General features: G+C 63.5%; 53 protein-coding genes (1 of these 53 only partly in view). 26 read left to right on the top strand and 27 right to left on the bottom strand.

Going from position 1 to position 56,538, the window contains the following annotated elements:
* Positions 1-779: the 5' portion of a cytochrome c oxidase subunit II gene (coxB, locus tag KJQ96_RS04845; RefSeq protein ID WP_213285572.1), read on the bottom strand. Its footprint begins 58 nt before the window's first position; the window shows 779 of its 837 coding nt (coding positions 1-779); its start codon is at positions 777-779; its stop codon lies off the left edge, out of view.
* Between the two features lie 514 nt (positions 780-1,293).
* On the opposite strand from coxB, the gene KJQ96_RS04840 reads away from it, so the two are divergent.
* The gene (locus KJQ96_RS04840) at positions 1,294-1,845 is read left to right on the top strand and encodes an invasion associated locus B family protein (RefSeq protein WP_213285571.1); all 552 of its coding nucleotides are present in this window, start codon (positions 1,294-1,296) and stop codon (positions 1,843-1,845) included.
* Positions 1,846-1,886: 41 nt separating this feature from the next.
* Here KJQ96_RS04840 and KJQ96_RS04835 read toward each other — a convergent pair whose 3' ends face one another.
* The 3 genes from KJQ96_RS04835 to KJQ96_RS04825 are packed head-to-tail and all read right to left on the bottom strand — an operon-like array spanning position 1,887 to position 3,415.
* Entirely contained in the window at positions 1,887-2,492 is a 606-nt protein-coding gene (locus KJQ96_RS04835) for a TlpA disulfide reductase family protein (RefSeq protein WP_213285570.1), read from the bottom strand.
* 16 nt (positions 2,493-2,508) lie between these two features.
* Positions 2,509-3,012, bottom strand: a complete 504-nt coding sequence (locus KJQ96_RS04830; protein ID WP_213285569.1) for a DsrE family protein — start codon at positions 3,010-3,012, stop codon at positions 2,509-2,511.
* Between the two features lie 10 nt (positions 3,013-3,022).
* A complete protein-coding gene (locus tag KJQ96_RS04825; RefSeq protein ID WP_213285568.1) occupies positions 3,023-3,415 on the bottom strand; it encodes a DoxX family protein in 393 nt (130 codons plus the stop codon).
* A gap of 150 nt (positions 3,416-3,565) precedes the next feature.
* Here KJQ96_RS04825 and KJQ96_RS04820 point away from each other — a divergent pair, with 150 nt between their 5' ends.
* The 5 genes from KJQ96_RS04820 (at position 3,566) to KJQ96_RS04800 (ending at position 7,501) form a co-directional block, all read left to right on the top strand.
* Positions 3,566-3,964 (top strand): helix-turn-helix domain-containing protein, encoded by a 399-nt coding sequence (locus KJQ96_RS04820; protein ID WP_213285567.1) that lies wholly within the window; start codon positions 3,566-3,568, stop codon positions 3,962-3,964.
* 191 nt (positions 3,965-4,155) lie between these two features.
* On the top strand, positions 4,156-5,580 hold the full coding sequence (gene tldD / locus KJQ96_RS04815) for a metalloprotease TldD (RefSeq protein WP_213285566.1): 1,425 nt from the start codon (positions 4,156-4,158) through the stop codon (positions 5,578-5,580).
* A complete protein-coding gene (gene lepB / locus KJQ96_RS04810; protein WP_375293139.1) occupies positions 5,580-6,368 on the top strand; it encodes a signal peptidase I in 789 nt (262 codons plus the stop codon). Before tldD ends, lepB begins: the two co-directional genes overlap by 1 nt.
* Before the next feature lie 122 nt (positions 6,369-6,490).
* Entirely contained in the window at positions 6,491-6,832 is a 342-nt protein-coding gene (locus KJQ96_RS04805) for an MmcQ/YjbR family DNA-binding protein (protein ID WP_213285565.1), read from the top strand.
* Between the two features lie 102 nt (positions 6,833-6,934).
* Positions 6,935-7,501 (top strand): nucleotidyltransferase family protein, encoded by a 567-nt coding sequence (locus KJQ96_RS04800; protein WP_213285564.1) that lies wholly within the window; start codon positions 6,935-6,937, stop codon positions 7,499-7,501.
* A gap of 298 nt (positions 7,502-7,799) precedes the next feature.
* On the opposite strand, the gene KJQ96_RS04795 is transcribed toward KJQ96_RS04800, so the two are convergent.
* The 3 genes from KJQ96_RS04795 to KJQ96_RS04785 all read right to left on the bottom strand — a co-directional run bounded on the left by KJQ96_RS04795 (position 7,800) and on the right by KJQ96_RS04785 (position 10,511).
* Complete coding sequence (locus tag KJQ96_RS04795; protein WP_213285848.1) at positions 7,800-8,327, bottom strand: PAN domain-containing protein; 528 nt, start codon at positions 8,325-8,327, stop codon at positions 7,800-7,802.
* Between the two features lie 228 nt (positions 8,328-8,555).
* Positions 8,556-9,926, bottom strand: coding sequence for a glutamate--cysteine ligase (locus tag KJQ96_RS04790; protein ID WP_213285563.1), 1,371 nt, complete (start codon positions 9,924-9,926; stop codon positions 8,556-8,558).
* A gap of 96 nt (positions 9,927-10,022) precedes the next feature.
* Positions 10,023-10,511, bottom strand: coding sequence for a MarR family winged helix-turn-helix transcriptional regulator (locus tag KJQ96_RS04785; protein ID WP_213285562.1), 489 nt, complete (start codon positions 10,509-10,511; stop codon positions 10,023-10,025).
* A gap of 122 nt (positions 10,512-10,633) precedes the next feature.
* Between KJQ96_RS04785 and gstA the strand changes: the two genes are divergently transcribed.
* Positions 10,634-11,248: a glutathione transferase GstA gene (gene gstA / locus KJQ96_RS04780; RefSeq protein WP_213285561.1), complete on the top strand. Its 615-nt coding sequence runs from the start codon at positions 10,634-10,636 to the stop codon at positions 11,246-11,248.
* Positions 11,249-11,469: 221 nt separating this feature from the next.
* On the opposite strand, the gene KJQ96_RS04775 is transcribed toward gstA, so the two are convergent.
* The 4 genes from KJQ96_RS04775 to KJQ96_RS04760 form a co-directional block, all read right to left on the bottom strand.
* Entirely contained in the window at positions 11,470-13,683 is a 2,214-nt protein-coding gene (locus KJQ96_RS04775; protein WP_213285560.1) for an FAD-dependent oxidoreductase, read from the bottom strand.
* Between the two features lie 153 nt (positions 13,684-13,836).
* Complete coding sequence (locus KJQ96_RS04770) at positions 13,837-15,045, bottom strand: acetyl-CoA C-acetyltransferase (protein WP_213285559.1); 1,209 nt, start codon at positions 15,043-15,045, stop codon at positions 13,837-13,839.
* Between the two features lie 63 nt (positions 15,046-15,108).
* Positions 15,109-16,899 (bottom strand): acyl-CoA dehydrogenase C-terminal domain-containing protein, encoded by a 1,791-nt coding sequence (locus KJQ96_RS04765; protein ID WP_213285558.1) that lies wholly within the window; start codon positions 16,897-16,899, stop codon positions 15,109-15,111.
* A gap of 189 nt (positions 16,900-17,088) precedes the next feature.
* On the bottom strand, positions 17,089-17,475 hold the full coding sequence (locus tag KJQ96_RS04760; RefSeq protein WP_213285557.1) for a nuclear transport factor 2 family protein: 387 nt from the start codon (positions 17,473-17,475) through the stop codon (positions 17,089-17,091).
* A gap of 124 nt (positions 17,476-17,599) precedes the next feature.
* Here KJQ96_RS04760 and KJQ96_RS04755 point away from each other — a divergent pair, with 124 nt between their 5' ends.
* The 5 genes from KJQ96_RS04755 (at position 17,600) to KJQ96_RS04735 (ending at position 24,747) form a co-directional block, all read left to right on the top strand.
* The gene (locus tag KJQ96_RS04755; protein WP_213285556.1) at positions 17,600-18,196 is read left to right on the top strand and encodes a PadR family transcriptional regulator; all 597 of its coding nucleotides are present in this window, start codon (positions 17,600-17,602) and stop codon (positions 18,194-18,196) included.
* A gap of 186 nt (positions 18,197-18,382) precedes the next feature.
* Positions 18,383-21,751 (top strand): tetratricopeptide repeat protein, encoded by a 3,369-nt coding sequence (locus KJQ96_RS04750; RefSeq protein ID WP_213285555.1) that lies wholly within the window; start codon positions 18,383-18,385, stop codon positions 21,749-21,751.
* 349 nt (positions 21,752-22,100) lie between these two features.
* Positions 22,101-22,760: a hypothetical protein gene (locus KJQ96_RS04745; protein WP_309142366.1), complete on the top strand. Its 660-nt coding sequence runs from the start codon at positions 22,101-22,103 to the stop codon at positions 22,758-22,760.
* A gap of 281 nt (positions 22,761-23,041) precedes the next feature.
* Positions 23,042-23,968 carry a sulfite exporter TauE/SafE family protein gene (locus KJQ96_RS04740; protein WP_213285553.1) on the top strand — a complete coding sequence of 309 codons (927 nt, stop codon included), beginning with the start codon at positions 23,042-23,044 and terminating at the stop codon, positions 23,966-23,968.
* Positions 23,965-24,747 carry a TIGR02186 family protein gene (locus KJQ96_RS04735; RefSeq protein WP_213285552.1) on the top strand — a complete coding sequence of 261 codons (783 nt, stop codon included), beginning with the start codon at positions 23,965-23,967 and terminating at the stop codon, positions 24,745-24,747. The genes KJQ96_RS04740 and KJQ96_RS04735 overlap by 4 nt, the downstream gene beginning before the upstream one ends.
* Before the next feature lie 117 nt (positions 24,748-24,864).
* Here the strand turns inward: KJQ96_RS04735 and KJQ96_RS04730 are convergent, their stop codons facing one another.
* From KJQ96_RS04730 to KJQ96_RS04720, 3 genes are all read right to left on the bottom strand, one after another.
* Positions 24,865-26,223, bottom strand: a complete 1,359-nt coding sequence (locus KJQ96_RS04730; protein ID WP_213285551.1) for an NRAMP family divalent metal transporter — start codon at positions 26,221-26,223, stop codon at positions 24,865-24,867.
* Positions 26,224-26,307: 84 nt separating this feature from the next.
* Positions 26,308-27,090 carry an MBL fold metallo-hydrolase gene (locus KJQ96_RS04725; RefSeq protein ID WP_213285550.1) on the bottom strand — a complete coding sequence of 261 codons (783 nt, stop codon included), beginning with the start codon at positions 27,088-27,090 and terminating at the stop codon, positions 26,308-26,310.
* A 15-nt stretch (positions 27,091-27,105) separates the two neighbouring features.
* A complete protein-coding gene (locus KJQ96_RS04720; protein WP_213285549.1) occupies positions 27,106-28,026 on the bottom strand; it encodes a DMT family transporter in 921 nt (306 codons plus the stop codon).
* A 97-nt stretch (positions 28,027-28,123) separates the two neighbouring features.
* Between KJQ96_RS04720 and KJQ96_RS04715 the strand changes: the two genes are divergently transcribed.
* Positions 28,124-28,987 carry a LysR family transcriptional regulator gene (locus KJQ96_RS04715; RefSeq protein WP_213285548.1) on the top strand — a complete coding sequence of 288 codons (864 nt, stop codon included), beginning with the start codon at positions 28,124-28,126 and terminating at the stop codon, positions 28,985-28,987.
* Between the two features lie 214 nt (positions 28,988-29,201).
* Here KJQ96_RS04715 and pdeM read toward each other — a convergent pair whose 3' ends face one another.
* The 4 genes from pdeM to KJQ96_RS04695 form a co-directional block, all read right to left on the bottom strand.
* Positions 29,202-29,873, bottom strand: a complete 672-nt coding sequence (pdeM, locus tag KJQ96_RS04710) for a ligase-associated DNA damage response endonuclease PdeM (protein WP_213285547.1) — start codon at positions 29,871-29,873, stop codon at positions 29,202-29,204.
* Between the two features lie 51 nt (positions 29,874-29,924).
* The gene (locus KJQ96_RS04705) at positions 29,925-32,606 is read right to left on the bottom strand and encodes a ligase-associated DNA damage response DEXH box helicase (RefSeq protein WP_213285546.1); all 2,682 of its coding nucleotides are present in this window, start codon (positions 32,604-32,606) and stop codon (positions 29,925-29,927) included.
* A gap of 183 nt (positions 32,607-32,789) precedes the next feature.
* Positions 32,790-34,019: an ABC transporter substrate-binding protein gene (locus KJQ96_RS04700; protein WP_213285545.1), complete on the bottom strand. Its 1,230-nt coding sequence runs from the start codon at positions 34,017-34,019 to the stop codon at positions 32,790-32,792.
* Positions 34,020-34,126: 107 nt separating this feature from the next.
* Positions 34,127-35,053, bottom strand: coding sequence for a class I SAM-dependent methyltransferase (locus KJQ96_RS04695; RefSeq protein WP_213285544.1), 927 nt, complete (start codon positions 35,051-35,053; stop codon positions 34,127-34,129).
* A gap of 215 nt (positions 35,054-35,268) precedes the next feature.
* Between KJQ96_RS04695 and KJQ96_RS04690 the strand changes: the two genes are divergently transcribed.
* The 5 genes from KJQ96_RS04690 to KJQ96_RS04670 all read left to right on the top strand — a co-directional run bounded on the left by KJQ96_RS04690 (position 35,269) and on the right by KJQ96_RS04670 (position 40,642).
* Positions 35,269-36,306 (top strand): ligase-associated DNA damage response exonuclease, encoded by a 1,038-nt coding sequence (locus tag KJQ96_RS04690; RefSeq protein ID WP_213285847.1) that lies wholly within the window; start codon positions 35,269-35,271, stop codon positions 36,304-36,306.
* Positions 36,303-38,159, top strand: a complete 1,857-nt coding sequence (locus KJQ96_RS04685; RefSeq protein WP_213285543.1) for a cisplatin damage response ATP-dependent DNA ligase — start codon at positions 36,303-36,305, stop codon at positions 38,157-38,159. Before KJQ96_RS04690 ends, KJQ96_RS04685 begins: the two co-directional genes overlap by 4 nt.
* Before the next feature lie 96 nt (positions 38,160-38,255).
* Positions 38,256-38,558, top strand: a complete 303-nt coding sequence (locus tag KJQ96_RS04680; RefSeq protein ID WP_213285542.1) for a DUF6460 domain-containing protein — start codon at positions 38,256-38,258, stop codon at positions 38,556-38,558.
* Positions 38,559-38,582: 24 nt separating this feature from the next.
* Positions 38,583-39,317: an MBL fold metallo-hydrolase gene (locus KJQ96_RS04675; RefSeq protein ID WP_213285541.1), complete on the top strand. Its 735-nt coding sequence runs from the start codon at positions 38,583-38,585 to the stop codon at positions 39,315-39,317.
* A 2-nt stretch (positions 39,318-39,319) separates the two neighbouring features.
* Positions 39,320-40,642: an MATE family efflux transporter gene (locus KJQ96_RS04670; RefSeq protein ID WP_213285540.1), complete on the top strand. Its 1,323-nt coding sequence runs from the start codon at positions 39,320-39,322 to the stop codon at positions 40,640-40,642.
* A gap of 182 nt (positions 40,643-40,824) precedes the next feature.
* Here KJQ96_RS04670 and KJQ96_RS04665 read toward each other — a convergent pair whose 3' ends face one another.
* Positions 40,825-41,922 (bottom strand): quinone-dependent dihydroorotate dehydrogenase, encoded by a 1,098-nt coding sequence (locus KJQ96_RS04665; RefSeq protein ID WP_213285539.1) that lies wholly within the window; start codon positions 41,920-41,922, stop codon positions 40,825-40,827.
* Positions 41,919-42,263, bottom strand: coding sequence for a DUF952 domain-containing protein (locus tag KJQ96_RS04660; protein ID WP_213285538.1), 345 nt, complete (start codon positions 42,261-42,263; stop codon positions 41,919-41,921). The genes KJQ96_RS04665 and KJQ96_RS04660 overlap by 4 nt, the downstream gene beginning before the upstream one ends.
* Before the next feature lie 185 nt (positions 42,264-42,448).
* Between KJQ96_RS04660 and KJQ96_RS04655 the strand changes: the two genes are divergently transcribed.
* Both KJQ96_RS04655 and KJQ96_RS04650 read left to right on the top strand, forming a co-directional pair.
* Positions 42,449-43,099 (top strand): helix-turn-helix transcriptional regulator, encoded by a 651-nt coding sequence (locus tag KJQ96_RS04655; RefSeq protein WP_213285537.1) that lies wholly within the window; start codon positions 42,449-42,451, stop codon positions 43,097-43,099.
* Between the two features lie 11 nt (positions 43,100-43,110).
* A complete protein-coding gene (locus KJQ96_RS04650; protein ID WP_213285536.1) occupies positions 43,111-43,629 on the top strand; it encodes a mismatch-specific DNA-glycosylase in 519 nt (172 codons plus the stop codon).
* Positions 43,630-43,748: 119 nt separating this feature from the next.
* Here the strand turns inward: KJQ96_RS04650 and KJQ96_RS04645 are convergent, their stop codons facing one another.
* The 5 genes from KJQ96_RS04645 to KJQ96_RS04625 all read right to left on the bottom strand — a co-directional run bounded on the left by KJQ96_RS04645 (position 43,749) and on the right by KJQ96_RS04625 (position 48,363).
* On the bottom strand, positions 43,749-44,531 hold the full coding sequence (locus tag KJQ96_RS04645) for a class II aldolase/adducin family protein (RefSeq protein WP_213285535.1): 783 nt from the start codon (positions 44,529-44,531) through the stop codon (positions 43,749-43,751).
* A 207-nt stretch (positions 44,532-44,738) separates the two neighbouring features.
* Positions 44,739-46,382 (bottom strand): lysine--tRNA ligase, encoded by a 1,644-nt coding sequence (locus tag KJQ96_RS04640; protein ID WP_213285534.1) that lies wholly within the window; start codon positions 46,380-46,382, stop codon positions 44,739-44,741.
* Between the two features lie 170 nt (positions 46,383-46,552).
* Positions 46,553-47,470 (bottom strand): transporter substrate-binding domain-containing protein, encoded by a 918-nt coding sequence (locus KJQ96_RS04635; protein ID WP_375293138.1) that lies wholly within the window; start codon positions 47,468-47,470, stop codon positions 46,553-46,555.
* A 90-nt stretch (positions 47,471-47,560) separates the two neighbouring features.
* Positions 47,561-48,151 (bottom strand): SCO family protein, encoded by a 591-nt coding sequence (locus tag KJQ96_RS04630; RefSeq protein WP_213285533.1) that lies wholly within the window; start codon positions 48,149-48,151, stop codon positions 47,561-47,563.
* A gap of 23 nt (positions 48,152-48,174) precedes the next feature.
* Positions 48,175-48,363 carry a hypothetical protein gene (locus tag KJQ96_RS04625; protein ID WP_213285532.1) on the bottom strand — a complete coding sequence of 63 codons (189 nt, stop codon included), beginning with the start codon at positions 48,361-48,363 and terminating at the stop codon, positions 48,175-48,177.
* A 346-nt stretch (positions 48,364-48,709) separates the two neighbouring features.
* Between KJQ96_RS04625 and KJQ96_RS04620 the strand changes: the two genes are divergently transcribed.
* The 3 genes from KJQ96_RS04620 (at position 48,710) to KJQ96_RS04610 (ending at position 51,383) form a co-directional block, all read left to right on the top strand.
* Positions 48,710-50,104: a cytochrome B6 gene (locus KJQ96_RS04620; RefSeq protein WP_213285531.1), complete on the top strand. Its 1,395-nt coding sequence runs from the start codon at positions 48,710-48,712 to the stop codon at positions 50,102-50,104.
* A 54-nt stretch (positions 50,105-50,158) separates the two neighbouring features.
* A complete protein-coding gene (locus tag KJQ96_RS04615) occupies positions 50,159-50,800 on the top strand; it encodes a DUF4142 domain-containing protein (RefSeq protein ID WP_213285530.1) in 642 nt (213 codons plus the stop codon).
* Between the two features lie 85 nt (positions 50,801-50,885).
* Positions 50,886-51,383: a ferritin-like domain-containing protein gene (locus tag KJQ96_RS04610; protein WP_213285529.1), complete on the top strand. Its 498-nt coding sequence runs from the start codon at positions 50,886-50,888 to the stop codon at positions 51,381-51,383.
* A 71-nt stretch (positions 51,384-51,454) separates the two neighbouring features.
* Here KJQ96_RS04610 and KJQ96_RS04605 read toward each other — a convergent pair whose 3' ends face one another.
* On the bottom strand, positions 51,455-51,925 hold the full coding sequence (locus tag KJQ96_RS04605) for a hypothetical protein (RefSeq protein ID WP_213285528.1): 471 nt from the start codon (positions 51,923-51,925) through the stop codon (positions 51,455-51,457).
* A 283-nt stretch (positions 51,926-52,208) separates the two neighbouring features.
* Here KJQ96_RS04605 and KJQ96_RS04600 point away from each other — a divergent pair, with 283 nt between their 5' ends.
* Together KJQ96_RS04600 and KJQ96_RS04595 are read left to right on the top strand one after the other, a co-directional pair.
* Complete coding sequence (locus KJQ96_RS04600; protein ID WP_213285527.1) at positions 52,209-53,867, top strand: FAD-binding dehydrogenase; 1,659 nt, start codon at positions 52,209-52,211, stop codon at positions 53,865-53,867.
* Between the two features lie 121 nt (positions 53,868-53,988).
* Complete coding sequence (locus KJQ96_RS04595; protein WP_213285526.1) at positions 53,989-54,339, top strand: RidA family protein; 351 nt, start codon at positions 53,989-53,991, stop codon at positions 54,337-54,339.
* A 71-nt stretch (positions 54,340-54,410) separates the two neighbouring features.
* Here the strand turns inward: KJQ96_RS04595 and KJQ96_RS04590 are convergent, their stop codons facing one another.
* On the bottom strand, positions 54,411-55,550 hold the full coding sequence (locus KJQ96_RS04590; protein WP_375293137.1) for an alpha/beta fold hydrolase: 1,140 nt from the start codon (positions 55,548-55,550) through the stop codon (positions 54,411-54,413).
* A 265-nt stretch (positions 55,551-55,815) separates the two neighbouring features.
* Between KJQ96_RS04590 and KJQ96_RS04585 the strand changes: the two genes are divergently transcribed.
* Positions 55,816-56,181, top strand: a complete 366-nt coding sequence (locus KJQ96_RS04585; protein WP_213285525.1) for a nuclear transport factor 2 family protein — start codon at positions 55,816-55,818, stop codon at positions 56,179-56,181.
* Positions 56,182-56,538: the final 357 nt, after the last annotated feature.

Genomic DNA, 56,538 nt, shown 5'->3' with positions numbered 1-56,538 from the left:
TTCTTCTTCGCCGCCTCAACCCACTCGGCGAATTCCTGATCGCTCACCACCTTGACCGCGATCGGCATGAAGGCGTGATCCTTGCCGCACAGTTCCGAGCACTGACCGTAATACATGCCGGTCTTGGTCGCCTTGAACCAGGTCTCGTTGAGACGGCCGGGGATCGAGTCGATCTTGATGCCGAACGAGGGCACCGCGAACGCGTGGATCACGTCGGCGCCGGTGGTCTGGACCCGGATCACCTTGTTGACCGGCACCACCATTTCGTTGTCGACGCCGAGCAGGCGCGGCTGCTTGTCCTGCGCCATCAGCGAATCGAACTCGAACTTGCCGTTATCAGGGTAGGCGTAGCTCCAGTACCACTGCTTGCCGGTGACCTTGACGGTCAGATCGGCCTTGGGAACGTCGAGCTGCTGGAACAGGAGGCGGAACGACGGCACCGCAATGCCGACAAGGATCAGCACCGGGATCAGCGTCCAGGCCACCTCGATCAGCGTGTGGTGGGTGGTCCGGGAGGGGATCGGATTGGCCCTGGCGTTGAACTTCACGACCACAATGACCAACAGCGCCAGCACGAACAGGGTGATCAGCGTGATGATCACCAGCAGCAAATTATGGAAGCTGATGATGTTTTCCATCACCGGGGTCGCGGCTTCCTGCAGCGTGATTTCCCACGGCTTTGGCTGCTGCCCAAAAGCCGTCCCGCCGGAGACGAGCGCCATGCCCGCTACCGCCAACCCCAGCAACCGCCGGCCCATCAGGCCCTTCGACATCTTCATGCCGCTCGCGCTCCCTTAGAAAAAATCCCCAAAGCATTTCGGCCGGATGGCCGGAAATGCCGCACGATCCGCCCTCACAAACGGCCTACCGGAGGTACTTTGGAAGTACACTTTCGAAAGTACCTGCAACAGTTTTGCTGCAGCACCCCGGGCCAGATCGTTAGAACGCGTCGAAATCCAGCCTCTCAAACCATAATTCTAAGGCTCTCGCAATGCAGTAGTGGGCGCAAAGCCATGCGTCACCTGCTATTCGCCGGACGTCGGATTTTCCTGACAAATCAGGCAAAACCTGCCGTTTGGCAGGCCTACACCGCTTGACAGCCCGATTGCCGGATGTACGCACAGTCACGGCGCTCCCGAGCGAGCTGATTCGCCTGGGCCGAATGGTCCTCGATGGCGCGGATTGGCTCCCGGACTGCCTTCAAGGCGCCGTCATTGCGTATCAGTCCGAATAAGTCCAGTTACAAAATATGTGCTGCCGGCGCTGCCGGAAATCGTGAGAGGATCGACCCGGATGGGGCGTTCGAAACATAGGGCGCGACGACATCAGGCAGGATATCGCGTGGAACCGGCCCGCTGGCTCGGCGGCCTGCTCGCCGTGGCCCTCCTGCTCGGCTTGACCCAGTCGGCGAGCGCGCAAGGCGCGGTGCGGTCGGTCCATGGCGACTGGCAAATCCGCTGCGACACCCCGCCCGGCGCCCAAGGCGAGCAATGCGCGCTGATCCAGAGCGTGGTCGCCGAGGACCGCTCGAACGCCGGTCTGACCGTAATCGTGCTGAAAACCGCCGACCAGAAGAGCAAGCTGATGCGGGTGGTCGCCCCCCTCGGCGTGCTGCTGCCCTCCGGCCTTGGGCTCAAGCTCGACAACCAGGATGTCGGCCGCGCCGGGTTCGTCCGCTGCCTGCCGAATGGCTGCGTCGCCGAGGTGGTGATGGACGAAAAACTCTTAGGGCAGCTCCGGGGCGCCAAGACGGCGACTTTTATTATCTTCGAGACGCCCGAAGAGGGCATCGGCTTTCCGCTCAGCCTGAACGGGCTGGGCGAGGGGTATGACAAGCTGCCGTGAGGCGGGCGAGCCGATAGCTCCCCAAGATCCGGCCGATCGACTTAAGCGGCGCTGGCGTAGTAGTCGAGCAGCCGGCGCGCCTCGATGGAAAGCCAGTCTGCTTCACCGCTGATATAGCCTTCGACTTGCCCGGTGACGCCGATCAAGAAAGTAATGGGCATGCCATAGAGCGCGAACGGCGTGTCGGCTTGGCCGCTGGCGCCGGCTCTTGCCACGAGTCCTTGCGGATCAAGCCCGATCGCAAGGCGCCGGAGCTTCAGCCCCTTTACGAAAGGCGCAACGACCGAGCGGTCGCGATCCGTCGCCACGGCGATCACCGCGAAATCCCTATGGTTGCTCGCCGCCAGACTGTCCAGCATCGGCAGTTCGGTCCGGCAGGCCGGACACCAGGTCGCCCAGAAATTGACGAGCACCACCTTCCCTCTCAAGGAGGTCAAATCGATCGCGCCGCCGTAGAGACGCGGGATCGGCACGGACGGGACAGGCCTCGCGCCACGAAGCTGGATGAACTGATGCCGGGAGGTGGCGAATGGCGGCGGACCAGCGGCCTGGGCGCGATTGGATGCAGCCAACATCGCGACCGAGGTGCCGGCCCCGAGCAGCCCTGCAACGACCGTGCGGCGTGTTAGCCCGCGATGTAGCGTCATGGCGCGTGTCCGCTTGTCATGACCGGATGTAGGACCAACCGGCTTCCTGCAATTCGATGATGCGTCCGGGCCCGCTCGGCACCAGATCGACGTTATCGATCAGCGTGATCGGACGGCCCTCGCTGCGCTGCATGCCCTGCTTTGTCGCATCGCAGACCACGAAGCGGATGTTCGGATTCACCGCCCTTACCACCTGCAGCATATCCTTCACCGGCGACGTGTCGGCACGGAACATGTGAACGCCGGCATTGTAGGCAACGACCTCAATCATAAATGGCTCGTTGCGCTCCTGATAATAGTTCGGAAGGTTGAGCGAGGTCGAGATCAAGGCGCGCATCGTGGTGGGATCGTCGCTATTGATCGGCAGCACCAGCCGATGCACCGGCGGCAAAGTGCGCTTCGCCTCCGGTTGCGAGACAGCGGAGCCCGGCTCGGTCAGCAACAACGTCACGACCAGCGGCACGATGAAGGTCAGAGCCAGCCCGACCCACTTAATTACCCGGCGGAAAGACAGGCGCATTGTCGTTGCTTCAAAACGCCTTGGCCAGAGAGGCAATTGCCTCGCGCTCCGAATAGGCCACGAGCGCGTTGAGCGCGAGCAGGACAATCGCCGGCACCGGCGATCCGCCGATGACGAACAAGTGCGTGATCACGGCGCCGATCATGATGCAGATCAGCAGCAGCGCGCCGAAAGCCGCGTTTCGTGGAAGCAGCAGCAGGATTGCCCCGATGATCTCGAGACTGCCGGTCAAATAGCGAAACCATTGACCGAGCCCAATGTGGTGAAACTCGTCCACCATCATCGGCACGCCGTAGAGCTTGACGCCCCCGGCCCCCAGAAACGCCAGCGCCAGCAATCCTCTGACAATCCACACGCCAACATGAGTCCAACGGCGCCCGGCAGGCACAGCAACGTCCGACATCGAATTCTCCCGAAAGTTTGAGAACGGCCCCCGGCCGCGAAGCGTCCCTGCGCCCTTAAGGTGTCCAAGACTTAAGGTGCCCAAGGCTTTCAAAATTAAAATTCGGTACTAAGATGAAATTGACAAGTAGGATGATTTTTCTGGTGTAGTATGAAAAAGCAGACCAATAACGCGGAGGAATGTCCCTCCGAGCGGGCCAGGCAGCAGCTTCACCGCGCGCTTCGCCTGCTCTCCGGCAAATGGAAGGGCGAAATCCTCTGGCAGTTGGTCGAGGGCAAGCAGCGTTTCGGCCAATTGCGGCGCGCCATTCCTGACGTGACGCAGCACATGCTGACCACACAATTGCGCGATCTCGAAAACGAAGGCTTGGTGAAGCGCACTGTGTTCGCCGAAGTGCCGCCCCGCGTCGAATATGAGATGACACCCGCGGCAAAGGCCCTGAGACCTGTGTTCGAAGAGCTGTCCCGCTGGGCCAATGCGCATGGCAGACTGGATCCCGATCCGGATGTTGCGGATGCGGCCGGCAAAGGACATGACAAAGGGCTGTGAGGGACCCTCCCCTTTTGCTGCGGGCATGACTATCTTCCGGGATCGTCGTCCCCGCGAACGCAGGGACCCATACCCACAGATGTCCGCGTTGTAATGTGAACTCGCCGGACGTCTGCGCTTACAATCGGCGCTTGTGGTTATGGGTCCCCGCGTTCGCGGGGACGACGGCAAACATTCGCATCGGAGCCTGCATGACCAACCTCGCCACCACCTCCTTGCTCGACCGCGCCAATCTCGACCGCGATGCCGTCAGACGCGAGATCACGCGGGGGCTTTTGGGCGCCGACGACGGCGAGCTGTTTCTGGAGTATGGCCAGACCGAAGCGCTCGGTTTCGATAATGGGCGCTTGAAGCAGGCGACCTACGATACCTCGCAGGGATTTGGCCTACGCGCGGTGAAGGACGACGCGGTCGGCTACGCGCATTCCTCCGACGTGTCGCTGCCGGCGCTGATCCGCGCGGCGGACGCGGTCGCCGCGGTGCGCGGTGGCTACAGCGGCAATTTTGCCGCTGCTCCGCCGCATACTAATGTGCGGCTCTATGGCGACGAGAATCCTTTGGATGCGCCGGGGTTCGAAGCCAAGGTCAAGCTGCTGGCAGAGATCGATGCCTATGTCCGCGACAAGGATCCGCGGGTGCGGCAGGCCTCCATCAGTCTGGGCGCCACCTGGCAGGTGGTGGAAATTTTGCGGCCTGACGGCGAAAGCTATCGCGACATCCGCCCATTGGTGCGCGTGAATATTTCCGTGGTCGCCGGACAAGGCGACCGGCAGGAAAGCGGCAGCAAGGGCTATGGCGGCCGCGAGGGCTACGCGCGCTTCATCGAGACCAAAGCGTGGCGCGAGGCTGCCGACGGCGCCATCCGCGAGGCGCTGGTCAATCTGGAATCGGTGCCTGCGCCCGCGGGCGAAATGGATGTGGTGCTGGGCGCCGGCTGGCCCGGCGTGATGCTGCATGAAGCGGTCGGTCATGGGCTGGAAGGCGACTTCAACCGCAAGCAGACGTCAGCTTTCGCAGGACTGATGGGCAAGCAGGTCGCGGCCAAGGGCGTCACCGTCGTCGACGACGGCACCATCGCGTCGCGGCGTGGTTCGCTCTCGATTGACGACGAGGGCACGCCGACCAACCGCACCATGCTGATCGAAGACGGCATTCTGGTCGGGTACATGCAGGACCGGCAGAACGCGCGGCTGATGAACATGAAGCCGACCGGCAATGGCCGTCGCCAGAGCTACGCCCATGTGCCGATGCCGCGCATGACCAACACCTATATGCTGGCCGGCGAGCGCGATCCGGCGGAAATCATCGCTTCGGTGAAGAAGGGCGTTTATGCCGCGAATTTCGGCGGCGGCCAGGTCGACATCACCTCGGGCAAGTATGTGTTCCAGTGCACCGAGGCCTACAAGATCGAGAACGGCAAGCTCGGCGCGCCCTTGAAGGGCGCGATGTTGATCGGCAACGGGCCGACCGACCTGCACCGCATCACCATGGTCGGCAACGATCTGGCGCTCGATACCGGCATCGGCACCTGCGGTAAGAACGGCCAGGGCGTGCCGGTCGGCGTCGGCCAGCCGACGCTGCGGATGGAAAGGATCACGGTCGGAGGAACGGGCTAGTGAGCGAGGAGAAACTGGTAGGTGATCAAAAGGACACCTCTCTCGGCAAGGTAGCGAGCTGGCGCGCCCAGGCCGTGCAACTGGCGGCGATCGTTGCCGTCGTCTTCATCGCCAAGGGCGCGCTGGCCGAGCCGTTTTACGTGCCGTCCGGCTCGATGGAGCCGACGCTTCTGATCGGCGATGCGCTGCTCGCCTCGAAATATCCTTACGGCTACGGCGCGGCGTCCCTGCCGATCCAGCTCACGCTGCCCGAGACCGGCCGTCTGTTCGGCGAAACGCCCAAACGCGGCGACGTCGTCGTGTTCCGCTGGCCGGGCGACCGCTCGCAGGCCTGGGTCAAGCGCGTGGTCGGATTGCCGGGTGACCACATCCAGATGCGGCAGGGCCAGCTCTTCATCAACGACCATGCCGCGGCGTTGAAGCCCGACGGCGTGGCGCAGGCCGAAGACGATCGCGGCAACACCGAACGGGCCTACCGCTTTGTCGAGACGCTGCCGAACGGCGTCAGCCACGCCATCTTCAAGATGCGCGACAATGGAAGGCTCGATAACACGCCCGAGGTAATCGTGCCGCCGGGCAAACTATTCGTGCTCGGCGACAACAGGGACAATTCCGCCGACAGCCGCGTCTCCGTGCGCGACGGCGGCGTGGGATTGTTGCCGATCGACAATCTGATCGGCCGCGCCGATGCCGTGGTCGGCTCCTGGGATCTCGGCATACGCAACCAGCCGGTATGGACCTGGCTGTCGGGTTTCCGGCTGGCGCGGTTTTTTACGTCCGTGCATTGAGCGGAACGGCGTAGCGGGAAGTAGGGTGGGCAAAGGCGCATTTGCGCCGTGCCCACCATCTCGCCAGCGATCAAGCTTAATGGTGGGCACGCTTGCGCTTTGCCCACCTTACGGCGCCATCCATGACCTTCGACGACGTCCGAAAAATCGCGCTGGCCTGGCCGGAGGTCGAGGACGGCACTTCCTACGGCACGCCGGCCTTGAAGGTGCGCAAGAAGATGCTCGTGCGGCTGAAGGAGGACGGCGACAGCATGGTGATGCCGGGCGTGCCAAGGGATGAGCGCGAGATGCTGGTGGAAAGCCAGCCGAAGGTATTTTACTTCATCGATCACTACCGGGATTATCCGATCGTGCTGATCCGCCTCTCGAAGGCCAGCCGCGCCACCGTCGAGCCGCTGTTGCGCCGGCACTGGCGCACGCTGGCGTCGAAGAAAGCGGTGAAGCAATTCGACGGGAATTTGTAGACTTGTAGGGTGGGCAGAGCGAAGCGTGCCCACCAATTTCTTCCAATCGCGAAACAAGATGGTGGGCACGCTTCGCTTTGCCCACCCTACAGCGGCGTGCCTATGGATAGAGACCAATTCCTCACCGCTGCATTACAAAATCCCATCAACGAAATCATCACCGAGGAATTGTTTCGGCTGTCGCTGCCGGACGCGTGGCTGGTCTCTGGCTGTCTCGTGCAGACGGTGTGGAACGTGCTGACCAAGCGTGCGGTCGATTACGGCATCAACGATTACGACGTGTTCTATTTCGATCCTGATACGTCCTGGGAAGCCGAGGATGCCGTCATCCGCACACTGGCGCAGCGCTTTTCAAGCCGCGGCATCGCGGTCGAAGCGCGCAACCAGGCGCGCGTGCACCTCTGGTATCCGGAGAAACATGGCCTGCCCTACCCGCCGCTGCGTTGCTCGACCGACGGCATCGATCGTTTTCTGACCAAGAACACCCAGATCGGAATCCGGCGCACGCGGGATGGGTATGAGGTTTACGCGCCGAATGGTCTTGATGATGCCGCTGGGATGATCGCGCGGCCCAACCCGGGACCAAATTTCTCTGCGGCGAATTACGCGGCGAAGGCGGCGCGGTGGAAGGCGCTGTGGCCGGAGCTCACGGTGTTGCCGGCGGAATGAAGTCGTAGCCGTCACCGTCGTCCCTGCGAACGCAGCGACCCATAACCACCAGCCTACATTGTCGAAGCGCAGCCGTCGCCCCTCGTGCCCTTTGCACGGGCCGCGGTGTATGGGCCCCTGCGTTCGCAGGGGCGAATGTTGAGAGGTCCTCGTCTCTATCCCGTCGTCCCTGCGAACGCAGGGACCATAACCACCGATGTTTGTGATTACGAAGGCTGGGGCCACATCCAAGTACACAAGAGTCTTTTCGTGGTTGTGGGTCTCCGCGTTCGCGGGGACGACGGCGGTGGATACCGCATTATCTCACCACGCCCGAGGTAAATCCCGCCTTCCTTCGCGGCGGCTTGATGTCTTTCTTCAGGAAGCAATGGGCGTCCTTGCCGGCGTAGCCGGGGCGCGCGTAGGTCCAGGCCCGGCATTTGTTGTCGGCGGCGCAGGCGGCCTTGCAGACGTCGTCGCCGTCGCCGTCCTTGAGATCGAAATTCTTGTAATCACCGCCGACGCGGTCGATTGAGGTTTCGACGCTATCATTGCGGCGCTCGACCACGCCGGCGCCGCGCACGCCGGAAACGCAGCAATCGCCGCTCTTGACTCGGGGCGGCACGCTGCCCTTCAGCCAGCAGACCGCGCCCTTGATCAAGCCGGTCGGATAGTTGAAGCTCCACGCGCGACAGCGCCGATCGCGCTCGCAGATCAGCGCGCATTCCGCCGGATCGCCCGAGATCACCGGCGCGCTTAGATAATCGCCGCCGGGACGGTCGAAATTGGCCTGCGCCAGCGCCGGGCGCGCGCATACGGCCGCCGCCAAGAAGGCGAGCGCCACCATACACGCCCTGAGCAGGCGACCAGTCTCCATCTGCGGTTGCTTTCGAATGCGCGTTGCCAGCGCGGGATGACTTTCCTCGAAAAGTCATTCCACCCTCAGCCCGTTGATTCAGCATGATTTTTCGAAAGACCGGCAGGCGGTCGTTCGGATCATGCTGGATCGGCCGTCATTTGAGCGCCATCAACCTGTACGGCGGATGAACGGCCCGAAGACTAGGAACCCGTTTAATCAGAACGCGTATTCCTGATAGACGGGCTCCACGGAACCACCCCAATCGCCCTTGAATTTATCCAGCATCTCTTCCGCCGGCGTGCGGCCCGCTTCGAGGATGCGCTCCAGCGGTTCGAGGTGGCGGCTCTCGTCGCGGCCGGAGTGGTCGACGCGGTTGCGCCGCCGCAGGCCCGCATGCGAAAGCTTCAGGCATTCCTTCGCAATCTCGAACAGATAGCGGTCCTTGATCCTGGCCTTGAAGCCGAAGCGCGGGACGTCGTCGCGCAACGCCTGGCGCTCCGCGGCGGTCCAGTGGCTGACCAGATCCCAGGCCGCGTCGAGGCTGTCATTGTCGTACAACAGGCCGACCCAGAACGCCGGCAGCGCCGGCAGGCGGCCCCACGGCACGCCGTCGGCGCCGCGCATTTCCAGATAACGCTTCAGGCGGACTTCCGGGAAGATCGTCGACAGATGATTGGCCCAATCTGATATCGTCGGGCGCTCGCCGGGCAACGAATTGTTGCGGCCCTCGAAGAAGGCGCGGAACGACGAGCCGGCGACATCGATATAGGATTCGCCGCGCTTGACGAAGTACATGGGAACATCGAGCGCGTAGTCGACCCAGCGCTCGAATCCCATGCCGTCCTCGAACACCCACGGCAACATGCCGGCGCGCGCGTTATCCGTGTCGCGCCAGATCTCGGAGCGAAACGACAGGAAGCCGTTGGGCTTGCCCTCGGTGAACGGCGAATTGGCAAACAAAGCGGTCGCCACCGGCTGTAGCGCGATCGACACCCGCAGCTTCTTGACCATGTCGGCTTCGGAGGAGAAGTCGAGGTTGGTCTGCACCGTACAGGTCCGGTACATCATGTCGATGCCGTACTGGCCGACCTTCGGCATGTAGTTGGTCATGATCTTGTAGCGGCCCTTGGGCATCACCGGGATCTGCGACCGCGACCAGGACGGCGTCATGCCGAGCCCGAGGAAGCCGATGCCCAACGGCGTCGCGATTTCGCGGACCTGCGCCAGGTGCGCCATCAGCTCGGACTGGGTCTGGTGCACGTTCTCGAGCGGGGCGCCCGACAATTCGAACTGCCCGCCCGGCTCCAGCGAGATCGCGCCACCCCCGGTGACGTCATACAGCCCGATGATGTTGCCGTGCTCCATGATCGGCTCCCAGCCGAGCAAAAGCTGCATCCCTTCGAGCAGCGCGCCGATACCGCGCGCGCCTTCATACGGCACGGGCTGGCGGCCCTCCAGCGTGAACGGGGTCTTCTCATGCTCGGTGCCGATGCGGAACTCGGACGGCGGCTTGATGCCGCCCTCGAACCACGCGACGAGTTCGTCACGCGATTGCAGCGGCGTCATATCGATCTGGTCACGCGCCATGAAAAAATCCGGATATCTGGCGATTCGACCGAACGCGCCGTGTGGCTGAAGGGGTGCGGACGGTGGCGTCCGCACCAACGAAACGTATCAAAGATGTCATCGCGCCGGCACGCTGTCGCGGGCAGCGGCCGCCTTGACGTCGGAGCACGAGCAGCCCAGCCGGTCGAGCAGACCGCAAAGCTTCATGGCGTCGGCATCGGACAGTTTGGAGCCGACGTGCTTTTCGATCGCGGCCGAATAGGCGCCCCACATCTTCTTCTGCAACTCGCGCCCGGCTTCGGTGATTTCCACGAACTGGCCGCGCTTGTCGATCTTGCATTCGCGCCGCGCCGCCAAGCCCTCGTCCACCAGGCGGTCGATCAGCCGCGAGGTGGAATATTGCGGGATCAGCATCTGCTTTTCCAGCTCTACCGGGCGCATCTCGCCGGACGGGGCGCGCGACAGTTCCAACAGCGCATCATACCAGGCCAGCGGCGGAAACCCCGCTTTCTTCAAATCCTGTTCGACGGCATCGAGCACCCGGCTCTGCACCCGCATCAGGCGGATCCAGGCGGCGGTCGCCTCGGTCGATGGTTTGCGTTTCATAGCCTAATCCGTATCTGTCACACATCAGTGTACCGCACTAAATGCAGGTGCATCAATCTTGACTATTCCATGCAGATGCATTTAGTCAGCCCGCCAACAATTGCGAGGGAAGGAAAAATCCAATGAAACTGTATTATTCCCCGGGCGCCTGTTCGCTGTCCCCCCATATCGCGCTTCTCGAGGCCGATCTGCCCTACGACCTGGTCAAGGTCGACCTGCGCGCCAAGAAGCTGGAGAATGGTGACGACTTTTTGAAGGTCAACCCGAAGGGCCAGGTGCCGGCCCTCGCCCTCGATTCGGGCGAACTGGTCACCGAAGGGCCGATTATCGTCCAGATGATCGCCGACAAGGCGGGCAAGAACCTGGCGCCGCCCCGCGATTCGGACGAGCGCTACAAGCTGCTGGAATGGCTGAACTACATCACGACCGAGCTGCACAAGAATCTCGGACCGATGTTCTCACCTCTGCTCGCCGACGACGCCAAGGCGTTTTTCAAGGACCGCGTGATGAGCAAGTTCAAGTACCTCGAAACGGCGCTTGCCGGGCGCGACTACCTGATGGGCAAGCAATTCACCGTAGCCGACGGCTATCTGTTCACCATGCTGATGTGGGCGACCGACCGGTTGAAGTTCGATCTCTCCGATATGCCGAACCTTCTTGCCTACAAGGCCCGCGTCGGTGCGCGCCCGAAGGTCCAGGAGGCGATGACCAAGGAAGGGCTGCTGAAGGCGGCGTGAACGCTCCACGGATTGCGGAAAAAGCGAAAGGGCCGGATCGTCGATCCGGCCCTTTTTGTTTGTTGCGGAATATCTCCACATCGTCGTCCCTGCGAACGCAGGGACCCATACCGCGTAATCTATCGAGTGAGCGCTGAACGCAGGTACTCCTGAACCAATCACCGCCTGTGGTTATGGGTCCCTGCGTTCGCAGGGACGACGACGCATTTCTACTCCGCGGCTTACGCCGCCTGCTTCTTCGGCGGGAAGCGGCCGTAGAAGGTCTCGCCGCTCGCCGCCATATCTTCGAGGAGCTTCGGCGGGGTGAAGCGGGAGCCGTATTTGGCCTCCAGCTTGTGGCAGAGCTCGACAAACTTCCGCGTGCCCATGAAGTCGATATAGGACAGCGTGCCGCCGGTGAACGGCGCGAAGCCGAAGCCCAAGATCGAGCCGACATCGGCCTCGCGCGGGTCGGTGATGACGTGGTCCTCCACTGTGCGCGCGGCCTCCACCGCCTGCACCACCAGGAAGCGCTGCTTCAATTCCTCGATATCAATCGTATCGGGATCGAGCTGCTTGGGCTGCAGCGCAGATAGTCCCGGCCACAGGCTCTTCTGACCCTTGCCCTTCTCGGGGTAATCGTAAAAGCCCTTGGCATTCTTGCGCCCCAGGCGGCCCTGCTTCTCGACCAACTCCACCATCAGCTTCTTCTGGTCGGGGTTGATGGCGTTGGGGCCGAGATCGGCCTCGGTCGCCTTGATGACCTTCAGGCCGAGGTCGAGGGCGACTTCATCCGACAGCGACAGCGGACCGACCGGCATGCCGGCCATCTTGGCGCAGTTCTCGATCATCGCCGGCGGCACGCCTTCGAGGAACATCTCGTTGCCTTCGGCGATGTAACGGCCGACGCAACGGTTGGCGTAGAAGCCGCGGGAATCGTTCACGACGATCGGCGTCTTGCCGATGACGCGCACATAATCAAGTGCGGCGGCGAGCGCGATATCGCCGGTGTTCTTGCCGAGAATGATCTCGACCAGCATCATCTTCTCGACCGGCGAGAAGAAATGGATGCCGATGAACTTGCCCTGCTCCTTGAAGCTTTCGGCCAGCGAGGTGATCGGAAGCGTCGAGGTGTTGGACGCGAAGATCGCGTCAGGCTTGAGATATTGCTGCGCCTTGGCGAAGGTTTCCGCCTTGACCTTGCGGTCCTCGAACACCGCCTCGATGACGAGGTCGCAATCTCCTAGCGCTGCGTAATCCGCTGATGGCGTGATGCGCGCCAGCAGCGCGTCGCGATCGCCTGCCTTGGCGCGGCCCTTGGCGATCTGCTCGTCGATCACCTTCTGCGCATGAGCCTTGCCCTTGTCGGCGCTTTCCTGGTCGCGATCGATCAGGACGACGTCGAGGCCAGCGCGGGCCGAGACGTAGCCGACGCTGGCGCCCATGAAGCCGGCGCCGATCACGGCGATCTTCTTCACCTTGGTCGGCGGCACGTTCGCAGGCCGCCGCGCGCCCTTGTTCAGTTCCTGCATCGACAGGAACAGGCTGCGAATCATCGCGGCGGCTTCCTTGGAGCGCAGCACTTGCGTGAAGTAGCGCGACTCGACGCGGAGCGCGGCGTCGATCGGCAACTGCAGCCCCTCATAGACGCAGCTCATGATGGCGCGCGCCGCCGGATAATTGTCGTAGGTCTCGCGGCGGTAGATCGCATTCCCCGCCGGGAACATCATCATGCCGGCCTTGGAGAACACCGGTCCGCCCGGCAGCTTGAAGCTCTTCTCGTCCCAGGGCGCGACCGCCTTGCCGCCGCCCTTGATCCAGTCCTTCGCCGCCTTGATCAGGTCGGAAGCCGGCACGATGGCGTGGATCAGGTTCAGCGACTTGGCCTTCTCCAGGGTGACCGGGTCGCCCTTGAGCAGGATCGTCATCGCATCCTGCGGCGGTACCAGGCGCGGCACGCGCTGGGTGCCGCCGGCGCCGGGGAACAGGCCGACCTTCACCTCGGGCAGGCCGAGCCGCGTCTTGGGATTTTCAGCCGCAACGCGGTAGTGGCAGGACAGCGTCACCTCAAAACCGCCGCCGAGCGCCAGCCCGTTGATTGCGGCCGCCCATGGCTTGCCGCAGGTTTCGATGCCGCGCAGCACCAGCGAAAAGCGCCGGCTCTGGTCGAACAGCATCTGGTTGGCCTCAACCTCGCCCTTTTCCTTGAAGACTTTCGCGTATTCCTTGTTCATGCCCTCAAGCATGGAAAGATCGGCACCGGCGCAGAACGCTTCCTTGGCGGAGGTGATGACAACGCCCTTTACCGCGGCGTCCGCCGTGGTCTGTTTCAGGATCTCCTCGAGCTCGGTGGTCGAGGTTTCATCGAGCACGTTCATCGAACGTCCCGGAATGTCCCAGGTGACGAGCGCAATGCCGTCGGCGTCGGTCTCTAGCTTGAAATTCTTGAAGGCCATGTCGTTGCTCCCTCGGTGCCGGCAGCCGATGTCGGGCGCGGCGGTTGTGTCTGTGATCTCGTAGGGTGGGCAAAGCGAAGCGTGCCCACCAGTCCTTGCGGAGTATGTAATGGTGGGCACGGCGCAAGAGCGCCTTTGCCCACCCTACGGCAGTTACACCCGTTCGATGATCGTGGCGGTCCCCATGCCGCCGCCGATGCACAACGTCACCAGCGCGGTCGATTTGTTGGTGCGCTCCAACTCGTCGAGTACGGTGCCGAGGATCATGGCGCCCGTCGCGCCGAGCGGATGACCGAGCGCAATCGCGCCGCCATTGACGTTGATCTTCGCATTATCGATCTCGAACGCCTGCATGTAGCGCAGCACCACCGAAGCAAAGGCCTCGTTGAGCTCGAACAGGTCGATGTCCGACTTCTTCATACCGGAACGCTCGAACAGCTTCTCGGTGACGTCGACCGGGCCGGTCAGCATCATCGCGGGCTCCGAGCCGATATTGGCGAAGGCACGGATTTTTGCGCGCGGCTTCAGGCCGTGTTTCGCGCCCACTTCCTTGCTGCCGAGCAGCACCGCGCCGGCGCCATCGACGATGCCGGAAGAGTTGCCGGCATGGTGGACGTAATTGACGCGTTCGATTTCGGGGTGCGACTGGATCGCGACCGCATCGAAGCCCCCCATCTGCCCGACGACGGTGAACGACGGCTGCAGTTGCGCCAGCGACTGCATGGTCGTGGTCGGGCGCATGTGCTCATCCTTGGCGAGGATGGTGAGGCCGTTGACGTCCTTCACCGGAACCACGGACTTGTTGAAGCGACCCTCGTCCCAGGCCTTGGCGGCGCGCTGCTGGCTCTGCACGGCATAGGCGTCGACGTCGTCGCGCGAAAAGCCGTATTTCGTCGCAATCAAATCGGCCGAGACGCCCTGCGGCATGAAATAGGCCGGCACCGCCATCGACGGGTCCATCGGCCAGGCGCCGCCGGACGCGCCGATGCCGACGCGGCTCATCGATTCGGCGCCGCCGCCGATCACGAGTTCATGCTGGCCGGCCATGATCTGGGCGGCGGCAAAATTCACGGCGTCGAGGCCGGAGGCGCAGAACCGGCTGATCTGCACGCCGGGGACGCTTTCGCCGAGGCCCGCCTTCAACGCCGCGAAGCGCGCGATGTCGCTGCCGGCTTCGCCGACCGGATCGACCACGCCGAGAATGACGTCGTCGACGACGTCTTCAGCGAGGTTGTTGCGCTCCTTCAGCGCCTGCAGTGGCACGGTGGCAAGCGCCAGCGCCGTGACCTCGTGCAGCGCGCCATCGGGCTTGCCGCGGCCGCGCGGGGTGCGAACGTGATCGTAGATATATGCCTTAGGCATGACGCCCTCCTGGTATGAGGATCATAATATTATAGGCAGATCGAACGGGAAACGGCGAAAAAATCAGAAGGCTTCCGCCGCCAATTCCATGGTGGTCGCACAACCGGACTGAATGCGGGCAAGGTGGACGTGAGTTTCCGGTAGCATCCGCTCCATGAAGAAGCGGCCGGTCACCAGTTTGGTCGTCAGATAGGGCGTGGCGTCATCAGCCGCAATCTTGTCCTGCGCCACCTTCGCCATCCGCGCCCACATGTAGCCGAAGGCGACGAGGCCGAACAATTGCATGTAGTCGGTGGCGGCGGCACCGGCATTGTCGGGTTTGGTCAGCGCGTTCTGCATCAGCCAGCCGGTGGCCTGCTGCAGATGGCCGAGCGCGGTCGAGAGCGGCGCGACGAACGGCTTCATCGCCTCATTGCCGCCGTGCTCCTTGGCAAAGCCTGCGACCTCGGCAAAGAACGCCATCACGGCGCGGCCGCCATTCCGCGGCAGCTTGCGGCCGACCAGGTCGAGCGCCTGGATGCCGTTGGCGCCCTCATAGAGCATGGCGATGCGCGCGTCGCGAACGAACTGCTCCATGCCGTGCTCGGCGATGTAACCGTGGCCGCCATACATCTGCTGCGCCAGCACCGAGTTGGAGAAGCCGACGTCGGTCATCACGCCCTTCATGACCGGGGTCATCAGACCCATATGGTCGTCGGCGGCCTCTCGATCCTTCGGATCGGAAGAGCGGTGGGCGACGTCGCTCTTCAACGCGGTCCACACCACCATGGCGCGCGCCGCCTCGTTGAAGGCGCGGATGGTGAGCAGCACGCGGCGAACATCAGGGTGCACGATGATCGGGTCGGCCGGTTTCTCAGGCTCCTTGGCGCCCGTGAGGGAGCGGCCCTGCAGGCGCTCGCGCGCATAGGCGACGGCGTTTTGATAGGCGACTTCGGACTGCGCGAGACCCTGCACGGCGACGCCGAGGCGGGCCTCGTTCATCATCACGAACATGCCCTGCATGCCCTTGTTCTCTTCGCCGATCAGCCAGCCGGTGGCGTTGTCGTAATTCATCACACAGGTCGAATTGCCGTGGATGCCCATCTTGTGCTCGATCGAGCCGCAGGACACGCCGTTACGCTGCCCGAGCGAACCGTCGGCGTTGACGAGGAATTTCGGCACCACGAACAGCGACACGCCCTTGATGCCGGCGGGAGCGCCTTCGATGCGCGCCAGCACCAGATGGATGATGTTCTCGGCGAGGTCATGCTCGCCGGACGAGATGAATATCTTGGTGCCCGTAATCTTGTAGCTGCCGTCGGCCTGCTTCACCGCCTTGCTGCGCAACAGGCCGAGATCCGTGCCGCATTGCGGCTCGGTGAGGTTCATGGTGCCGGTCCACTGACCCGCCACCATCTTCGGCACGAACATCTTCTTCTGTTCGGGCTTGCCGTGCACCAGAAGCGCAGCCGTCGCGCCCATGGTCAGGCCGCCATACATCGAGAACGCCATATTGGCCGCGCTCTGGAATTCGGTGACCACCTGGCTCAGCGTCACCGGCAGCCCCTGCCCGCCATATTCCGCCGGCGCCGACAGACCGAGCCAGCCGCCTTCGGCCACCTGCTTGAAGGCTTCCTTGAATCCCTTCGGCGTCGTCACCGAGCCGTCGTCATGCCGCTTGCAGCCTTCGAGATCGCCGACACGGTTGAGCGGCTGCAGCACCTCTTCGGAGAGTTTTGCGGCCTCGCCCAAAATCGCCTCGCGCACATCGGCGGAGGCGTCGGTGAAACCGGGCAGATTATCGTAGCGGTCGATCTGGAACACGTCGTTGAGCAGGAAGGTGACGTCTTCCACGGGGGCTTTGTAGATCGGCATGATGTTCTCCCGGCAGGGCAGGCTTGAAAACTGGCGGCGGCGCTTGACGTAAAACTGTGCGGCGTTCCGGAAAGCGACCTTATCCGGTTCGCGATGTCCTAGGGAGTGATCAGGCCAGCAAATATCCCGACAGCCATTGCGACATAGACGGCGCCGGGGATGGTGGCGGCCTTGATCTCTCGCCCCTTGTCACTGCTTGGCGAGTTGTTCCCCCATCAAGCGGTGCAGCAGATTGATTGCCTTCAGCGGACGCACCATCACCTTGAAGTGCGTGATCTTACCGTCATCGCTGAACGTGATGATGTCGACGCCGTTGATCTTGATGCCCTCGATCTCGTTTTCGAATTCGAGGACCGCGCCGTTCGGGCTGCGCCATTCGCCTGTGTATTTGAAGCCGGGACCGCCCAGCACCTTCGCGGCGCTCGCCAGATATTTGAAGGTAATATCGCGCCCGCGCTGCGGCGTATGAACGACAGGGCTTTCAAACACCGCGTCCGGGTGCAACAGATCCCATAACGCCGCCGTGTCATGGGACTTCATGTAGCCGTACCACTTGTCGAGGCCGCTCATGGTCATCATGTCTCCTATGCGCGCGAGACGGGCTGCTGCCGGTGAATGGGTTTCTCCGGAGCTTATGCGCGTTGACGCATATGCAACTTTATGCATAATGTCAATTCACATGAAAGCTGGAGGCCGGCGCTTGGCGCTTGGTGACGCGATCCTTGCCTGTCTGACCGAACGTCCGATGACGGGCTATGAACTCGCCAAGACGTTCGACAACTCGATCGGGTTTTTCTGGAAGGCCGACCACCAGCAGATCTACCGGGAACTTACAAAGCTTCGCGACCGCGGCCACATCCAGGGCCGCGAGGTGGTGCAATCCGGCAAGCCGAACAAGCTGGTCTATACCCTCACACCGGAGGGCCGCGCTGCGCTTCGGCACTGGGCCGCGCGGCCGAGCGTTCCGGCCTCGATCAAGGACGATCTCTTGGTGCGGCTCTACGCACTGGACAGTGTCGACATCGAACCGCTCCGCACCGACCTGATGGCGCGGCTGGAGCACCACCGCGACCGCTTCGCCCGCTACGAACGCCTGCTCAACAAGCGATTCCCTGACGGCACGGCGCCGCCGGCGGATGTCGGCAAATTGCTGGGACTTCGCATTGGCCTCGCCCACGAGCGCGCCGTGGCCGAATGGTGCGAAGAGGCGATCGGGGCATTGTCGGCCCTGTCTTCCGGCGCGGAGCGGACGAACGTCGTGCCGATCGAAGACGTCAAGCGCGAAACCAACGGCTAACGCCGATTTGGCCGGCCGGTAACTTTTGGGGCCGACCGCCCCATTCCTTAACCCCTTCTTTACCGTAACGCGGAAAAGTCGGTTCCGAGGCAGGCGACCCGCGCGAAAATACGATTGTCTCTTCAGTGGGACGCGCGGGGAGGCTGATGGCGCGGGTGGGGCGCCGTAGCGGAACCGGACGAGAGCATGAATTCGCGCGTATCGTGGAGTGTTGACGGCATCGATCCATCGGTCCGCGACAGAGCCGAGGCGGCTGCGCGCCGCGCCGGCATGTCGCTGAACGAATGGCTGAATTCCACCATCGGCGAACCGACCCCGCCCAGTTTCGGCGTGCCTTCCAGTCAGCGGCCGGCGACGCCGGGCCGGCAGATCCCCGACGTGGCTGACATTCACCAGCGGCTGGATTCGATCACCAAACAGATCGAGCAGATTTCGCGGCCGGCAGCCCGCGGCGAAGCCGCTCATGGCGAGCCGACGGTGGCCCGCCAGCTCAACGAGGCCATTTCGCGCCTCGACGCGCGGCTGTCGCAGATTTCGAATCCCGTGCCGGCGCGCCAGGCCCAGATGCAGGAAAGGCAGCGTCAGACCGATTTGGTCGAGCGTGCCGCGGCCCAGGTCTATCGCCCGGCGCCGCCGCTCAGCCCGGCCTCGATGGATTTTGCGATCGCCGAAATCGCCGCGCGCCAGAACGAACTCGATACTCCACCGCCGCGCCAGATGCCGCCGCGCAATGCCGCGCCGACGGCCTCGGCCGCCCAGCCCCATTCTGTGCAGCCCAAATCTGCGCAGCATGCCGCGCCTGCGGGGCCGGACTTTTCTTCGCTCGAACGGCACCTGATCAAGATCACGAGCCAGATCGAGGCGCTGCAACGTCCCGATCATATCGAACAGTCGATTGCGGCGTTCCGCAGCGAGCTTGCGGAAATCCGTCAGGCCATTACCGAGGCGGTGCCACGCCGGGAGATCGAATCGCTCGAGAACGAAATCCGCTCGCTGTCCCGCCGCATCGATGATAGCCGCCATAACGGCACCGACGGCCAGATGCTGGCCAACATCGAGCGCGCGCTCGGCGAAATCCGCGAAGCGTTGCGCTCGCTGACGCCGGCCGAGCAGCTCACCGGCTATGACGAGGCGATCCACAATCTCGGCGCCAAGCTCGATCTGATCCTGCGCTCGAACGACGATCCGTCGACGGTGCAACAACTCGAAAGCGCGATCGCGGCGCTGCGCGGGATCGTCTCCAACATCGCCTCCAACGACGCACTGGCCCGGCTCGCCGAGGACGTGCACGCGCTGTCGGCCAAGGTCGACCAGCTTTCCCGCTTTGACGGCAACAGCGATGCCTTCGGTATGCTTGAACAGCGCCTGGCCGCGCTGACCTCGACGCTGGAATCCCGGCAGCCGCCGGCCGCAAGCGAGAATTCGGAATATGTCGAAAACGCGCTGCGCTTGTTATCGGAGCGGCTCGACCGCATTCCGGCCGGCGACGACAATGCGTCGGCATTTGCCCATCTCGAACAGCGCGTCTCGTATCTCCTGGAGCGCCTGGAAGCCTCCAACGATCGTTCCGCCGCCGCACCCGCCATCGACCTCGGACGGGTCGAGGAAGGCCTGCACGACATTCTGCGCTCTCTCGAACGCCAGCACGCCAGCCTGGTCGCGCTGGCCGAATCCAACCGCAATTCCGGCGGTGCATCGCAGCCGGCGGACTCCGGCATCGTCGATCTGGTCAAGCGCGAATTATCCGATATCCGCTTCAGCCAGTCGGAAACCGACCGCCGCACGCAGGACTCGCTGGAGACCGTTCACAACACGCTGGGCCATGTGGTCGATCGCCTGTCGATGATCGAAGGCGATCTGCGCGGGGTTCGCGGTGCGCCGGCGACCTCAGCCGCTCCGCCTGCAACGGCCGAAACGCGCGAGGAAGCGCTCCGCCCGACCACGCCGTTGATGACCTATCCGCAGCAAACGAAACCGGAATTGCCCAACCCTGCCGCGCTGCAGGGGAATGCTCCGGAGCCCTTTGCTGCCGCGCCGCGCGAATTCCACGCCGTGCAGCCGGCCGCGCCGGTTGCGCCGCCGCTACCACCGCGCGCGATCAGCGAAATCCTGGAGCCGCATGCGGCCGCACCGCGCACCGCGATCGCGCCGGAATTGCCGCCGGATCACCCGCTCGAGCCCGGCACGCGGCCGCCGCCGCGCGTCGCTTCGCCATCGGAACGGATCGCCGCTTCCGAAAACGCGATCAGCGAGATTGCTTCCGCACCGAAGGAGCCGGTCAGCTCATCGAGCTTCATTGCTGCCGCGCGCCGCGCCGCGCAGGCCGCGGCCGCCGCGCCCCCGCCCGAGAAAGCCGGACGTTCGGCTGCGAAGGCCGTATCGAAGGACAAGGGCGGCGACAAGGCCAAGGCTGGCGACAAGAACGCCTCGAACATTTCCTCCAAGGTCCGCTCGCTGCTGGTGGGCGCGAGCGTGGTCGTGATCGTGCTCGGCACTTTCAAGATGGTGATGACGCTGCTGGATACCGGCAGCGTGCTGCAACTGCCGATGACGGAGCAGCCTAGAGAGCCGGCCCCACCGGCGCAGGCCCCCGCACCCTCGGAGAGCAGCGCCAGGCCCGCACCCGCAATCCCTGCGCCGCAGGCGCCCTCGATGATCTCGCCGACGCCGGTCGAGAAGCAATCGAACAATTCTTCCGCACCGAACACGCTGGATAGCGCGCGGGTCGCAGCTCCGCCGCAGGCCACGGCATCTCCGGTTACGGCCAGCGATATCACCGGCGCGATCCAGGCCATGCCGGCCGCCGGCGGCAAGCTTGCGATGATCGCGGTGCCGCCGAGTGAGCGGTTGCCTGATGCTATCGGCGGCCCGGTGCTGCGCGCCGCCGCGCTGAAGGGCGATCCGGCCGCGGCTTACGAGGTCGGCGTGCGCTTTGCCGAAGGCAAGGGCGTCGCCCCGAACCTCGACGAGGCCGCAAAATGGTACGACCGCGCGGCGCAGGCCGGCGTGGTGCCCGCGCTGTTTCGGCTCGGCACCTTCTACGAGAAGGGCATGAGTGTAAAAAAGGACCTGGATATCGCGCGGCGTTACTATCTGCAGGCGGCCGAGCGCGGCAGCGCCAAGGCGATGCATAACCTGGCCGTGCTCGACGCCGATGGCGGCGGCAAGGGTGCCAATTACAAGAGCGCGTCGATCTGGTTCCGCAAAGCCGCCGATCGCGGCGTCGCCGACAGCCAGTTCAACCTCGGCATCCTTTATGCCCGCGGCATCGGTGTCGAACAGAACCTCGCCGAATCCTTCAAATGGTTCAGCCTCGCAGCCGCCCAGGGCGATGCGGATGCCGGCCGCAAGCGCGACGACGTTGCCAAACGCCTCGACGCCCAGTCGCTGGCAGCGGCCAAGCTTGCGATCCAGACCTTCACCGTCGAGCCGCAGCCCGACGAGGCCGTAAACGTAGCGTCACCCGCCGGCGGCTGGGATTCGGCCCCCGCACCTGCCACGGGCAAGCCCGCCGCCAAACCGGTTGCGACCAAGCGCACTGCCGCCGCTCACTAGAGCCATTTCGGTTCTGATTGAATCAGAACCGGGGCTCTAGGTTTTTGTTTTGACCCGTTTTCTTGACGCGAACCGGTGTCCAATTCGCTCGAAAACGCTCTAAGCGCTTGCCGCCGGCATCGCCGCCATATCCTCGGCCATAAATTCGTATTAGTGCTTCTGGTCAGCCTGATCCTGAACGGATCCGGGTTGCAAAGAGGATCGATTGTCGGCCGACGACAGCCAGAACGGGGAAAATCGCCTCCGCCGCTCGCCGACGGGCCCTGCGGTTGCGCCACCGCGCCTCCCGCCCGGTCAGGCACCGGCGCCACCGCCTCAGCCACCCCGGCGCCAATGGCAGTTTTGGACGGTGGCGATCTTCATCCTGCTGGTTGCCGGCGTCTGCATTCGCGCCTACCGGGATCTGTCGCAACCAGAGGCCTGGCACTACTGGAAGGACCAGTACGTCTCGCCAAGCCTGACATCCCAGGTGATCGATACGCTCCACCTCGACGGTTCGAGCCAGGGGCGCCGCGCCCTGTTCGTCAGCGGCACGATCGGCCCCGCCGCGGCGAGCTGGTTTCGCGGCAGGCTGGACCAGGCCAACCTCGCCCCCGGTGACATCGTCCTGTTGGCTTCCCCCGGCGGTGATTTGAACCAGGCGGTGATCATGGGCGAGATCATCCGATCGCGGGGGCTAGCAACCGCTGTCGGCAGCGCCGACGCTGCGGGCCGCATCAAGCCCGGTTACTGCGCCAGCGCCTGCGTGCTGGCCTATGCCGGAGGCAAGACCCGCTTCGGCGTATTGGGCTCGGCATTGGGCGTTCATCGGTTTGTCACGACCAGGCCCTTGGGCGATCCCGTCGCAGAGGCCCAGCGGATATCGGGCGCGGTGTTGGGCTACATGACCAAAATGGGGGTCTCATCCTCGATCGTGGAAGCGATGTCCGAGACCAGGGACATTCGCTGGCTCAGCCCCAAGCAGGCGCTGGCGATGAACCTCGTCACCGACCCGCTCGGAACGCCCTGAGCGGCCGAGTGCCGGCCCCACGAACCGACTGGCTTTTTCGGATTTGTAACAGCGTTTCAACGTGCTGAGACACGCGCGCGTACGGCAAAAATTTGCCTTGCCGGGCATTTTTAGTCCCTCACGCTGCCGAATTCAGTTATGCAAAGGCGCGGGAACCGGCCCTGCGCACGCAAAGGTGCATGCGCGAACCGGATTTCCCACTGCCGGCAAATACAAGACAAACCATGCCCTGAGCGGCCCCTCGGCCGTCTCTTGCGGCAAAGCGACAAAAGCAGACGCGCGTGCAGCTCTACCTCCCGATCGCCGACATTCCGGTCAACGTTTTCCTCATCCTGGCGATGGGCGCGGCGGTCGGGTTCGTCTCCGGCATGTTCGGGATCGGCGGCGGCTTCCTGATGACGCCGCTGTTGATCTTCGTCGGCATTGCACCCGCGGTCGCGGTCGCCTCGGTCGCCAGTCACATCGCGGCGTCCTCGTTCTCCGGCGCGATCTCCTACTGGCGGCGGCGCGCCATCGATCCGGTCCTGGCGGTGGTGCTGCTGAGCGGCGGCAGTTTGGGCACGGCGCTGGGGGTCTGGACCTTCACGCTGCTGCGCTCGCTCGGTCAGCTCGATCTCATGATCGCGACGTCTTACGTGATCCTGCTGACCACCGTCGGCGCCCTGATGTTCTGGGAAGGCCTGCGGGCGCTGCTCAGGGCCCGCCGCGGCGGTCCGGTCACCACGCGCCGCCCGGGCAGCCATGTCTGGATTCATGGCCTGCCGTTGAAGATGCGCTTCAAGCGCTCGAAAATCTATCTGTCCGTCATTCCGGTCGTCGTGATCGGCCTGGCCATTGGCTTCATCGGTGCCGTGATGGGGATCGGCGGCGGTTTCATCCTGGTGCCGCTGTTGATCTATGTGCTGCGGGTGCCGACCTCGACCGTGATCGGTACCTCGATGGTGCTCACCCTGGTCACGATGGTGTTCGCCACCATGTTGCATGCGGTCACCAATCATCTGGTCGATGCGGTGCTGGCGCTGATCCTGATGGTCGGCGGCGTCACCGGCGCCCAGTTCGGTGCCCGCGCGGGGCAGAAAATCCGCGGCGAACATTTGCGGCTGCTGCTCGGGCTACTGGTTCTCGCCGTGGGCATTCGTTTCGCCGTTGAACTGGTGATCCGGCCCGAGGATCTCTTCACCGTGCGGGAAACAGGAGTGACGGGATGACCGCACGCCTCGCCCGCACGCTCGGATGGCTTGCGCTGGCCGCGGTGCTCGCGGCGTCGCCGGTTCGGGCCGAACGCCTAATCGTTTCGGTATCGAACCATCGCGTCACCGTGACGCCGAACTATTCCGGCGAGGAGCTGGTGCTGTTCGGTTCGGTCGAGAAGGACGCCACCACGCCGGCCAATCGCAGCTACGATCTCGTGGTAACGGTTGCCGGCCCGCGCGCCGACATGGTGACGCGCCGCAAGGAGCGCCGGTTCGGGATCTGGATCAACACCGACTCCCGGCAGTTCCTCCAGGTGCCGACCTACCTGGCGCTGTTTTCCAACCGCCCGTTCGACGCCATCGCCTCGCCCGAGGTGCAGCGGCGGCAGCAGCTCGGGCTGAACAACGTGCTGCTCACCCAGCGCGTCGGGCCCGACTATGCCGACGTCGTGCCGGACGATGCGTTCCGCAGCGCCTTCGTGCGGCTGCGCAAGCAGCACGGCCTCTATCGCGAGGAGACCTCGGCGGTGACGTTCCTGACGCCGACGCTGTTCCGCACCGGCATTCCGCTGCCTGCGGAAGTGCCGATCGGTCTCTACAATGTAGAGATCAAGCTGTTCGCCGAAGGCGCGCTGGTGGCCAAGACCGACACGGCGTTTGAAATCGTGAAAGTCGGCTTTGAACAGTTCGTCGCGACAACCGCGCGCCAGAACGGGTTTGTCTATGGGCTCGTCACTGCGTTCATGGCGCTGATGACGGGATGGATGGCATCGATCGTGTTCCGGAAAGATTGAGGGGCGTTCCCCGGATGCTGCGCAGCACGAAGTGATGCGCTGCTGGTCCGGGGTCCATCGCGGATGGGTCCCTCTCTGCGGTGCACCGCTTTGCGTTGCACCGCGTCCGGGACACGATCACGACTTCCCGGCAAAAAACCCCATCCCCATCGCGACGACGCTGAGCAGCATCGCCGCGGTGGACAGCCATCCCAGCCAATAGAGTGGACCCTTGATGACGTAGCGGTCCATCACGTCCCTGCGGCGGGCCATGAGCATCAGCAGCACCATCACCGGCACGGCGAGCACGCCGTTGATGACCGCGCTCCAATACAGCGCCGAGATCGGGTTGATCGGCGTGAAGTTCAACGCGATGCCTATGCCAGCCGAGAGCGCCAGCACCGCGTAGAACGCGGCGGCGGCCTTGGGCTTGCGCGCGAGCCCGACCGGCCATCGCCGTCCCTCCCCGACGGCATAGGCGGCGGCGCCGGCGAGCACCGGAATTGCCAGCAATCCGGTGCCGACGATGCCGAGCGCAAAAATCGTTTCAGCGAACGCGCCGGCGATCGGACGCAGGGCTTCGGCGGCGTCCGCCGAGCTCTGGATATCCGTCTTTCCGGCCGCATGCAGCGTCGCCGCGGCGGTTACGATGATCGACAATGCGATCAGGTTGGAGAACGCCATACCGACGATGGTGTCGGCGCGAATACGATTGAATTCCTGCTGCGCGCCGTAATGCTTTTCGACCAGCGGCCGCTTCGCCTTGTCGACGCGCTGGTCCTCGGCTTCCTGCGAGGCTTGCCAGAAGAACAGATACGGCGAGATCGTGGTGCCAAGAATCGCGACGATGGTTGTAAAATATTCCAGGCTCCAGGCCGGGCGCGGAATGAGAATGCCGGCAAGCGCGTCGCTCCACGAAACTTTTGCAAAAGCGAGCGCGGCAACGTAGGCGAATAGGCTGAGCGTTAGCCATTTCAACACCGACACGTAACGTTTGTAGTCGAGGAAGATCTGCGCCGCGACCGAGGTCACGCCGAACACCAATACATAGAAGATGCTATGGCCACCGATTAGCAGTTTGGTGGCGTCCGCCATGGCGCCGAGATCGGCGCCGATGTTGATCGTATTGGCGATGAACAGCATCGCCACCACCACGTTGAGCAGCCATGGCGAATAATGCCGGCTCACGTTGCCCGCGATTCCATGGCCGGTGACGCGGCCGACTCGCGCGGAGATTTCCTGGATCGCCGCCATCAGCGGAAACGTCAGCAGCATGGTCCAGCCGATGCCGTAACCGAGCTGTGCGCCGGCCTGGCTATAGGTGCCGATTCCCGACGGATCGTCGTCGGACGCGCCGGTGATCAGGCCCGGCCCGAGCGCTTTCAGCGCATCACGGAAGCGAAACGAACGACGTGCCTTGGCCCGCGCTGCCGGTTTATTATTTCCGGTGCCCGCATGCGCGTGGTGCTTCCGATGCGACTTGTTGCGAACTGACATGCCAAGGGTCCAGCCCCGGCGACAACGTATCTAACGGGAACAGGTTCCAGATCACGAGCTCGTCCGTTGCCTCCTGGTGGTCCGTCACGCGGCGCCTAGCGGCTCGATAACCGTCGCTACACCCGGCTCTAGAATTCGCAACCGCGGTCCAAAGCCTAGCGTGTCGAAGGTGGCGCGCAGATCGTTCGCACTCTGGCGGAAATGTTTCCACCCTTCCGTATGTACGGGCACGATCACCGCATCCGGGAATGCGCGCGCGGTCTCGATCGTATCGTTGGTGTCCATCGTGATGTGGAAGGGGCCGCGGGTTTGCGCCGCGCCCGCGAACGGCAGCACCACGCCGGCCTTGAACCGCCTCGCCACTTCAGCAACGCCTTCGTACCAAACGGTGTCGCCCCTGATGTAGATCGGACGGCTGCCCGGCCTGCTCGAGGAAACCACGAAGCCGATCACGTCGCCCGCGAGTGGTTCGATTCCCGCCGGGCCGTGACGCGCCGGCGTCGCGGTGATGGTCAGCGAATGACCGTTCCTGCCGGTCAGTTCGGTCGATGCCCACGGCGCAAAGCCTTCGGCGTGGCCGCCGAGCCGCTTTGCGCCAACCTCCGTCGTCAGCACGCGCTTGGCGGATTTGAGAAAATCGCGCCCCGAATGGTCGAGATTATCCGAGTGCTGGTCATGGCTGAGCAGCACGGCATCGACTTCGCCGATATCATGCGCGCTGACGGCGGGACCGACCAGCTTTTCCAGTTTTACATGCGGCAGTTGATAGGCGCCGGGCTCGTCGAACGTCGGATCGGTCAGCAGCCGGAAGCCGTCGACTTCGATGAGCGCCGTCGGGCCGCCGATCAGGGTGATGGTTACTGTCATGACTTGCTCCCTCTATTAAGATTGATCGGTAGCCGCAGCGGGACGTGTCACCAGATAAATGCCGAGCGCTACGGGCACGATGCCGAGCAGGTCGCGGAATTCGACGTGTTCGCCGAGCACAAGAAAGGCAAACAGCATGCCGAGCGGCGGCATCAGGAAGTGATAGGCGCTCGCGGCCGTCGCGCCGCAGACCTTCAAGAGATGAAACCAGAGCAGGTAAGCCAGGATCGATCCGCCGAGCACGAGAAAAGCGAACGCACCGGCGAGCCGCGCGCTCGGCACGATGTCACTGACGCTGGAGAGCGTGAACGCAAACGGCAGCAGCACGACGCCCGCGGCGAGATTCTGCACGCCATTGCCGACCCAGAGACTTCCTTTCGGCGCCAGCACCTTGAACAAGATGGTGCCGACGACGATCGAGGCCAGCGAGGCCAGCGTGAACAGGATGCCGTGAAAGCTATCCGTGCCGACCGACATGCGGTGCCAGACGATGAAGGCGACGCCGGAGATGCCGAGCAAAAGTCCCGTCACCTTGCGCCAGGTCAGCGCCTCGCCGAGAAACAATGCCGCAAGTACAGCAGTGAAAACCGGATTGGCGCTGACAATCAGGCCGCCGAGGCCGGCCGATACCGTCTGCAGCCCGGTGTAGCCGAGACCAAGGTAGAGCGCGTTGTTGGCGACGCCGAGGATGGCGAAGATTCCGGCGTCGCGCCAGGTCAGCGAGGACCATGCCTCGCCACGCAGCACCGTGATACCGAGGATCAAGATTCCCGCGAGCGAAAATCGCGCCGTGAGCAGGATCAGCGGTGGGCAGTCGGTGACGCCGACCTTGCCGGCGACGAAGGCAAAGCTCCAGAGCAGACAGAACAGGCCGATATAAAGCGGTAACAGATTGAGGCCGGCGCGGGGGACCGCGGCCGAAGGGGCGAGCGACATGGATAGTCTCCTTGCACCCTGATCTAGGGCCGCGCCTTGATATTTGGAAATTAAATGATAAACTGATGATCAGTGGATTTATAAATGGAGCATTCACATGCTCGATCTGGAGCTGCTGCGCAGTTTCGTTTCCGTCGTCGATGCCGGCGGCTTCACCCGCGCCGGCGAGCGCGTCCACCGCACACAATCGACCGTCAGCCAGCAGATCAAGCGTCTGGAAGACGATGTCGGCCAGCCGCTGTTGAACCGCAACGGCAAGGACGTGACGCCGACGGAGGCCGGCGAGCGGCTGTTGTCCTATGCGCGGCGACTGTTGTCGCTCGCCGAAGAAGCCCGCGATGTGGTGGCACGGCCGGAAAGCGAAGGTGCGATCAAGCTCGGCATCCCCGAGGATTTCGCCGCCTATCGTCTCGCCAAGTTGCTGGCGACGTTTTCGCGGTCGCGGCCGGGCCTGCGGCTCGATGTGCGCGCCGACCAGAGCACGTATCTCAGGCGCGACATCGAACGCGGCGATCTCGATCTGGCGCTGCTCAAGCGCGACGCCGGCGAGAAAGGCGCGATCGCGGTGTGGCCGGAGAAAGTGCATTGGGTCACCAGCAAAACCCATCCGGTCGATATCAACGCCGGCTCGGTGCCGCTGATCGGCTTTCCCGCCGGCTGCCTCTATCGTTCGCGCGCGATCCATGCGCTGGAAAGCGCCGGTCGATCCTGGCACATGGCCTATACGTCTTCTGGCCTCGCCGGCATTCAGGCCGCGGTTGCCGCAGGATTGGGATTGAGCATTCTCTCCGATATCGCGATCCAGGCCGGCCATCGCGTGCTCACGGCGAAGGACGGCTTTGCGCCGATCGACAAGACCGAGCTGGCGCTGGTGGCCTCGCCCGACGCCAGCCCCGCAACGCTGCGGCTCGCCGACCGCCTCGCCGAATTCTGCGACAGCGTCGACGCGAAGGCGGCGTAGCGATACGAGGAATCGTAGGGTGGCAAAGGCGCATTTGCGCCGGAATGTCGTCGTCCCTGCTAACGCAGGGACCCATAACCACCGGCTTCCGTTGTTGAAGAAAACCGTCGACCAGCGCACCCAAATAGTTTCCGCCGCGGCGTATGGGTCCCTGCGTTCGCAGGGACGACGAGAGAATCTGCCCACCCTACGACACCGCCGCGAATGCGATCGCTCAATAACACCGCGACGCGGCGATGGTGTGCAGCCGGCTGTCGCCGAGCACATGCGCCATCAGGCCCGGCGTCGGAAAAATCTTCGCAAACGCGGGATCGCGGATGCTCAGGCCCCCGGCATAGGCGCCGAAGGCGGGCATCACGGCGCGCTCGCCGTCACTGGCAAAGCACCTCCGCTCCATCGATCGTCCGCGGGTGGTGACGCGCGCCTTGGGATGTAGATGGCCGGCGATTTCACCCGCCGCCCCCGTCGGCTCATGGCGGAACACGATCGGCCCGATCGCGACTTCGTTCGCCACCGGGCCGCCGAGGTCGCCCGGCAGGGCCGGATCGTGATTGCCCGATATCCAGATCCAGTCGCGCCGCGCCTGCATCGCTGACAGCGCGTGGCGGTCCGGCGCCGACAGCCGCCGATGCGCGTCGCGATCGTGAAAACTGTCGCCGAGCGCAATCACCATGCGCGGGTCGTGCCGGGCAATGACGGCGGCGAGCCGACTCAGCGTCGCCACCGTATCATAAGGCGGCAGCAGCACGCCGCGCGCGGCGAAGCTGGAGCCTTTTTCCAGATGCAGATCGGAGACGACAAGCAGGCGCTGCTCCTGCCAGAACAGCGCGCCGGAGAGGTCGGCGCGGAACGTCACGTCGGCAACCATGACCTTCGAGGCGCGCATCTGTTGATCGTCTCCCGAAGACTGCGCCCCTGCCGTCACGTGCCTTCCCGCTTATCCCATCGCCTCTTTGACGAGTTCATCGGCGGCCTCCGCCAGCAACTCGTCCCCTGCTTCGCCATAAACTGACTCGCGGCCGATTTCCAGCATCACGGGGACTGCCAGCGGCGAAACGTGTTCGAGTTCCCGATGGCTGATTCGGCCGTGAATACGCGAGAGCATATCACCCAGACGCTTGAGATCGAGCAGGCCTGTTGCGGCATCGGCGCGCGCGGCGCGCAACAGCACGTGGTCGGCCTGATGCTTGCGCAACACGTCGTAGATCAGATCGGTCGAGAACAGCACCTGGCGGCGGGATTTCTCCTCGCCGGTGAAGCGCCGCGCGATCAGGCCGGAGATGATGGCGCAGGTGCGGAAGGTACGCTTCATCAACGCAGATTCGGCGAGCCACGCCTCGAGGTCGTCGCCCAGCATGTCCGGATCGAACAGCGCATTGAGATCGAGCTTGCCGTGCCGGATCATGAACGACATATCGCCGAGGCCCCATACGGCCAGTGCATACTCGTTGGCGACGAAGCCGAGCGGCCGCACCCGCGCCCGCTCCATCCGCCGCGTCAAGAGCATGCCGAGCGTCTGGTGCGCCAGCCGGCCCTCGAAGGGGTAGCAGACGAGATAATGCTTGTTGCCGCGGGGAAAGGTCTCGATCAGCAGTTCTTGCACCGCCGGCACACGGGAAAAATCCCTTTGCAGCGAGAGCCAGTCGCGTACCTGATCGGGCAGCGCATTCCACGCGCGGCGGTCGTCGAGCAATTTGCGCACCCGCTCGGCGAGATAGGTCGAAAGCGGAAACTTGCCGCCCATATAGGACGGCACTTTCGCGTCCTTGTCGTTGGCGCGCGAGACATAGACGACGTCCTCGGCGAGCGCCTCGTAGCGCACGACTTCACCGCCGAACACAAACGTGTCGCCGATCACGAGGCCTTCGATAAAGGCTTCCTCGATTTCGCCCAGCATTCGCCCGCCGCGGCCGAGCGCACCAGTCGAACCGGCCCCGCCGCTGCGCGAGCGAACCAGGCGGACCTTCAGCATGGTCTCTTCGACGATGGTGCCGACGTTGAGGCGATAGCTCTGCCGCACTTTTGGATTGGCGACGCGCCAGCGACCCTGCTTGTCCTGCTTGATGCGAGCGAAACGCTCGTAGGTCTTCAGCGCATAGCCGCCGGTGGCGACGAAATCGACGACATCGTCGAAATCGGTTCGCGTCAGCAAGGAATAAGGCGCCGACGTCAGGACTTCCGCATAGAGATCATCTGAAAAAAACGGCTCGCCGCAGGCGCAGCCGAGGACGTGCTGCGCCAGCACATCGAGCGCGCCGGTGCGGAGCGGTGGCGTATCCTGCGCATTTTCGGCGATGGCATCGATTGCGACGCGGCACTCCAGCACCTCGAAACGATTCGCTGGGATCAGGACCGCGCGCGAAGCTTCGTCGATACGGTGATTGGCGCGGCCGATTCTTTGCATCAGCCGCGAAGATCCCTTCGGTGCGCCGACATTGATGACCAGATCGACGTCACCCCAGTCGACGCCAAGGTCGAGCGACGACGTGCAGACCACGCCGCGCAGCTTTCCCGCCGCCATCGCGTCCTCGACCTTGCGGCGCTGCGCGACGTCGAGCGAGCCGTGATGCAGCGCAATCGCGAGACCATCGTCGTTCATGCGCCAGAATTCCTGGAACAGCATTTCAGCCTGGCTGCGGGTGTTGACGAAGATCAGCGTGGTCTTGTTGCGCCGGATCAGATCATACATTTCCCCGAGCGCATGGCGCGCGGTATGGCCGGCCCAAGGCAGCCGCTCCTTGGTGTCGAGCATCTCGACGATGGGCGCCGCCGCGCCGCCGGCCACGACGATATCGGCTGACACGTCCTTGCCGTCGTGCTGCGGCATCAGAAACCGCGCCAGCGATTCCGGCTCGGCCACCGTCGCGGATAGTCCGATCGCGCGCATCTCCGGCGCCAGGCGCCACAACCGCGCCAGGCCAAGCGACAACAGATCGCCGCGCTTCGAGGTGACGAGCGCATGCAGTTCGTCGAGCACAATGCGCTTGAGGGAGGAGAATAGAAACGGCGCATCGTCCGACGACAGCAGCAGTGCCAATTGTTCCGGCGTGGTCAGCAGAACATCCGGCGGATAACGCCGCTGCCGTTGCCGCCGCGACACCGGCGTATCGCCGGTGCGGGTCTCGACCTTGATCGGCAACCCCATCTCGGCAATCGGCGTCTCCAGATTGCGCGCGATGTCTACTGCGAGCGCTTTCAGCGGCGAGATGTAGAGGGTGTGGAGACCGCCGGTGCGTTTGACGCTGCGGCCGGTGGAGATGAGGTTGGAGCGAGTTTGCAGCTCAAGCCCCCTCCCCCTGAAAGGGGGAGGGTTAGGGTGGGGGTCAGCCGCTTGCTCCGTATTCGCGGCTGACCCCCACCCGTCGCGCTCAGGCGCGCGCCGACCTCCCCCTTTCAGGGGGAGGTTGGAAGATGCCGCACTCAACTCCACCAATGTCGGCAAAAATCCGGCGAGCGTCTTGCCGGCGCCGGTCGGCGCGATCAAGAGCGCCGAGCGATCATCACGGGCCTTTGCCAGCAGCGCCAATTGATGCTCGCGCGGCGACCAGCCCCGCGCGGCGAACCAGCGCCGGAAGCGGTCGGGCAGCAACGCAGCCGTTTCAAGCGGCGTGAGGGGCAAGGGATCGGGCGACGGCACACCAGGAGAAGTAGGCCGTTGGAGCGGGTTCGTCGAGGGCTAGAGCCGCTAGCGCGGTCGTTCCGGGGCGCGCAAAGCGCGAACCTCAGATGCGCAATTGCGCATCGGGGAACCTCGAGATTCCGGGTTCGATGCTCCGCATCGCCCCGGAATGACCGTCTGCTCTCACTCCGTCACCGGCTTGTCGGAGATATCCCAGTCCTTGCCGTTGAAGATGGAGATGTAGAGCGTCTTCATCGGTGTGTAATCCTCCGGCGTGTAGCTATAGGTCACGCCGTCCAGCATGTAGGGGGAATGGAAGCCCGCCAGCGTCGTGGCCTGCTTCAGAACGTTGGCGCGGGTGAGTTCGTCGCCGCAACGGCGCAGGATCTCCGCCATCGCCACCACCTGGCCGTAACCGGCAAAGGCGATCGTGTTATCGGGGTCGACATTGGGCAGGTACTTCTTGCGCAGCTCCTCGAATGCCATCACGTCCGGGTCCTTCTCGAAGCGCGGCACGCCGACTTCCTTGGCGTAGCGGATGGCAACAATGCCGGTCGCGTTCTCGAAGCCGGCGGCACTGAGAATCGAACGGCCCGTCGATCCCGCCGACAACAGATGCAGCGGCTTCCAGCCGAGTTCAGCGACTTTCCGGATCGACTGCGATGACGCCTTACCGGTCGAGATGTTGTAGAAAACATCCGCGCCGGATTTCGAGAGATTGATGATCTGCGAATCGATCGTCGGTTCGGTCAGATCGTAGGTCTGCTCCGTGATCACCTTGGCGGTGCCGCCGGCATCGGCCAGCACCTTCTTGAAGGGCGTCAGAAAATCTCGGCCGAAATCATCGTTCTGATAGAGGATGCCGACCTTCGCGTTCGGCTTCACGCTTACGACATGCTTGGCGAGAATGCGCGCTTCGGTCGGATAGAGCGGCAGGCCCGCCATGGTCCATTTGAAGTTCTTCGGATCGTTCCATTTCGACGCGCCGGTATTGAGCAGGAGCTGCGGCACGCCTTTCGAATTGAGATATTTATGCACCGCCGTCTGCGGCGCGGTGCCGAGCGAGCCGTACAGCGCCAGCACTTCCTCCTGCTCGACCAGCCGCCGCGTCGCCTCGACGCATTTCGGCGCGCTGTAACCATCGTCCATGGAGAAGAATTTCACCTTGCGTCCGTTGATGCCGCCCTTCTCATTCAGCATCTGAAAATAGGCTTCACCGACGCGACCCAGCACGCCATAGAGCGAGCCGGGACCGGAATGCGGCACGGTCTGGCCGATCTTGATTTCGGTGTCACTGGCGCCCGGATCGTATTTTTTTTCGGCGGCCCAGACAAACGGCGCGGGCAGCGTTGACGCAAAAGCGGTAGCGAGCGCGGTCGCGCCGAATTCACGGCGAGTCTGTTTCTTGTTCATTGTGGTTTCTCCCTTATGGGAGCTTTGATCAGGCATTCCGGTGTCCCTGGCAATAGCTGACATGTCGCACGCAATCCCGTCATTCGCGGTGTGCGTAGCGCCTAGACTCAAGTTTTCGCGGCGACGACGACCAGGCCAGGAACCGGCGCATGATCCTCGTTGCGGGCAGATAATTCTTCGAGGCGGGATAACTGCAGGCCGGACCCCTCGACTGCCCCGCGCACGTAACCCGCGGCGTGCGCGTAGCGGAGGCCATGCCCGAGCCTGACCCCTTCACCGTCATGGGTTTCCGTGGTGAAGGCGATGAGACCGCCCGGCACCAACACGCGCGCTGCTTCAGCCAGCACGGGAGCGATGTCGGCGACATAAACCATCGCGTCCGCGGCAAGGATCAGGTCGGCGCTGGCCTCCCTCCTCGCGCGCAGGCCCTGCAGCATGTCCGCGACCTCCAGCTCCGCATAGAGGCCAGTGGCACGCGCCCGCTCGACCATGCGCGGCGACAGATCGACGCCGATGAAATGATCGACTTCCCTGGCAAACGCCGACGCCGCCAGCCCGGTGCCGCAGCCGAGGTCGATCGCTCGCTTGAAGAATGCCGGCTTGCGCTCGGCTGATCGCACCGCCAGCACCGCCTTGAACAACAGTGCCGGACCGCGATAACCGAGATCGCCCACCAGCGAGGATTCAAATCGCGGCGCATATTGATCGAACAGCGTTTGCACATAGGCCTGCGGCATGCCGGCCAATGGTTCGGCGCCGAGCCGCATCAACCTAAGTCCGGCGCCACGGCGGTCGCCGGGATCGCTGGCCTGGGCCTGGCGAAACGCCGAGATCGCCGCGTCATGCTCGCCGAGTTGCTCGCGGATATCGGCGAGCGTGAACCAGGCGGAGGTGAAATTCGGCGCCAGTTCGATCGCCTGCATCAGCAGATCGGCGGCGGCCGCCAGATCGCCTTTCAATTGCAGATCGCGCGCGAATTCGAACCTGCGGTCGGCCATCAGATCGCCGGAAGAGAGAAACAGGCGGGCAGGCATGGGTTCCGAAACTTGTCATTGCCCAGGCTTGCCGGCTTCGCTGAAGCTACGCCGGCCGAGCGCATGCTTGGCCCGGCGAAGCCTTGGCGGAGCCGGGACCCGGCGATTCATCAAAAAATAGATTCTTCAAAAGATGGATGCGCGGGTCAAGCCCGCTCATGACGGCTGAACATCACACGGCTGAACATTGCGGGGAAGCGCCCTATATAAGCCGGATGCGTCCGCATGACATCCTGTTGCCAGTTGCTGCCGGCCTGTGCTGCAAGCCGGGCGGCTTCCATATCGATCCCGTTCGCCCGGTCGAGCGCGCCGTGATTACCCATGGCCATTCCGACCACGCCCGGCCCGGCCATGGCGCCGTGCTCGCCACGCAGGAAACGCTCGACATGATGCGGCTGCGCTATGGCGACAATTTTGCTGCGACCACGCAGGCAATTCGCTATGGCGAAGAGGTCCGCCTCGGTGACGTCAAGATCAAGTTTCACCCGGCGGGCCACGTACTGGGCTCGGCACAGATCGCCGTTTCCTGCAAGGACCTCTGCATCGTTGCGTCCGGCGACTACAAGGACGCGATCGATCCGACCTGTGCGCCATTCGAAGTCGTGCCCTGCGATGTCTTCATCACCGAGGCTACCTTCGGCCTGCCGGTGTTCCGCCATGGCGATGCGGCGGATGAAGTGAAGAAGCTGCTCACCTCCGTCGCGCTGTTTCCGGAACGCGCGCATCTGGTCGGGGCCTATTCGCTCGGCAAGGCGCAGCGCGTGATCGCGCTGTTGCGCGAGCAAGGCTACGACGCGCCGGTCTATCTGCATGGCGCGATGGAAGGGATCACGCGCTACTATGAGAGCCGCGGCATAGCGCTCGGCGAGCTGCGGCTGGTGAAGGGCATGAAGAAGGCCGATCTCGCCGGCACCATCACGCTGGCGCCGCCGACGGCTACCTCTGACATTTGGACGCGGCGATTCCCCGATCCGGTCACGGCGTTTGCCTCGGGCTGGATGCGGGTGCGGGCGCGCGCCCGCCAGCGCGGCATCGAACTGCCGCTGGTGATATCCGACCACGCCGACTGGGACGGGCTGACCGCGACCATCGCGGCCACCGGCGCCGGCGAGGTCTGGGTCACGCACGGCCAGGAAGACGCGTTGGTGCATTGGTGCAGGGCGCGCGGGCTTGCCGCGCGGCCGCTCGATCTGGTCGGCTACGGCGATGAGGAGGAACACGAGGTGGTCGCGGCCGACGAGGCCGAGACATGAACCGCTTTGCCGAATTGCTGGATCGACTCGCCTACGAGCCCGGCCGCAACAACAAGCTGCGGCTGATCACGGCCTATTTCCGCGACACGCCCGATCCCGACCGCGGCTACGCGCTGGCGGCGCTGACCGGCGCGCTGTCGTTCAAACATGCGAAGCCGGGGCTTGTTCGTGACCTGATCGTGGATCGTACCGATCCGGTGTTGTTCGGACTGTCCTATGATTATGTCGGCGATCTCTCGGAAACGGTCGCGCTGATGTGGCCGAAGGGCGGAGAAAATTACCGATTGCTGGACCACCCCTCTCCCCAGCCCTCCCCCGCAAGGGGGGAGGGAGCGCAGTTGCGTGCTGGGCAGTCACCAGGATCGAAAGCCGCAGCAACGACTCTCTCCGTTCCCTCCCCCCTTGCGGGGTCCGAGGCGAACGAAGCTCGCTCTCGAGGTCAGGGAGAGGGGTATCCCACGGGTGGTCTCAATATTGACCCACGCCATAACAACCCGCCTCCTCCCACCCTCTCCGAAGTCGTCGTTACCCTTCGCACGCTCGGCAAGACCGAGCTGCCAAGCCAGCTCGCACGATGGCTCGACGAGCTCGACGAGACCGGCCGCTGGGCGCTGCTAAAGCTGGTCACCGGCGCGATGCGGATCGGTATTTCGGCGCGGCTGGCGAAAACGGCCGCAGCGGCTTTGGGCGACAAGGACCCGCAGGAGATCGAGCTGATCTGGCCGGGGCTCGCCCCGCCCTATCTCGAATTGTTCGCGTGGCTGGAAGGCCGCGGCGACAAGCCGGTCAACCGCGATCCGGCACCGTTCCGCCCGGTGATGCTGGCGCATGCGATCGAGGATACGGATTTCGCCAGTCTCGATCCGGCCGATTTCATCGCGGAATGGAAATGGGACGGCATTCGCGTGCAGGCAGTAAGCGGTCGCGATGAGCGCGGGCACATGCAGGCGCGGCTCTACTCGCGAACTGGCGAGGACATCACCAACAGCTTTCCCGACCTTCTGCCGTCGCTGCATCTGCCCGGCGCGATCGACGGCGAACTGCTGGTGCTGCGCGATGGCCGCGTGCAGACCTTCAACGTATTGCAGCAGCGGCTCAATCGAAAAGTCGTCTCGCCGAAGTTGACCAAGGACTTTCCGATTCACCTGCGCGCCTACGACCTGCTCGGCGACGATGAGAACGACCTGCGAGAATTGCCGTTTATCGAGCGCCGAGCGCATCTCGAAGTGTTCGTCCGGAAACTGGACGACCCGCGCATTGATCTGTCACCGACCATTGCCTTCGATAGCTGGCAGGCGCTGATAGCCGCGCGCGCCAACCCCGCCAACGCCGGCGCGGGTGAGGACGCCGATGCCGTCGAGGGCGTGATGCTCAAGCGCCGCGACGCGCCCTATCTGCCGGGCCGACCCAAGGGCCAGTGGTGGAAATGGAAGCGCGATCCGCACATCATCGACGCCGTCTTGATGTACGCGCAGCGCGGCCACGGCAAGCGCTCGTCCTATTATTCGGATTACACCTTCGGCGTCTGGACCTCGGGCGAGGACGGCGAGCAACTGGTGCCGGTCGGAAAGGCCTATTTCGGGTTCACCGATGAAGAGCTGTTGCAGATCGACCGTTTCGTTCGCCGCAACACGACCGAGAAGTTCGGCCCGGTCCGCCATGTCGTGCATGAGCCGGACCAGGGGTTGGTGCTGGAAGTGGCGTTCGAGGGACTGGCGCGCTCGCCGCGGCACAAATCCGGCGTCGCGATGCGGTTTCCGCGCATCAGCCGGCTGCGCTGGGACAAGCCGCCGCGCGAGGCCGACCGGCTGGAAACGCTGGAACGGATGTTGAAGGACGTGACGGCAAATTAACATTCCGCAGACGCATGGCGGCCATTGACCGATATGAGCGGGTTCCCCATGTGCCCCGCCGTGCCTATAATGCGCACGACCCGCGAGGAGAAACCGATGCCCAACGACGTCAGAGACCTGCCGGCCAACAATGACGGCCTGTATCGCTTTCTCGGGGGCTCGCCGCTGTCGGTGGCGTTCCGGCTGATCCTGTTGTCGATCCTGGTCGGCGTGGTGCTCGCCGCGATCGGGTTCGATCCCTGGAATATCCTGCACAGCATCCGCGTGCTGTTCCAGCGGCTGTGGGATCTCGGCTTCGACGCCGTCAACTGGCTGTGGCGCTACTTCCTGCTCGGCGCTGTGATCGTGGTCCCGATCTGGCTACTGTCGCGGCTGTTCGGCGCCCCGCGCGGGCGATAGTTACTCGTTGGGCGGTGGCAGCCGATGCAATTGCGATTTGTCGGCTGCGGCGATGCGCTCGGCTCCGGTGGCAGGTACAACACCTGCTTCCACGTCACCGGTAGCCGCGTTAACTTCCTGATCGATTGCGGCGCATCGTCGCTGCCGGCGCTGAAGCGGCTCGGCATTGCGCGCGACGAGATCGATCTGATCTTGATCACGCACTTCCACGGCGACCATTTTGGCGGCCTGCCGTTCCTGCTGTTGGATGCGCAGTTCACGCGACGTTCGCGCCCGCTCGTCATTGCCGGCCCGCAAGGGATCGAGACAAAACTCGCCAGTCTGATGGAAGCGCTGTTCGAGCATTCATCGAAGACAAAACAGCGCTTTGATCTCTTGGTCGTCGCACTTGAACCGGAGCAAAGCCGCACATTCGGGGAGGTCACGGTCACGCCCTATCCCGTCGTTCATGGCGAATCCGGTGGGCCCTTCCTGGCTTATCGCGTCGAGGCGGAGGGCCGCGTCATTGCCTATAGCGCCGACACCGAGTGGACGGAGACGCTGATCCCGGCGGGGCGCGACGCCGACCTGTTCGTCGCCGAGGCATATTACTTTGACAAGATCGTCAAGAATCATCTGAGCCTGAAAACGCTCGCAGCGCATATGCCCGAGATCAACCCGAAACGGCTGGTGCTGACGCATATGAGCGACGACATGCTCGGGCGGCTGGGCGAACTGCCCTATACCGCGGCCCATGATGGCATGGTCGTCGAGCTCTAGGTATGCATTCGCCGCTAGCTCCGTCGAAAGTCACGACAGCACAGGTGTTTGCCATCGCCGGTCCCGCGATGGTCGCAAACTTGACCACGCCGCTGATCGGCATCGTCTCGACTACGGCGATCGGCAGGCTCGGCGACGCCACGCTGCTCGGCGGCGTGGCCTTGGCCTCAGTGCTGTTCGACTGCATGTTCTGGCTGTTCGGATTCCTGCGCATGAGCACGGTCGCATTTACCGCGCAATCGCTCGGCGCCGGCGAAACGTCGGAACTGCGCGCCATCCTGGCACGCGGGCTGATCGTCGCGGCATTGGTCGGCGCGGCCTTGATTGCCCTGCAGATACCGCTGGCATCGATTCTGCTGGGCGTGATGGGCGGCAGCGACAGCGTTACACAGGCGGCAAAGACGTACTTCGCGATCCGGATCTGGTCAGCGCCGCTGGCGCTCGGCAATTATGTGGTGCTGGGATGGCTGGTCGGGCAGGCCCGGGCCAAGCTGGCGCTCGGCACGCAGATCACGATCAACCTCATCAACGTGGCGGCGACCGTCGTGCTGGTGCTGGCGCTCGACTTCGGAATTGCCGGCGCTGCAATCGCCGCGCTGATCGCAGAAGCCGCAGGCCTGATGCTCGGATTGCAGATCGCCCGCCAGCTTTCGAAAGGGCAACTCGCGGTTTCCCGCGCGATGCTGTTCGATCCTGCCAAGCTGATGCGCATGCTCTCGGTCAACCGCGACATCATGATCCGCACCGCCTCACTGATCGCGGCGTTTTTGTTCTTCACCGCACAGGGCGCGCGTGCCGGCGACGTAACGCTCGCCGCCAATGCCGTGCTTAATAATTTTCTGCTGTTCGCCGCTTTTTTCCTCGATGGCCTCGCCAACGCCGCCGAGCAGCTCTGCGGCCGGGCCTATGGCGCCCGCAATAAGGCGGCCTTCGCCGGCGCCGTCAAGCTCGTCGTCATGTGGGGCTTTGGCTTCGCGCTCGCCGTCGCCGCCTGCTTCCTGCTGTTCGGGCCCGCTTTTGTCGACATGATGACGGCAAGCGTGGAGGTGCGGCGCATCGCGCACGACTTTTTGCCGTTCGTGATTTTTGCGCCGTTGCTCGGCGTGTTCGCCTTTGCCTTTGACGGCATCTACATCGGCGCCACCTGGGCGCGCGACATGCGCAATCTCATGGTGGCTTCGCTGGTGATCTTCCTCACCGCGTGGTTTGCGCTGCGCTCGTTTGGCAATGCCGGACTGTGGGGCGCGCTACTGGTTCATTACGCCGCGCGCGGTGGGTTAGAAGCGCTGCGGTATCCGGCACTGTTGAGGAAGTCGTTTGGATGAGAAAGGCGACGCTCCTCTCCCTCGCCCCGCTCTTGCGGGGAGAGGGGTCGGGGTGAGGGGCGGTCTCGGCGAATTCGATAGAATGGAGTATGCGGAAACTCCCCTCACCCGGCGCTTCGCGCCGACCTCTCCCCGCGAAGAGCGGGGCGACGTAACTCAAAACGCGCTTGCGCGCGACGAGATCACCTCACCGGCCAGTCCTCGGCGGTAATCGTCGCGGCGTCGGCACCAACGATCTCCGACAGCGAATCACGTCCCGTGCGCAGCAAGGTCGAGGCGAGATCGTTTTTGATGTCGTCGACGAGACCAAGCCCCTTGTAGACCAGCGACGAATAGATCTGGATCAGGCTTGCGCCGGCGCGGATTTTGGTCAGCGCCGCGCCGCCGGAATCGATGCCGCCGACGCCGATCAACGGAAACGCACCTTCGGTGCGGACATAAGTCTCCGCCACCATGCGGGTCGACAGTCGAAACAGCGGCCGTCCCGACAATCCGCCCTGCTCTTTGGCGCGGGCCTGCTCGCGCAGGATCGAAGGGCGCGCCAGCGTGGTGTTGGCGACGATCATGCCGTCGACGCGGCGCGAGCGCGCGATATGCACGACGTCGTCGAGTTCGGCGAGGCTGAGATCGGGCGCGATCTTCAGCAGCACTGGCGAATCGCCTGCATTCTTCCGCACCCGTTCGCGCGCATCGATCACCTTGGCGAGCAGTTCGTCGAGCGCGGCCGCTTGCTGCAAATTGCGCAGGCCCGGCGTGTTCGGCGAGGAGACGTTGACCGTGAAATAGCTCGCGACGGGTGCAAAGGTCTCGATCAGCTTGACATAATCGGCGACGCGGTCGGAGGAATCCTTGTTCGCCCCGACATTGACGCCGATAATGCCGCCATGATGGGCGCGCGCCGCCAGCCGCCGCAATGCGGCTTCGGCACCGTCATTGTTGAAGCCCATGCGGTTGATCACGCCTTCATCCCGCTCGAGCCGAAACAGCCGCGGCCGCGGATTGCCGCCCTGCGGTTTCGGCGTCACGGTGCCGATCTCGACGAAGCCGAAACCGAGTCGCAACAGCGCGTCGGGCACTTCCGCGCTCTTGTCGAAGCCCGCGGCCATGCCGATCGGATTGGGGAAATTCAGGCCGAAGGCGCGTACCGCCAGTTTGTGGTCGTCGGCGCGCGGCTTGACCGACGGCAGTAGCCGCAGGCCCTGGATCGCCATGCGATGCGCGTCCTCAGGATCGAACCAGCGCAACAGCGGCAGCGAGAAGGCGTCGAAAGCGCGGATCACGGGAGTAGCTCCGGAATGTCGTGCGTGCCATCGGACCGCGCGCGCATGTCGAGAATGCCGGTCACCGCGCCGAGATCGAGTTCGCCGTAGAGATGCGGAAACAGTTCGCCGTTGCGCGAACGCTCCCAGCGCAACGCATCCCCCAGCGCGTCGGCGTCGACCGCGATCAGGAACAGCCCGGTCTGGCCGAAATAATGCTTGCGCGCGGTCTCGGCGACCTGGGACGGGGTCGAAAAGTGAATAAAGCCGTCGCGCAGATCGTCGCTACTTCCTCGGTAGACGCCCTGCCGTTCGGCCTCGCGCCAAGCCGAGGCAGGAGTGATTTTATAGATCGTGGGCACCGCTTTCCGGACTTCCTGCTTCTCGTTGAGTCTCTTGGGATTTTCCCGGAAAAGGCCGGGTTGGCGGCCGACCGTAAAGGCGGCCCGCGCCTAACTCAAGCGCTGCGGTCACAGACTTCGGCTGGAAGAATTGCGCGAACCGGCCAAATCAGGCAATAATTCCTAGACCGCTTCAGGGATTTTCGATGGCCAGACAGGCCAAGGCGCAACGCATTCTGACCCACAGCCAGATCTGGACCGCGCTCGACCGGCTGGCGGAACGTGCCGGCATGTCACCCTCGGGTCTTGCCAAGCAAGCCGGCCTCGATCCCACCACGTTCAACAAATCCAAGCGCATCGCCGCCGACGGCCGCGAACGCTGGCCGTCAACGGAATCAGTTTCCAAAGCGCTGGCTGCGACCAATTCGTCGGTCGAGACCTTCGTGCAATTGATCGGAGACGGCGCGCGCAGCCAGCAGTCGGTGCCGCTGCTCGCCCTGGCGCAAGCCGGCGGCGGCCATTTCGACGATTCCGGCTTTCCCGCCGGCAAGGGCTGGGGCGAGGTGGCGCTGCCGTCGACCACGGACGAGCATGCCTACGCGCTGGAAATCTCGGGCGACGCGATGAAGCCGACCTACCGCGACGGCGACATCATCGTGGTGTCGCCGGGCACGCCGATTCGGCGCGGCGACCGCGTGGTGCTCAAGACATCAGACGGCGAAGTGATGGTCAAGGAATTGAAGCGCCGGACCACCAAAACCCTGGAACTGCAGTCGCTCAATCCGGCGCATGCCGATCGTACGCTTGAGGCCGACGACGTCGCCTGGATCGCCCGCATCGTATGGGTGAGCCAGTAGGATTGCCTTCCGTGACGGACGTGCTGAGCGACCTGCTGCAACATTCTCTTCGCATCGTGTTGTGCGGAACCGCCGCCGGGACGACGTCCGCTGCCCAGCGGGCCTACTACGCGCACAGGCAAAATAAGTTCTGGGCGATCTTGCACGAGACGGGGCTGACGCCCGAGCCACTGCAGCCGCATCAATATCGCAGCCTGCTGCGACATGGGATCGGCCTGACCGATCTGGTGAAAGCGGGCGCGGGGATGGACCGCGCCACGCTTCCCAAATTGACGGCAGCGGATCGCGCCCGGCTGAGCAATGCAATCGCGACATTCCGTCCGCAATTCCTTGCGTTCACCAGCAAGACGGCGGGGCAGAAATTCTTCAACGGCAAGCGGGACTATGGCGAGCAGTTGGAGCTGATCGGCGATACCAGGGTATGGATACTGCCGTCGACTTCAGGTGCCGCAAATGGAAGCTGGCGCCCGGAGATCTGGCACCAGTTTGCGGATGAGGTGAAAGCGGTGGGCGCGCGGACAAGCCGCTGATTTCACCACAGCGTCGCCCCTGCGAACGCAGGGGCCCATAACCACAAATGCCCGTGGCGAAAAATAACGTCTCCCAGGCTGCCCTTTCCGCAGGCCGCGGCGTATGGGTCGACGGAGAATTACGTCGCGTAATCCGGCTCCTTGCGGTCGAGCATCCGTTTCAACGCATCGAAATGCCGCTGCGCCGGGGTCGGGCCCTTGTAGAGATGCTCGTCCTTGTAATCGCGCTTGGTTTTCTCCACCACAGGCGCAGGAAGCTGTTTCAGCTTCTGCCCGGTCCACATCGCGTAGATCTGCACCTGGGCGGCACGCTCGACGTAATACAGCATGTCATAGGCTTCCGCGATGGTCGCGCCGACGGTGGAGATGCCGTGATTGGCCATGAACAGCACGGTCTTGTCGCCGATGACTTTTGCAAGCCGCGCGCCTTCGGCGGGATCGAGCGCCGGTCCAGTGTACTCGTCGTCATAGGCAATGGCGCCCGACAGCCCGACCTCGGTCTGGCCGATCTCCTTGATGCGGGGATCTTCCAGCCGCGTCAGCGCGCTGGCATGCGGCATATGGGTGTGAAACACCGCCTTCGCCTGCGGCAACGCCTTGTGGATCGGCGCATGGATGCAATAGCAGGACCGCTCCACCTCGCCTTCGCCGCTTTTAACCTCGCCGTCGTCGATGCCGACTTCCATGAAGCAGGACGCCGTGACTTCGGACCAATGCGTGCCGAACGGAATCTGGTAGTAGCGGTCGCTCTTGCCCGGCACCACGAAGGTCAGGTGGTTGAAGATGCCTTCGGAAAATCCCTGGATGAAGGCCAGCCGGTGCGCGGCCGCGAGATCAACCCGCGCCTGCCATTCCTCGGCGCTGTACTCGCTGAGCGACTTCGGCGAAACCTGGAACTGCATGAGCTTTCTCCCTAATGCGCTTGTTTGCTCGCCCCTCGGCGGAGGCATTGACGGCTGTTATGCGCAGTAGTGTAGCGCAATCCGGCATCGCCATGGCTGAAATTGCGGCGGACCTGCCATCCCGGTTTGCGGGTCCGAGCCGCAGCCGAGCCCTCCGGGGTCGTCCCGGCCGCCTTGAGCCTGCGTTCGCAGGGACGACCGAGACAGCTACGCACTCCGTGCCAGCGCGCCGTCGATCATTGCGATGGCATTCGATACCCCGTACACCGCGACGAACGAGCCGAAGCGCGGGCCCTTCTCCTGGCCGAGCAGCACCTGATAGAGCATGTTGAACCAGTCGAGGGAGACGCCGGGCCGGCCGTCCTTGCCCTTCTTGACAGGATCGAGGAACGGCTCGCGGCGGCCGATCTCATAGACCACGTTCTGGATGTCTTCGGCGCTCGACCCCGCCGGCATGTTTGACAGCGCGTCGCGCAGATCCTGCAGCGCGGCGCGCTCGCTGTCGGTCGGCTCGCGGAACTTCTTGGTCGGCGCCACGAAGTCGCGATAGTAGTTGATGGCGTAGCCGACCATCGCGTCCAGCTTCGGGTGCGTTTGCGGCGTGACGCCCGGACGATAGCGGCCGATAAAACCCCACAGCGTTTCGGCGTTCTCCGCATTCGAAGACGACACCAAGGTCAGCAGGAGCTGGAAAGTGACGGGCATATCCGCTTTCGGCGGCTTGCCGGAATGGATGTGCCAGACCGGGTTGGCGAGCTGCTGCTTGGCGTCCTGCCGCGGGAAGCCGTCGAGGAATTGCTGATAGTCGTCGACATTGCGCGGGATGACGTCGAAATAGAGCCGCTTCGCCGCCTTCGGTTCGCGATACATGAACAGCGACAGCGATTCCGGCGAGGCATAGCGCAGCCATTCGTCGATGGTCAGCCCGTTGCCCTTCGACTTCGAGATCTTCTGGCCCTTTTCGTCGAGGAACAGCTCGTAATTGAAACCCTCCGGCGGCGTGCCGCCGAGCGCCGAGCAGATCTTGCCAGACAACTTCACGGAGTCGATCAGGTCCTTGCCGGCCATTTCGTAGTCGACGCCCAGGGCGAACCAGCGCATCGCCCAGTCAGGCTTCCATTGCAGCTTGCAATGCCCCCGGGTGACGGGGATCGTGACGCGCTCCTTGGTCTCGGGATCGTCATAGGAGACGGTGCCGGCCTTCACATCGTGCTCGATGATCGGGACATACAACACCATGCCGGTGCGCGGGCAGATCGGCAGGAACGGCGAATAAGTAGCCGCGCGTTCCTCGCGCAAGCTGGGCAGCATGATTTTCATGACCGCGTCGAGCCGTTCCAGCATGCGCAGCAGCGCGGCGTCGAACCGGCCCGAGGTGTAGTAGTCGGTCGAAGAGGCGAATTCGTAGTCGAAGCCGAACGTATCGAGGAACGCGCGCAGCCGCGCATTGTTGTGCGCGCCGAACGACGGGTACTCGTTGGAGAACGGATCTGGTATCCGCGACAACGGCTTGCCGAGATGTGACGCCAGCATCTCCTTGTTCGGCACATTGTCGGGCACCTTGCGCAGGCCGTCCATGTCGTCGGAGAAGGCAAGCAGCCGGGTCTTGATCTTGTCCTCGGTCAGCACGCGAAAGGCGTGGCGGACCATGGTGGTGCGCGCGACCTCGCCGAAGGTGCCGATATGCGGCAGGCCCGAGGGACCGTAGCCGGTCTCGAACAGTACCTCGCCCTTCGGGTTCTTCTTCAGCCGCGCGACAATGGCCTTGGCCTGCTCGAACGGCCAGGCATTGGATTGTTCGGCGAGCGCGCGCAGATCGCTCGGGCTGGCGGCAAGGTCGATGACGGACATTTAAAAGGCTCTCCAAGGGCGCGGAAACTAGCGCTTCCGCGCAAAAATGCAAAATGGTGGGCTCTCCGCCGTCATTCCGGGATGGTGCGTAAGCACCAGACCCGGAATCTCGAGATTCTCAGGTGCGCAATCGCGCACCATAGTTCGCTTCGCGCCCCGGAATGACGGTGCTAAAACGGACTAATCGAAAAATACCGCAGCCACAGATCGGTGAAGCGCCCTTTTTCCCAGATCCGGAACAGCGCCCAGTTCAGCGACGTCCGCAGCAGATCATTGCCCTTGCGCACCGCGATCCCGATCCCTTCGCCGAAATAGCGGCTCTCAACGAAGGGCCCGCCGGAAAAGGCGCAGCATTCGGCGGAATCGGTGCCGTTAATCCAGAACGCCAGCGAGATCGCATCGCCGAAGATGAAGTCGACCTCGCTCCGCCTGAGTGCCAGCCGCAGCGCGTCGTCGTTCGGGTAGGATTTGATCTCGGCGTCGGTGAACATCGCCTTCAGATAGGCCTCGTGCGAAGTGCCGGCGATGACGCCGACCTTCTTGCCTTCGAGATATTCCGGGCGGACCTCCGGCATTACGGCGTCACGCCGCGACACGAAGCGCGCCGGCGCGCGGTAATAGGGATCGGTGAAATCGAGCCTTGCGCGCAGCGCCGGCGTCACCGCCATGGAAGCGATAATGGCGTCACCCCGATTGCTTGTGATTGCATCGACCAGCGTCTCGAACCGGCGCATCTGGATGGTGCAGGAGATCTTGATCTCGTCGCACAGCGCGCGCGCCAGATCGACGTTGAAGCCGGCGGGGTTGCCGTCGGGGCCGGTAAAATTGAACGGCGGGTAATCAGTCTCGGTCAGGAACCGGATCACGGTCAGGCGCGACATGTCGGGCCGGTCCGGGCGCCGCCGCGGGTCCCAGAAGCCGGGCACCGCCTGCGGGGCCGCCTCGACCGCAGGACGCGGTTGGGTTTGCGCCTGCGCCGCGTTACCGCCGAGAGCCGTCAATGCAGACACGATCGACAGCCCGACCAGCCACGTGCTGATGGTTCGATGCAGTCTTGCATTGGTTAACTGGACGTTAAGATATGGCATTTTCGGCAATGGCTTTGCGGAATTTCACGGCCTTATAGACCATCCGGCCCGCGATGCGAGGCCGTTTTCGCTCCTCGGCCAGCTTGCCGCTCAGAGATAGCGCTTCAGATCCTTCGCGGCTTCCTCGGGCGTCCGTTTCAGGTTGAAGGGCGCTACGAAATTGCCATCGCGATCCATCAGATAGACCAGCGCGGTGTGATCCATGGTGTAATCGCCGTCCTTGAGCGGGACTTTCCGGGCATAGACCCGGTAGGCCGAGAGCACTTTTGCCACCGCGTCCGGCGGGCCGGTCAGCCCCTTCAAATGCGGGTCGAAGCTGGAGAGATAGTCCTTCATCGCGGCCGTCGTGTCGCGCTCGGGATCGACGGAGACGAACCAGGCGTTGACGCGATCGGCATCGCTGCCCATTGCCTTCAGCACTTCCGATATCTCGAAGAGCGCGGTCGGGCAGACATCTGGGCAATGGGTGAAGCCGAAGAAGATCAGTGTCGGCTTGCCCTTTAAATTCTGCTCGGTGACGGTCTGGCCGGCCTGGTCGGTCAGTTGAAACGGTCCGCCGATCGCGGCCGGCGCCGTGACGGTTCGCAAGCCGCCCATTGCCCACAGCATGATCGTCAGCCCGACCGCGAGGCTCGCGGCGAAGGCAGCGATAATCACCAGCGGGCGAATGGTCCGGTCCATATCAGGAATTCCCTATTGCCCGGTCAGAAGCAGGCCGAGATGCCGGCGGCGATCATTTCGAAAAACACCGTGGTGCCGTAATGGAACCACAATGCAGCCGCGCCGAGCACGGCCAGCGCACCGAGGCCGGCAGCGCTCCAACCAATCGCCACGGGCACCCCGCTTTGCCGGGCGGCCACTATGTCCTGTCGGGTGGAGATCGGCTGAACCATGAAGGTTCAGATAGGGCGAGTTCCCCGAGCAAGCAAGCGGAATGGCCGTGGGCTGGATCACGTCATGCGGAGGGGCAAGCTGCGGCAAAAGCGACGGCGATGTCGCCGGAGAGGGCCGCAGCAAGCGCGACGCGCTGAGGTGCTTCCACACGTGGGGGTAGACCTTGCGAATCTGCCGAGGCGATGTCCAGCAGAAGTTGCGAATGACGCAGTCGAAATCGGCAAGCACCGCCGCTGCAGTGTTTCATTAGGAACAAAGAGGAGTAGCACGCGTTTGGCAGCGATCTGCGTTGGGAGCCTGCATTTGTCGCGCTCACCTTGCGCACTCCGAAGTCGGAGGCCATCAATGTCAAAACGCCTGAGAGTTGCTCTTTTGCTGGCCGGAGCAGGCCTGCTTGCAGTCGCCGCGCTAGCCGATCCCCTTCCTCCCGACGCGACCTATCGGCCACTTCCGACGCTGCCGTTCGACGCCGTGAAGGCGCTCGATGAGGCCCAGAAGCCGCAGGTCATGCAGCGCCAGCAGGCCCTGCTTGAGCAGCGCTACGACCTCTCGAATCGGCCGATTGCCAACGTCATTATGTCGGGCGGACGAAAGCCGGTGCAGGGCGGTGTGCGTGTCAAGCTCCCCGCGGGCGTTACATGGGACAGCCTGTCGGCGATGAGCCCGGACGAGATCCGCGAGCGCGGCCTGCTGCCGGCCGGATTCATACCGCTGCCGCACGTCAAACAGGCGACTGGCGGTCAGGTTTTTCCGAACCAGCAGATCGATGAGGTAGGCCGGCAGGAGCTCCGCAATATCAGGCGTTTCGATGTCGATTTCGACCTTCCGGATCGGTTCACGCCCGAGTTTCCACCGCCGATCTTTCTCACAACCCACCCGGAGTTGGGCGACGTCTCCCACGGCCAGCTCCTGACAATCAAGAATTATTATCAACTAATGGTCGGCCTCCTTACCCCTGTGCAGATGGAGGGACTGCGTCTCCTGCTGACGCCGTTCCCGCAGGAAGAGTTCAACCAGACAGAGGATCGCAAGAGCTCGGACCAGAGTCTTGGCGTCACCTGCCTTGACTGCCATGCGAACTTCCACACCAACGCGGCCTTCCACCTAACGCCCGACGTTCGTCCGCAGGCAGCGCGCTTCCGCCTCGACACGGTGAGCCTTCGTGGCATGTTCAATCAGCAGATTCACGGCTCGAAACGATCGCTACGCTCGGTAGAGGACTTCACCCAATTCGAGCAGCGGACGGCGTATTTCAACGGCGATCACGTCAGCGCGCAACGCAAGGGCGTGAACCTGCCGGACCGATTTGATCAGGTGCCGATGATGGCGCAGATGCAAAACATCATCGACTTCCCGCCAGCACCGAAGCTCAACCCGTTGGGACGCCTGGACCCCAGCAAGGCGACCCAGCAGGAACTCGCAGGAGAACAGGTCTTTCTGGGCAAGGGCCAGTGCGGACAATGCCATACGCCGCAGACATCGTTCCTGGACAACAACATGCACGATCTGAAGCTCGAGCGTTTCTACAATATAGGCCAGACCGTCAACGGACTGGTGGCGCTGCCCGATGGATCAATCAAGACCTTGACGTTGCGCGGCATCAAGGACTCGCCGCCCTATTTGCATGATGGGCGGCTGCTGACGCTCGCCGACACGGTCGAGTTCTTCAACCTGGTGCTCGGCCTGAAGCTGACACAGGAAGAGAAGGATTCGCTGGTGGCCTACATGCTCACGCTCTGACGCCACCCTGCGCTCGCGGCGGTCAGCGTCCCTTGGCCGCCAAAGGAGGTTGAAATGAATCGCTTCGTTGCCTTCGCATCGCTTGCCGTTGCGCTTCTTGCGCCACCCGCCCTTGCCCAATCGACCAATCCGGCGAGCCCGGCACCCGGCAATCCCGGCGGCATGCCGCCAGGCACCAAACAATCAGCGCCCGGTGTGCCCGCGCCGCGGCAAACCAATCAGCCGGACCTAGCCTTCATTCACGCGGCAACCGCTAGCGGAATAGCTGAGGTGGAGTTCGGCAAGCTTGCGGCACAAAAAGCATCGGGCCGGGCCGTGAAGGAATTTGCCCAGCGCATGATCCGTGACCACGGCGCTGCGAATGACAGGTTATCGGCGCTTGCAAAGGCGGGCGGCATTGCGCCGGCCGATCGACCGAACGAGGAACACAAAGCCATGCGCGTCAGGCTCGAACAATCTGACGGCGCCCAGTTCGACCACGCCTACATCCAGGGCCAGATCATCGAGCATCAGAAGGCAGCACAGCTTCTGCAATACGAGATCGGTTCAGGCGAGAACGCGGAACTGAAGAACTTCGCATCGGACGTCCTGCCGACTGTGTTGAGCCATCTCCGGATGGCACAGGCCATTGCCATGGAAATGGCGCAGCAGAGGCAAGCTGAGGTGCCGCCAGGAGATCGAGAGAAGCGAAAGTAACTGGCATTCGAAAAAGGCCGTCGGCGAGGAACGCTCAGCATCTCTGTTGATTGTGCCTCAATAGTCAATCTGAAAGGAGACGACAATGGCAACCAGTGCTCGTGATATCTTTGTGGTCGGGTTGCGTAACGCACATTCGATGGAGGTCCAGGCCCGTGAGCTGCTGGAGCGGCAGTCTGAGCGGCTGGACGATTACCCGCAAGTCAAGGCCAAGGTTCGAGCCCATCTGGAAGAGACGAATGGCCAGCTCAAGCGACTGGAGCAGTGCCTCGAGTCCTGCGGCGAAACGACCTCCAGCCTGAAGGACACGGCGCAATCGATAATGGGCAACACCGCTGCGATGCTGAACGCGATGGCGGGCGACGAAATTCTGAAGAACACGTTCGCAAACAATGCGTTCGAACATTTTGAGATCGCGGCCTACAAGTCCCTGTTGGAACTTTGCGGCGCGGCCGGTATGGAATCCGCGCGCGCCCCGCTTCAGGCATCACTCCAGGAGGAACAGGAGATGGCCGCCTGGATCGATGCAAACGTTGGAAACGTGACGCGCGAGTACGTCGCCCACGAAGCGCGCGCTGCCTAGGATCCGGCAGGCTGTTGTTGTGGACTGAGCCTGACGACGCTCCGGCGTTGCGGAGCCGCACCCGTTCGGGATCAGCGCGGGGCCGGCTTGTTCGAGGAGGCCTGAGCGTCGAGATAGCAGGGCCTGTACATCGCCTGAAGCTGCTTGCCACGCAGGAAGAGCATGCGCTGGGTCAGGCCACCGCGGGCCGCGATCCACCTCCGTACCGGGGGCGGATACATCGAATACAGCATCTGGGTTGCTTCGGGGTTGGTGATGGCACGGCCGTTGGCGCCGAAATCCCAGGCCGCATGGAAGCCGAGATTGGCATGCGAGGTAACGCATATGCGGTCATGGGGAACCGCGCCGAGCACGATGGTGCAGGCCGAGGCGCACAGCCCATCGATGATGACGGTTTCGCCCGAGGAGCGGAGGCCCTGATACCTGTCGACGTAGGTGCCGATCCGGCCGCCGCGATCATCGGCTATCCGCACCACTGCCTGGCTCGCCCCCACTCCCGCCAGCAGCAGCACCGCGGCAAGCAACCCCGTCACCAGCTTCATATCCCGCCCCAGTCCAAAAATGTCGAAACCGAATCTGATCGTCTTCGTGATGCAAGACGTGGCGTAGCGTCGTTTGAGATCGTGATTTTGTCTAGGCAGCCACAGCTAGTCAAAACAAATTCAAATTAAGTGTTGCTTGGCCGCTGCACCCGCCGCGCGCAAAGGTCCCAAACTGGAACAAACGACTCTTGCCGAGGTGGCGATGCGTTACAGCAGAGTCCGATTGCCGTTGACCGCACGCGAGGACGCGGGCTTGAATCAAAACGGCACGGGGGAGGAAACGATGGCTGACGATGCAGACGTAATTGTGGTCGGCGGTGGCTTGGCGGGGCTGGTCGCGGCGACGGAGATCGCAGATGCCGGCAAGCGCGTCATTGTCGTCGACCAGGAAGGCCAACAAAGCCTTGGCGGACAAGCCTTTTGGTCGTTCGGCGGATTGTTTCTAGTCGACTCTCCCGAGCAGCGCCGGCTCGGCATTAAAGATTCGTTTGATCTCGCATTGCAGGATTGGATGGGCACCGCGGGCTTCGACCGCGACGACGACCATTGGCCGAAGCGATGGGCGGAAGCCTATGTCGCGTTCGCGGCCGGCGAGAAGCGCGACTGGCTGCGCGCTATGGGCCACCGTATTTTTCCGGTGGTCGGCTGGGCCGAGCGCGGCGGCTATGACGCGATGGGCCACGGTAATTCGGTGCCGCGCTTTCACGTCACCTGGGGCACCGGCCCGGGCATCGTCGAGCCGTTCGAACGCCGCGCGCGCGAAGCGCAAAAAAATGGCCGGTTAACGTTCAAGTTCCGCCACCGCGTCGACACACTCATGATGAGGAACGGCGCGGTCGAGGGGATCGGCGGCTCGGTGCTCGAGCCCGACAGCGTCGAGCGCGGCAAGACCTCCTCGCGCCAGGTCGTCGGCGATTTCACGCTGCGTGCGCAGGCCGTGATCGTCGCTTCCGGCGGCATCGGCGGCAATCATGACATGGTCAGGCAGAACTGGCCGAAGCGTCTGGGCGCGCCGCCGAAATTCATGATCTCCGGCGTGCCCGAACATGTCGACGGCCGCATGATCGGCATCACCGAGGCGGCCGGCGCGCGGCTGATCAACCGCGACCGGATGTGGCACTATGTCGAGGGTATCCGGAACTGGAACCCGATCTGGCCGCGCCACGGCATCCGTATCCTGCCCGGCCCCTCCTCGATGTGGTTCGACGCCACGGGCAAGCGCCTGCCTGCGCCGCTCTTCCCCGGCTCCGACACGCTCGGCCAACTGCAATACATCATGTCGACCGGCTACGATTACTCCTGGTTCATCCTGACCCAGAGCATCATCAAGAAGGAGTTCGCGCTCTCCGGCTCCGAGCAGAATCCCGATCTCACGGGTAAGAGCTGGCGCATGACGATCAAGCGCGCCACCAACAAGGGGGCTCCGGCGCCGGTGGAAGCGTTCAAGCAGAACGGCGCCGATTTCATCGTGCGCGACAATCTCGGCGACCTCGTCAGCGCGATGAACGCGCTCGCCGGCAGCGACCTGCTCAAGCCCGATCACATCAAGGCGCAGATCGAGGCACGCGACCGCGAGATCACCAACCCCTATGTCAAGGACGCGCAGGTGATGAACCTGCACAATGCGCGCCGCTACATCGGCGACAAATTGATCCGCACCGCAAAGCCGCATCGGATTCTCGACCCCGAACACAGCCCGCTGATCGCGGTCAAACTCAACATATTGACGCGCAAGACGCTGGGCGGTTTCGAGACCGATCTCGACTCGCGCGTGTTCGGCACCAACGGCGAGATCATCAGGGGGCTGTACGCCGCCGGCGAAGCCGCCGGATTCGGTGGCGGCGGCATGCATGGCTACCGCTCGCTGGAAGGCACCTTCCTCGGCGGCTGCCTGTTCTCAGGGAGGAATGCGGGACGCGCGGCGGCAAAGGCGGCCTCCTGACTTCTTGCCGCGATGGCCGGGCTTGTCTCGGCATGGCGGCTCCAATCTCAATGCAAATAACGCAGTGGCGCATAGGACACGAGCGCGCTAAGTAACCGCCGCCCCCTATCAGGAGAACAATATGACAATCCAGCGCTTCGAAACCGGACCTCGCATGAGCCAGGCCGTCGTCCACGGCAGCACCGTCTATCTCGCCGGCGTCGTTGCCGGCAAGGCTGCCGGCAAGAGCGTGACCGAGCAGACTCAGGACATTCTCTCGATCATCGACGGCCATCTCGCCAAGGCCGGCACCGACAAGTCGAAGCTCTTGTCGGCCACGATCTACATTACCGACATGAAGACCTTTCCCGAGATGAACGCGGTGTGGGACGACTGGGTCTCGGCCGGCAACACGCCGGCGCGCGCCACCGTCGAGGCCAAGCTCGCCGCCCCGCAGTACAATGTCGAGATCATGGTGGTCGCGGCGAAGTAACGTCAGCCAACCGATAAACCATCTTGCTGCCCCGGATTGCAGGCGCAATCTGGGGTATTTTCATCTGCCTCTCACGCGCTGATCCGTGCGCCCGTGACATCGCCGATATCAGCCTGAAGCCACCGGGCGATCCGGCGCCAGGAATGGCGCAAGGCCCTGCGCCCCATGAATAGGCTGAGATGACCGCATGGCTCGGACGCCCGTTCCAGCCATGCCGGCGGCGTGCCCAAAAGCCGCGCGGTTGCGAACGCCTGATCGGGCGGGACAACGATGTCGTTCTCTCCCGCCAGCAGGAAGACCGGCACGCGCACCTCGGCGGGATCGATCCTGCGGCCGAGCGCGACGAAATGCCCTTCAGCGATCTGGTTCTCGCGAAAAACCCGGCCGGTCGCCTCGAGATAATAGGCTCCCGGCAGATCCAGCGTCTCGCGATCCCAGCGCTTGAAACGGTCCAGCAGCATGCGCGCCTCGTCCGATCCATCGCGAAGATTCCTTTGCAGCACGGCTTCGACCTCATGCTGGCTGAATGGAATGTTCCAGAACCGCAGCATGTGTTGGCCGCTCACGATCCCTTCGCCCTGCTGCACCATCTGCTCGAAAGCCGCCTGCGGAAGTGCGGCCACCATCTTCGAAAGCTCTGACGGCGCGGATACATCGACCGGGGCACCGGCAAGCACCAGCCGCCGCACCTTGCCGGGGAAACGAGCGGCGTAGACCAGCGACAGCCACCCGCCCTGGCACAGGCCGACAAGATCGACCGGCGCGCCGATCTCGTCGATCGCCACATTGAGTTCGGCCAGATAATTGTCGATCGACAGATGGCGCATTTCCGGCGTGGCCGAGCGCCAGTCCGTGACATAGATGCGGTTCATGCCGTCTCGTTGCAGCGCCCCTACCAGACTATGGCCCGGCGCGAAGTCCGCGACCAGCGCGCCGTGCAGCGCATAGGGCGCGCAAACGAGCACCGGCTGCCCCGCATTGCCTCGCGAAAACGCCCGCAGCCGCATCGACGGAAGTTGTAGCGCCACGACGTTTGGCGTGGTCCAGGCCAGCGGCATCTGCTCCGGCGCCTGGGAAGGCGCAGACTTGGGATCGGCGAACCATTGGGCGTAGCTGTCGAGCGCCAATCGCGTCGCTTCCAGCGGCCACAGCCATACCTGCGCCCAGTCGGCGCCCGCATGCTGCTTCGTCGTCCTGGGTTTCTCTGCCACGCCCGTTCCCTGATTGATCGATACACCATGATGAGGACGGCAAGAGCCGAGGTCGCATACTTTTTACGCCAGATCCGGCGCAGGCCCTAGCCCGATCGATCGTCGGAAATAGGTCAGCACCGCATCCGCAACATGCATGATTGCCAAAAATCGAAATCCTTGACCTCTGAGGTCAATCCTTGACCTCTGAGGTAATCGATTGGCGTGTCGGATTTTTCGATAGTCGGTCAGCCGGCCCATTCGGCCGGAACGAAGGGAGAGCATGATGACCGACATCAACAAGATTGCCCGCAGCTACATCGATCTGTGGAACGAGCGGACGCCAAGCCGCCGCCGCGAAATTCTCAGCCAGAACTGGACCAGCGATGCGCGCTATATCGACCCGCTGATGTCGGGCGACGGCCATGACGGCGTCGACGCGCTGATCGCGGGCGTGCAGCAAAAGTTTCCGGATTTCAGGTTCAGGCTGATCGGCGAGCCCAATGGCTTTGGCGACCACGTCCGCTTCTCCTGGGGCCTCGGCCCCGACGGCGGCGACAGCCCGATCAAGGGCACGGACTTCGCAGTCCTCCGCGACGGCCGCATCCGCAGCATCACCGGCTTCCTCGATCAGGTGCCGGCGGGGGCGTAGCCGACCGACCATCATCTCACACAGCGCGCCACTTACGAAGCTGTCATCCCCGCCAACGGGTCGCGCGAATGCGCGCCCGATGACAGGCTCCGGCGGAGATCCAGTACGCTGCGGCTTCGCGGTTCTATCACTGACGTCTCTGGGATACTGGATCGTCCGCCTTCGCGGACGATGACAACTGAGTATGAGGCGGCATTCTCGCGACGCATTGCGCCCGAGCTTTGCTCTCAACTTCCCGTCCCTCTCCAAACAGAGGGCGCAGGGAAGACCGGGTGCTGGCTGCACCCGCGGTCTCGTGTGCCATTGCGCATCAAGAACACGCACACGAGCATACAGGTACAGCGGAAGCATCCCGGC

The organism is Bradyrhizobium sp. sGM-13 (assembly GCF_018398875.1).
GTDB lineage: Bacteria > Pseudomonadota > Alphaproteobacteria > Rhizobiales > Xanthobacteraceae > Bradyrhizobium.
This window is presented reverse-complemented; position numbering and strand designations above follow the sequence as displayed.

Excerpts from the sequence above, each read along its gene's own strand:
- pdeM (WP_213285547.1), bottom strand. The coding sequence starts at position 29,873 with ATGCGCGCCTCGAAGGTCATGGTTGCCGACGTGACGTTCCGCGCCGAC.
- KJQ96_RS04830 (WP_213285569.1), bottom strand. The coding sequence starts at position 3,012 with ATGCGCCTGTCTTTCCGCCGGGTAATTAAGTGGGTCGGGCTGGCTCTG.
- KJQ96_RS04765 (WP_213285558.1), bottom strand. The coding sequence starts at position 16,899 with ATGCCGATCTACAAAGCCCCCGTGGAAGACGTCACCTTCCTGCTCAAC.
- KJQ96_RS04720 (WP_213285549.1), bottom strand. The coding sequence starts at position 28,026 with ATGTCGCTCGCCCCTTCGGCCGCGGTCCCCCGCGCCGGCCTCAATCTG.
- KJQ96_RS04730 (WP_213285551.1), bottom strand. The coding sequence starts at position 26,223 with ATGTCAGTTCGCAACAAGTCGCATCGGAAGCACCACGCGCATGCGGGC.
- KJQ96_RS04785 (WP_213285562.1), bottom strand. The coding sequence starts at position 10,511 with ATGAAACGCAAACCATCGACCGAGGCGACCGCCGCCTGGATCCGCCTG.
- KJQ96_RS04715 (WP_213285548.1), top strand. The coding sequence starts at position 28,124 with ATGCTCGATCTGGAGCTGCTGCGCAGTTTCGTTTCCGTCGTCGATGCC.
- KJQ96_RS04595 (WP_213285526.1), top strand. The coding sequence starts at position 53,989 with ATGACAATCCAGCGCTTCGAAACCGGACCTCGCATGAGCCAGGCCGTC.
- KJQ96_RS04795 (WP_213285848.1), bottom strand. The coding sequence starts at position 8,327 with ATGGTGGCGCTCGCCTTCTTGGCGGCGGCCGTATGCGCGCGCCCGGCG.
- KJQ96_RS04840 (WP_213285571.1), top strand. The coding sequence starts at position 1,294 with ATGGGGCGTTCGAAACATAGGGCGCGACGACATCAGGCAGGATATCGC.
- KJQ96_RS04630 (WP_213285533.1), bottom strand. The coding sequence starts at position 48,151 with ATGGACCGGACCATTCGCCCGCTGGTGATTATCGCTGCCTTCGCCGCG.
- KJQ96_RS04700 (WP_213285545.1), bottom strand. The coding sequence starts at position 34,019 with ATGAACAAGAAACAGACTCGCCGTGAATTCGGCGCGACCGCGCTCGCT.
- KJQ96_RS04610 (WP_213285529.1), top strand. The coding sequence starts at position 50,886 with ATGGCAACCAGTGCTCGTGATATCTTTGTGGTCGGGTTGCGTAACGCA.
- KJQ96_RS04670 (WP_213285540.1), top strand. The coding sequence starts at position 39,320 with ATGCATTCGCCGCTAGCTCCGTCGAAAGTCACGACAGCACAGGTGTTT.
- KJQ96_RS04800 (WP_213285564.1), top strand. The coding sequence starts at position 6,935 with ATGGATAGAGACCAATTCCTCACCGCTGCATTACAAAATCCCATCAAC.
- KJQ96_RS04675 (WP_213285541.1), top strand. The coding sequence starts at position 38,583 with ATGCAATTGCGATTTGTCGGCTGCGGCGATGCGCTCGGCTCCGGTGGC.
- KJQ96_RS04605 (WP_213285528.1), bottom strand. The coding sequence starts at position 51,925 with ATGAAGCTGGTGACGGGGTTGCTTGCCGCGGTGCTGCTGCTGGCGGGA.
- KJQ96_RS04725 (WP_213285550.1), bottom strand. The coding sequence starts at position 27,090 with ATGACAGTAACCATCACCCTGATCGGCGGCCCGACGGCGCTCATCGAA.
- KJQ96_RS04600 (WP_213285527.1), top strand. The coding sequence starts at position 52,209 with ATGGCTGACGATGCAGACGTAATTGTGGTCGGCGGTGGCTTGGCGGGG.
- KJQ96_RS04615 (WP_213285530.1), top strand. The coding sequence starts at position 50,159 with ATGAATCGCTTCGTTGCCTTCGCATCGCTTGCCGTTGCGCTTCTTGCG.
- KJQ96_RS04770 (WP_213285559.1), bottom strand. The coding sequence starts at position 15,045 with ATGCCTAAGGCATATATCTACGATCACGTTCGCACCCCGCGCGGCCGC.
- KJQ96_RS04620 (WP_213285531.1), top strand. The coding sequence starts at position 48,710 with ATGTCAAAACGCCTGAGAGTTGCTCTTTTGCTGGCCGGAGCAGGCCTG.
- KJQ96_RS04695 (WP_213285544.1), bottom strand. The coding sequence starts at position 35,053 with ATGCCTGCCCGCCTGTTTCTCTCTTCCGGCGATCTGATGGCCGACCGC.
- KJQ96_RS04690 (WP_213285847.1), top strand. The coding sequence starts at position 35,269 with ATGCGTCCGCATGACATCCTGTTGCCAGTTGCTGCCGGCCTGTGCTGC.
- KJQ96_RS04640 (WP_213285534.1), bottom strand. The coding sequence starts at position 46,382 with ATGTCCGTCATCGACCTTGCCGCCAGCCCGAGCGATCTGCGCGCGCTC.
- KJQ96_RS04735 (WP_213285552.1), top strand. The coding sequence starts at position 23,965 with ATGACCGCACGCCTCGCCCGCACGCTCGGATGGCTTGCGCTGGCCGCG.
- KJQ96_RS04625 (WP_213285532.1), bottom strand. The coding sequence starts at position 48,363 with ATGGTTCAGCCGATCTCCACCCGACAGGACATAGTGGCCGCCCGGCAA.
- KJQ96_RS04820 (WP_213285567.1), top strand. The coding sequence starts at position 3,566 with ATGAAAAAGCAGACCAATAACGCGGAGGAATGTCCCTCCGAGCGGGCC.
- KJQ96_RS04635 (WP_375293138.1), bottom strand. The coding sequence starts at position 47,470 with ATGCCATATCTTAACGTCCAGTTAACCAATGCAAGACTGCATCGAACC.
- KJQ96_RS04805 (WP_213285565.1), top strand. The coding sequence starts at position 6,491 with ATGACCTTCGACGACGTCCGAAAAATCGCGCTGGCCTGGCCGGAGGTC.
- KJQ96_RS04645 (WP_213285535.1), bottom strand. The coding sequence starts at position 44,531 with ATGCAGTTCCAGGTTTCGCCGAAGTCGCTCAGCGAGTACAGCGCCGAG.
- KJQ96_RS04680 (WP_213285542.1), top strand. The coding sequence starts at position 38,256 with ATGCCCAACGACGTCAGAGACCTGCCGGCCAACAATGACGGCCTGTAT.
- KJQ96_RS04775 (WP_213285560.1), bottom strand. The coding sequence starts at position 13,683 with ATGGCCTTCAAGAATTTCAAGCTAGAGACCGACGCCGACGGCATTGCG.
- KJQ96_RS04825 (WP_213285568.1), bottom strand. The coding sequence starts at position 3,415 with ATGTCGGACGTTGCTGTGCCTGCCGGGCGCCGTTGGACTCATGTTGGC.
- gstA (WP_213285561.1), top strand. The coding sequence starts at position 10,634 with ATGAAACTGTATTATTCCCCGGGCGCCTGTTCGCTGTCCCCCCATATC.
- tldD (WP_213285566.1), top strand. The coding sequence starts at position 4,156 with ATGACCAACCTCGCCACCACCTCCTTGCTCGACCGCGCCAATCTCGAC.
- KJQ96_RS04750 (WP_213285555.1), top strand. The coding sequence starts at position 18,383 with ATGAATTCGCGCGTATCGTGGAGTGTTGACGGCATCGATCCATCGGTC.
- KJQ96_RS04685 (WP_213285543.1), top strand. The coding sequence starts at position 36,303 with ATGAACCGCTTTGCCGAATTGCTGGATCGACTCGCCTACGAGCCCGGC.
- KJQ96_RS04655 (WP_213285537.1), top strand. The coding sequence starts at position 42,449 with ATGGCCAGACAGGCCAAGGCGCAACGCATTCTGACCCACAGCCAGATC.
- KJQ96_RS04790 (WP_213285563.1), bottom strand. The coding sequence starts at position 9,926 with ATGGCGCGTGACCAGATCGATATGACGCCGCTGCAATCGCGTGACGAA.
- KJQ96_RS04585 (WP_213285525.1), top strand. The coding sequence starts at position 55,816 with ATGACCGACATCAACAAGATTGCCCGCAGCTACATCGATCTGTGGAAC.
- KJQ96_RS04760 (WP_213285557.1), bottom strand. The coding sequence starts at position 17,475 with ATGACCATGAGCGGCCTCGACAAGTGGTACGGCTACATGAAGTCCCAT.
- KJQ96_RS04835 (WP_213285570.1), bottom strand. The coding sequence starts at position 2,492 with ATGACGCTACATCGCGGGCTAACACGCCGCACGGTCGTTGCAGGGCTG.